The sequence below is a fragment of the Bradyrhizobium sp. CCBAU 53351 genome (genome assembly GCF_015291745.1).
Classification (GTDB): Bacteria; Pseudomonadota; Alphaproteobacteria; order Rhizobiales; family Xanthobacteraceae; genus Bradyrhizobium.
In genome coordinates this window covers 6,224,497-6,280,748 of sequence record NZ_CP030059.1, presented here as the reverse complement: position 1 = coordinate 6,280,748, position 56,252 = coordinate 6,224,497, and the positions used below count along the sequence as shown (strand labels likewise).

Below are 56,252 nucleotides of genomic sequence, written 5' to 3'. Positions count from 1 at the left end.
GGCGGCAATCGGACGCATCTCACCATATCGTGCGTTCACAACGGCGGTTTACGCAGTCATGTCTGTTTGATCGACAGGTGGCGCATTTCCGGCTTGCCAGTCGCAACAAGAGACGAACGAGCCCGCATCACTGGTGCGCGGCAAATGACTTTGGATCAGCGACGGAGCTGGGACGTGACGATCGCGTTGGGCGGGCTTGGACATTGCACCGAGGCCGGCTCGTTTGGAAGCAGGACCGTTTCGCGCAGTGCCTTCGCTGCGCCGAAGACGACGCTCGAGGATCCCGGCGCATGTCTGGGGGCGCGCGGATAGCGTCGTTTGGGGGCTGGCATGGAAAGTGATCATTGGCCACACGGCTCGTGCGATGGCTGCGGTCGCAGCCTGGCGCAGTTGCGGCATCGTGCGTCCGGATTCTTTGAAAGCTTGTCGGTCGCAGAACTCGGGCGGGAGACGCACCGGCATCTGTGGGTTTCGGACTGGCTGCGGGTTGCAGACGACTACCGGACCTTCGCCAAGTTCGCCGGCGAGGATGGGACCATCCCGACCGCGCGGGAGGCGTGGCTATGTGCGTTGACGGCCTTGGAAGTCGTCAGAAGCGTGTCTTGCCCAGGCGACGTCGAAGCCGCCGATTTCGCAAACGAGGTCGATATCAGCCTGAAAGGCTTGGCTGATGACGCCGGCCCCGCGATCGAGCGCGTGACCCTCGAAGGCTTTGATGAGGCGCCGCTCACCGGGTTCTTCGTGCCGGCGCTCTGCCGAACGTCGTCCGCCCCCGCGGTCATCTGCGTCGGCGACGAGGACATCACGCTGGGCTCGATGATGATCAGGCTGCTGCCGGCATCGCTCCGTCACAACATATCGCTCCTGCTCGTCGACGCCCGCCACTCATCCGCCCGCCGTCCCTTCAAGCCGGAGCAGATGCTTCAATGCTGGCTGGACTATCTTCAGGGGCGAGCGGATGTCGATCCGCAGCGGATTGCGATCTATGGCGAAGGGGCGGGCGCCGGGCATGCGTCCCGTCTTGCCCGCGCGGATCGCCGGCTCGCCGCCGCCGTGTGCGACGGGGGCCTATTGAGTCCGGTGATGTGCCGGGCATCGCTGCGCTGGATGACCGACGTCGAGCAGGCGGCCCTTGACGCGAGCGTGCCGGTTTCGATGATGGCCCCGCGCCAGCTCCCGTGCCCGCTGCTCATGGTGGTCGGAAGTCGCTCGATGATGCTGGAGCAGGATGCCCTCGAACTGCAATCGGCCTATCGACAGGCCGGAGCCGATTGCTCGGTGGTCGTTCCGAGCCGCATCCCGCATCCCCTCGGCGAGGTCGAGAATTTCGTCGCCGTCGACGATTTCATTTTCGAATGGCTCGACAGCAAGCTCGGAAGCGCCCCCCAGCTCGAGGACGTGACCTATCTCTAGTCGGCCGGGCTCGCTTCCCGGCGGATCACGACACGTCGATCGCCAGCAATCGCGCTGCCAGCCGGGCGTTCTTGGCGATCTTTGCCAGCGCGGTGTTCATGTCGGCCAGGGTCTTCTCGTCGAGATCGTTGAACATCGTCGAATTCAGCGCGAGCCTTCTCTTGGACAACTGCTCGATGTCGGTGGTCGCTTTCGCGGTCAGCGACATCAGCACGAAGCGGGCGTCGTTCGCCGCCGGCCGCCGCGACAGGAAGCCGCCCTTTTCCAGGATCTTGGTCTGGTTGGTCACGAAGGCCGGATGAACGCGCAATTTGTTCGCGATGTCCGTGCCGGCGACGCCTTGCCCCTGGTCCAGCTCGGTGATCGCCATCAGGATCAGCCATTGCGGCTGGGTAATGCCGAGCAATCCGGCCCAGCTGGTGTGGATGTCATCCAGCTGCGCGTGAATTTCGACGACATTCCAGATGAAGTCCCTGATCGCCTTGTCGAGCTTCTTCTCGATCATGCCGTCGCCCCTCCCCCTTTGGCGTTGATCCTTTTTTTATTGGTCTTGGATCAATGTTCTATCGGGATATCGCGGGGACGTCTCCTATGTCGCGCCTCGAAAGCAGGCGACAGATACAGCATTGTTGGAATGGCTTAGCCATTTGATACTTGCATAAATCAATTAATTCAATTACGTCTCGTGCCACTCAATCTTTGCTGCTCTTGACCCTATCGACAGACGGCGATGTGAGACCTCCAAGAAAGCCCTCGGGATGCCCCCTGGGGGCTTTTTACTTTTTATTCAGTATCTTAGTTAGCCTTCTCGCAAGCTCTGTTGCTCACGAGCAACATCTTCCGCCGAACTTACAATTCATTAGATCAATAAATTGAGGCGGTTGTTTTTATAAACTATACGTGAGTCACGACGGAGGGGGGGCACCTCACTGTCGTTTCAGTCCGCACCTCAGTGCGGATCTGAATTGGACGGAAATTATGAGGGTGAAGCGGTGTCCTCCGAGGAAGCCGAGCCCCCTGAATCGACCTGGAGGTTTACCTAAATGAAGTTGACGAAGTCGCTCTTTCTCGGCTCGGCTGCCGGCCTGATGGCCGTCTCCGGGGCGTTCGCAGCCGATCTTCCCGTGAAGGCCAAGGCGGTCGAATACGTGAAGATCTGCTCGCTGTACGGCGCCGGTTTCTACTACATCCCGGGCACCGACACCTGCATCAAGCTGGGTGGTTATCTGCGCGCCGAAGTCGCGTTCAACACCAACAGCAACTACGGCATCTCGAACGGTTCTCCGGCCGGTGCACACAACCGCCTGAGCAACTACTACCAGATGCGCGCTCGTGAAGATCTCAACATCGACACGCGCACCGCGACCGAGTACGGCGTCGTCCGTACCTTCTTCGACGGCGTGTTCACCTGGACCACCGGCGGCTATCAGGGCTCTGGCTCGGCGACGGGCGGCACTGTCTACACCGGCAACCTCGGCCTCAACACCTCCGGCGCCACCCCGGCGCTCGTCGGTTCGTCGGTCAACGGCACCGACGGCAACACCTCGGGCGGTTCGCTCGGCGTGTACTACGCCTTCATCCAGTTCGCCGGCTTCACCATGGGTAAGGCCGTGTCGCAGTTCGACGCGCCCTGGACCAACTATCCCGGCAACAACATCGACAGCCTCGTCGGCGGTTCCGGCACTGTCACCGGCGTCAACCAGTTCACCTACACTGCTGACTTCGGTCAGGGCGTGACGGCGGCGTTCTCGGCTGAAGACGCGACGGCTTACTATCAGGCCGGCAACGTCAACCTGACCGGCGCGACCGCTGGCAGCATGATCGGCGGCACCTACGGCACCAACGCCATCGGCGGTTCGCGTTCGCCGAACCTCGTCGGTATGGTCCGTGTCGACCAGGCCTGGGGCATGTTCCAGGCGTCGGTTGCTGCTCATGACAACCACGTTGCCTACTACGGCGCCAACGAAGCCACTGGCCACCCCGACGACAAGTGGGGCTGGGCAGTTCAGCTCGCCCTGTCGATCAAGAACATCCCGACCGGTGCGGGCGACGTGCTCAACATTTCGGGCGTCTACACCGACGGTGCGACCCGCTACAACTTCCAGAACCTGGCGGGCAGCAGCTACTCGATGTTCGGCAACTCGGGCGTTGCCTACCAGAGCGTCGGCTTCGCCTATGCTCCGGACACCGTGTTCGTCACGGGCGGCCAGCAGGAGACTGTGAAGACCTGGGGCTTCCGCGGCGCTTTCACCCATAACTGGGATCCGTACTGGAACACCGCGCTCTACGGTGCCTACGCTCAGGCGCAGTACGGCTCGACTGCCAAGACCGCGCTCTGCGGCGCTGGCGGTGCGGGCGGCGTGTTCGGCGGTCTCGCCGGTGTCACGGGTTGTAACCCTGACTTCGCCGTCGGCCAGATCGGCATCATCACCCGCTGGACCCCGGTCAAGAACCTGACGTTCTCGGGCGACCTGAACTGGACCCGCCTCGACCAGAAGTACTCGGGCACGGTTGGTTACGCCGGTGCCGGCACGACGGCCAAGCCGGCCGCCCTGTACGAGCTGAAGGATCAGGACAGCGTCACCCTGCTGCTCCGCGCTCAGCGCAACTGGTAAGATCAGTCGAAGTCTTTCGACGAGCACCCGGCGGGAAACCGCCGGGTGTTTTTTTGTGCGTGATGGTGCGGGAGATTCGGCGGCCGGTGGCCCTGGGGTGAGGGCAGCGATACCCGGGCCTCGGTCGCGAGCATCCCGGATGTCGCTGCGCGAAGGTGCCTGTCCCCCACGCTCACTGTCATCGCCCGGCTTGACCGGGCGATCCAGTAGTTCGAGACGGCCGTGATTGGACCGCGAAGCTGCGGCGTCCTGGATTCACCGCTTTCGCGGGGAATGACACGGCACCTGGAGAACAAGCTGCCGCCTCACAATGACGATGGGGAGAGCGCGTGCGCATTCAGGGAGAGGCGCGGCTGCGAAAGGATCCGCAAAGCCCTATCCGAAGACTCGCCCTGAAATTGAGCGCGTCTCAGCCCTGACTCGCCATCCGCGCGCGGTCGAGATGCTCTTCGATCTTCGGGCGGTCGCGGGTGCGCTCGAAGCTGGTGCACAGCAATTCGGTTTCCTCGAGCGAGATCGGAGCGCGATACAGCCGGCACATGAATTCGGCGCTTGCGCGTCCCTTGGAGGCCGCCGGGCCGCGTTCGGCGAGAAACATGCAGTCACGGCAAACGCTGGCATCGAGCCGTTGATGGGCTGCGTCGAGGTGATTGAGCACTTCGCGGAGCGAGTCGCGCAGCCTGACGCATTCGTCATTGCCGAGCGCCCTGACGGCGTTCACCACGTGATTGATCGGGTCGTGCTGGTTGAGGCACTTCTCGCCCTGCGCGGTGACGTGCAGGACGACGGAACGCTTGTCCTCCTGCGACGGCTTCCTCACCAGGAAGGACTTGCTCTCCAGCGTCTTCACGATTTGCGATGCGGTCGCTCTGGTGGCGCCGATGAAGCCGGCAAGCGCAGACGGCGTGCGCGAAAACCTGTTGGCGCGGCCGAGAAAGCGTAGCGCCATCCATTCCCGATCGCGCAATCCATGCTGGTTGCCTTCGAAATACCAAGCCCTCGCCGCTTGAACCAGCAGCTCGACGGCTTCCCGCGCCAATGGCATGAAGCTACCTCGTCCCCGGAACATCATTTGCGGCGTCCCGAAGCCGCTTTGCGCAACAGTCTGCGAATCCTTCGAAGGGCATCCAACGATTGCAGCCGTCCGGCGCGCACGTCGTGTCGAGCTCAGCTTCGAATGAACGAATTGCAGCGCGCCCGATCCTGATCCGCGAGGCTCGCGTGTTCTGGAGCGAGTCACTGCGCCATTGGCATGCCAACGGCGTCGTCGCACGGGAGCCCGGTTTGCCGTCGCCAGCAGACGATGGATCGGAATAGTTCAACCGAAGCCCCTGAGTTGAAGTCACACGCAGACGTTTCTTATATTCCGCCGAAACGATGAATGAGCTTCTCAACAAAATCAAGTACAGACCCTCGCGAGCCCCAGATGTCGTTGCGTGCGAATGTAACGTTCAAGACATTCTCGCTCGGTCAGTACACATGATAGTGAATGCAATACGTTGTGCCGCGAATGAAATGCACTCGGCGCTGCGACACCTTGATTGCATGTCATCTCGATGTCTGTGTTTCGGCGCAAACTGATTGAAGCTTGTGCAGGCCGACGATGCGTATAGGCAACGTCATCCACAACTTGTGCGTGGTGTCGGAGAATCATCGAGGGAACTCACAGGGATTGCACGTGCCGGTTGTTGATCGCCGCAGGCGCAGAGCCGACCATGCAATTGCTTCCGGCACGGCCGCGCGTTGCTCTCTCGCGCCAATGGCGGAGGCGTCACGACGAAAACCGGAGGCGGCTGTTCGGGCGCATGCGCCGGCGGCGTGGCGGCATGCGCAATCTCCTGTCGAAAACAACGCGCGGGAACGGCGCGGCGCGCATGTCGCACGCGGTCCCGGCTTCTCGACTGCTAGTCGCCCCTGAGCATGTCCCGGAGCTCGCGGAACGGATCGGCGCTCGGGGGAGCGGAAGCGTCTTGCCGCATCGCGCCGTAGATTTTCGGAACCATGTCGACAGCCTGGTCGAGGCCCGAATCACGCCCAGCCTGGTATCCGCCCATCAGGCGAAGGTCGCGCGTGTCCTCGTATTCGGCGATCATGGCGCGCAGCTTGCTCACCAATTCGCGCTCCTCGGGATCCCATACGTTGTGGGCGAGGCGGGAGACCGAGGCCAGAACGTCGACGGCCGGATAGCGCGCCTGATCGGCGATGTGCCTGGAAAGCACGATATGTCCATCGAGCGTGCTGCGGATGGTGTCGGCAATCGGCTCGTTGTGATCGTCGCCGTCGACCAGCACGGAGAAGATTCCGGTGATGGTGCCGGAACCTTCCTCGCCGGGGCCGGCGCGCTCCAGGAGGCGCGGCAGATCGGTGAAGACAGTCGGTGCGTAGCCGCGCGCGACCGCGGGCTCTCCGGCGGCGAGCGCGACCTCGCGGGCCGCATGAGCGAAACGGGTGATCGAATCGACCATGAGCAGCACCGATTCGCCGCGGTCGCGGAAATATTCGGCGACCGCCATGGCCGTCTTCGGCGCCAGCCGCCGCATCATCGGGCTTTCGTCTCCCGTCGACACGATGGTGACGGCGCGCTGACGATCGTTGCCCAGCACGTCCTCGATGAACTCGCGCACCTCACGGCCGCGCTCGCCGACCAGGGCCAGCACGACGGTGTCGAAACCCTGGCTGCGGGCGAGCATCGCCAGCAGCGTCGACTTGCCGACGCCGGAGCCGGCAAAGATGCCGACGCGCTGGCCGGCGCAGATCGGCGCGAACAGGTCGATGACGCGCACGCCGGTGCGCAGCGGCCTGTGCACGCGTGCGCGCTTCATGGCCGAGGGCGCGTCGGCTTCGGCCGAGACCGCAAGGGAGCCGGGAGTGAGGGGGCCTTGTCCGTCGAGCGGCGCGCCGAGGGCGTTGATGACGCGGCCCTTCCAGCTCGGGTCTGGCGCAAAGGACAGAGGCGGCATCCGGTAGGCGACCGAGCCGAGGCCGCCAGCGAAGTGCCGGTCGAACGGCTTGGCGACGATGCCCTCGCTGTCGATCCGCACCACCTCGCCGATCTGGGGCTTACCGGCCGAATTGACGCCGATGAGCTCGCCGAGCCTGACGAAGCGCGACAGGCCGGACACACGGAAATGCGTCGGCGCGATCTCGGAGATCGCGCCGCTGACGCTTGCCAGGGGAGTGCTCTGCTGAAGCTCCAGCAGCGCCCACTCGAGTTGCCGAAGAGCGTTCAAGGAAACCGTCCAACCTCAATCAATGCGCGCGAGGCGCGCTCTACTTGCCGGGTTCGCCCAGCGTGCGAATGGCGTTCTGAAGCGAGCCCTCGGTGCCCTCGATCATCGAATTGGTGCCGTCGAAGGCGCGCGAGGCCGCGATCAGCTTGGTCAATTCCATCATGGGATTGGCCCCGGAGCCCTCGACATAACCCTGCTTGAAGCCATCGCGCGAGAAATCGGCGATGGCGGTCGCGGGCCGGTCCGGCGTCACGCCGGAATTGCCGTAGCGCTCGAGATTGGCGTCAGAAGGGATGTTGAACAGGCCGATGGTGCCGATCTCGTTGTTGTCCTGGGTGATCGCGCCGCTGCGCGCAATCGAGATCGGCCCGCCATTGGGGTCGAGCGTGATCTGGGCGCCGCCGGAATCGACGACGGGGAAGCCGCTCACGGTCTGAAGATCGCCGTTGGGGGCGATCTGGAGGCGGCCGTCACGGGTGTAGACCGTGCCGTTCGGGCCGGCGAAGGCGATCCAGCCCTGTCCGACCACGGCGACGTCGAGCGGGTTGCCGCTCTCGGTGATGTTGCCCATCTCGCGCGAGATGATGTTATCGCCGGGCGAGGAGAAGGCGACAGGGTTCGGGCCCGCCTTGGACAGCACGGTCTCGAATTTCACCACGTCGGTGCGGAACGCCGCCGTGTTCACGTTGGCGACGTTGTTGGCGATCGTCTGGAGGCGCTTTTCGAGGGCGACCTGCGCCGACAATCCCACATAGAGGGCCGATTGCATGGGCTACTTTCCGAACCGGATGGACTGAAGTTTCGCGAGCATGTTGGTGTCCATGCTGGCCGAGGATACGCCGCCGATCAGGACCAGCGCGGGATTGGTCGAATTGTCGCTCTGGGCCTGGGTCGCGTCCCACATCGCCGCGAAGCGCTGCACGAACTTGGTGACCTTGGCCGGGTCCTTGAAATCGGCGAGGTTGATCCTGTTCGTGATCATCTTGGCCTGGGCGTCGATGTTGGCTGCGCTGATGGTCGAGGGCAGGCCGAGCGCGGTCTGCACCACCTGCGTCAACGCCTTGTCAGCGAGCACCTGGTAGGCGGTCGTGACCGTGGACGCCTTGCGGGTGAAATAGAGCGCCAGCCGCAGGCCCTCGTTCTGGTCGCCGGCCTTCTGCTCCATCGTCTGCGTGACGTAATGGGTGGCCGTTCCGGTCGTGGCCTGAACGGTCTTCGTCGCGTTGCTGCCGAGGGCGGCGAAATTGAAGGCCGTGGCGAATTCGCGGTAGCGGGTGTCGGTCAGCTTGTTGGCGAAGGTGTTCTTGTTTGCGACACCCTCGGTCAACACCTTGCGCATGAACGCCTTGGCGTAGGTCATGTCGCTGAGGCCGTAGGCCTTCATGGCGTAGGAATAGAGGCGATAGTCCTTCAGGAAGTCGTCGATCGTCTTGACGTTGCCGATATGGCTCAGGAAGTAATCGGTCTCGCGGCTGACATCCGGCTGCGTCGCGACCTGTGTCAGCGACTTGCCCATGTCCTTGGTCAGCCGGGTGTAGTCCGCGATGGTGGATAGCATGACACGCGCCTCTCTGGCCGCTGATGCGACGCGGCCTCAAGGTGCCGCCAATTGCTTGCGCGGGGCTGGCGGTGCGGGAAGCCAGCTTCGCGCAAGGCTCGCCGACTAGATATTCCCGATGGGATCGGCGATGGAGCGGCGCGTTGGGCAGTTTCGTGGGGGTTTTCATCACGGTAGCGGCGCTGCTCGGTGGATTTGCCGCCATGGGCGGGCACCTGGGCGTGCTCATGCAGCCGTGGGAATTCGTCATCATCATGGGGACCGCGGTCGGCACCTTCATCGTGGCCAATCCGTGGAAGACGGTCGTGGACACCGGCGTCGCCTGCATGCAGGCCATCACCGGCGCGGTGCCCGGCCAGCGCTACTACCTTGATCTGCTCGGGGCGCTGCATGCCCTGATGCGCGAGCTCAGGGGCAAGGGCCGCAACGAGGTCGAGGCGCATATCGACGATCCCGCGTCCTCCGAGATCTTCAAGGCGTTTCCGAGCGTGCTCGGCGATCCCTCGCTGCTCCAGTTCATCTGCGACTACGTCCGCCTCATCATCATGGGCAACGCACGCACGCACGAGATCGAGGCGTTGATGGACGAGGAGATCCACACCATCGTGAAGAGCAAGCTGGCGCCCTATCATGCGCTGGTGACGGTGTCCGAGGCACTGCCGGCGCTGGGCATCGTCGCCGCCGTGCTCGGCGTCATCAAGGCGATGGGCGCGCTCGACCAGTCGCCGAAGCTGCTCGGTGGTTTCATCGGCGCGGCCCTGGTCGGCACCTTCGCCGGCATCTTCCTGTCCTATGGCGTCCTTTCGCCCTTCGCGATCAAGATCAAGATGACGCGCGAGAAGAAGTGCCGCCCCTATATCATCGTCAAGCAGACGCTGCTGGCGTTCATGAACGGCGCCATGCCGCAGATCGCCGTCGAGCACGGCCGCAAGATGATCGCGAGCGGCGAGAGGCCCTCGATCGACGTCGTCGAGAACGAGACGATCGCAGGTCCCAAGGCCGTCGTCACCGAGCCCGAATCCAAGGCCGCCCGCGCATGATGATGGAAGACGACATCGGCGTCGATCACAAGAAGCAGCTCCCGAACTATCTGCTGGACGCTGCCGGCATATCCATCGAACGCATGCCGATGCTCAATGTGATCTTCGATCGCATGGCGGCATCGTGCACCGACAGCCTGCAGCCGATGGCGGGAACGCCGTGCTATTTCTCGGTCAACGGCATCACCAACGATCCTCTCGGCGACATCATCAAGGACTACGAGGGCAACGCGGTCGCTGCCGTGCTCTATGCCGAGCAATGGGACTCGCGCGTCATCATCATGCTGGACCGCGACTTCGTGTTCACGATGGTCGAGGCGATGTTCGGATCCGACGGTGCGGAACCGCCGCTCGATGTCGAGCGCACCTTCTCGAACATCGAGATCCGGCTGGTCCAGGCCTTGTTCGAGCGCTTCGCCAAGGCGCTGCAGGGCGCCTTCGCCGGCACCTCCAACGTCACCTTCCGTGTCGAGCGGGTCGAGACGGCCATGGCATCGCTGGCGATCGGGCGCGCCAGCAACATGTCGATCTGCGCGAACATGATGGTGCAGGCGCTCTACCGCGGCGGCCAGATGTTCCTGATCATTCCGCACTCCGCGCTCAATCCGCTGCGTCAGAAGCTCGCAACCGTCACCGCCAGCGACGGCCGCACGACCGATCCGCGCTGGCGCGAGCAGATGGAGAGCGAGGTCCACCGCACCGAGGTGACGCTGAGCGCCGTGCTCGACGAGAAGATGATCTCGCTCGAGGACGTCGTGAAGTTCAAGGTGGGGCAGGTGCTGGAGCTGGAGGCCACGCCGCGCACGCTGGCCCGTCTCGAAAGCAACAACCAGGTGCTGTTCTGGTGTCAGATCGGCCAGCTTGACGGCTATTACGCCATGCAGGTGGCCGATCCCGTGGATCAGAAACGGGAGTTCGTCGATGATATCCTATCTCGTTGATGCCGTGCTGCTGGTCGCGCTCGCCTTCACCAGCATGCGGGTGACGCGGATGCACCGCGAACTGGCGCGTTTGCGCAGCTACCAGGGCGAATTCTCCACCATCGTCCACGAGACGGCGGGCGCCTTCGACACGGTCATTACCGCGGCGCATGATTCCACCGCCAATCTCGGGCGCCTCGCCAACGTGCTGAGTACCAAGATCGATCAGGCCCATGAGGCGATCGCGGCGCTCGACGCACGCAGCGGGCTTGTGCCGGCCGCGACCACGGGCGGCACCGAAGTGAACAAGCATTGAAGCCCAAGCCGGCAGAACCAATACGAGCGGAACGCCGGGGCGTTCCGGGAGCGGAACTACCAAGAGGCGATACCAGATGGCGCAATCCTTCGACTATGACTCTGCCACGCGAGCACCGGCCGCCGACGAGGGGCATACCGACACGACTCCGCTGGAGCGGCTCGCGGAAATCGCCGCGCGCACGGCGGAGGAGAGCGGCAAGTTCGCCAATGTCGACGCCATCCTGCGCATTCCCGTCACCATGCAGGTGGTGCTGGGATCGGCCACCATTCCGGTGGCGAACCTGATGAAGCTCGGCCGCGGTGCCGTGGTTCCGCTCGACCACAGGGTCGGCGAGCCCGTCGATGTCGTGGTCAACGGCCGCATCGTCGCCCGGGGCGAGGTGGTCGTCGTCGAAGAGGACAATTCCCGCTTCGGCGTCTCGCTCACCGAGATTGTCGGTCCGCTGGGGCAGGGCGATAGCTGACCATGGCGGCACAGGTCGGCATCGCTCCCATCAAGCAGCGAGGCGTTGCCGCGCTGGGCGGAACGGAAAAGGTCGCGGCGCTCCTGCTGGCCATGGGCCGGCAGGCGGCTGCGAGCGTGCTCGCGCAATTCGAGCCCCAGGACATTCGCATCGTCACCAAGGCCGCGGCCGAATTGCGGCCGATCACGGCGCAGGAGCTCGAATCCATCGTCGAGGAGTTCGCCCAGCAATTCTCGATGGGCGCGAACATCCTTGGCACCCTGGGCGGCCTGGAGGCCGTGCTCGGCGACGTGCTTCCCGCCGACCAGGTGTCGGCGATCATGTCGGACCTGCTCGGCAATTCGAGCCGGTCGGTGTGGGATCGCGTCTCGTCGGTGTCGGAAAACTCGCTGGCGACCTACCTTTCCAAGGAGCATCCGCAGACCGCGGCGCTGATCCTGTCCAAGGTCAAGCCGTCTTGCGCCGCCAAGGTGATGAGCCAGCTGCCTTCGAGCCTGCGCAATGAGCTGATGCGGCGCGTGCTCAGCCTCAAGCCGATCGTCGACGACGCGATGAAGGTGCTCGAGAAGACGCTGCACGAAGACCTGACGCTCAATTTCGCCCGCAATCTCGGCGCCGACACCTATGCCCGCGTCGCCGACATCATCAACAAGATGGAGCGCGGCCATATCGAGGACATGCTCAAGAGCCTGTCGGAGAAGCGGCCGAAATCGGCGGAAGTGCTGAAGGAGCTGCTGTTCACCTTCGACGACGTGACCAACCTGACGCCGAAGGCGCGCACCATGATCTTCGATCAGGTGCCGACCGATCGCATCGTCATCGCGCTGAAGGGCACCGATAAGCACTTCCGCGAGCTGATCCTGTCCTCGGTCGCCTCGCGCGTCCGTCGCGTCGTCGAGCACGAGCTCGCCATCGGCGAGCCCTCGAACCAGCGCGACGTGCTGGAGGCGCGGCGCGTGATCACCGATCTCGCGCTCGAGCTCGCGGAGAAGGGCGAAATCGAGCTCAACCCCGAGCAGGAGGATGAGCTGGTCTTCCGCTGACCGCTGAACGGACATGGCAGAATCATCCGATCAGGAGAGCAAGACAGAAGAGCCGACCGAGAAGAAAGTCCGTGATGCGCTCGAACAGGGCAAGATTCCGGTCTCTCGGGAGGCTTCCATTTTCGCCTCGATGGCCGCGCTGATGGTCATCATGGCGTTTCTGATCAGTCAGGGCGTGCAGCAATTGACGCCCACCTTGACGAGCCTGCTGGACGATCCCGAAGGCTTCCCGCTCGCAACAGGTGCGGACGCGCAGAACCTGCTCACCGTGGTCGGCCTGCAGGCGCTGCGTTTCCTGGTGCCGCTGGTCGTCATCCTCATGGTGTTCGGGCTCGCGGCCTCGCTGCTGCAGAATGCGCCGCGCTTCGTGCTGGAGCGTATCAAGCCGGAATTGTCGCGCATCTCCCCGGTGAGCGGCTGGAGCCGGCTGTTCGGAACGCGTGGCCTCGTCGAGTTCGGCAAGTCCCTGTTCAAGCTGACCGCGGTGACCTCCGTGGTCGTCTTCGTGCTGCGCTCGTCGGAAGCGAAGGCGTTCGAGGCGATGTACACCGATCCGGTCGCGCTGCCGGAGATGATCCTCAATATCGCGATGCGGATCGTCTCGGCGATCTGCATCGCGACCATCGTGCTGGTCGCGATCGACCTTGCCTGGGCGCGCTTCCACTGGCGGCGCGAGCTGCGCATGACCAAGCAGGAGATCAAGGACGAGCACAAGCAGGCCGAAGGCGATCCGCTGGTCAAGGCCCGCCTGCGCTCGCTGGCGCGCGACCGCTCGCGGCAGCGCATGATCGCCTCCGCCGCGCGCGCGACCCTGGTGATCGCGAATCCAACGCATTTCGCGATCGCGCTTCGCTACAACCGCGAGGAAAATCCCGCGCCGCTCGTGGTGGCCAAGGGCATGGACGTGATCGCGCTGAAGATCCGCGAGGTCGCCGAGCAGAACCGGATTCCGGTCATCGAGAACAAGGCGCTGGCGCGCGCGCTCTACGAGGCGGTCCAGGTCGATCAGGTGATTCCGGCGGAGTTCTTCCGCCCGGTCGCCGAGATCATCTACTTCCTGCAGTCGAAGCAGACGCCGCGCACCGAGAAGGTCCAGTAGAATTCCGAGGACGACGTCCGGCCCAACAGCTTGACGAAAGCTTAACGCCCTAGGCTCCTCTCGAATGGACCAGAACGGGGCTGTCGTGGGACCGCTTTATCTCTTCGAACTCGCATCGTCGCAGGCGCGCTACCTCGAGCTTCGCCAGTCGACCATCGCCACCAACGTCGCCAACGCCAACACGCCGGGCTTTCGCGCGCGCGACGTCGAGCCCTTCAACAAGGTGCTCGACGGCATGCCGGTGAGGCTCGCCACGACGTCGCCCTCGCACCTGCAATTGTCCGCGGCCGAGACCGACACGCGCGCAACCGCGAAGAAGGACAGCTGGGAAGTGGTCCATTCCGGCAACTCCGTCAGCCTTGAGCAGGAAATGATTAAGGGCAGCGACGTCAACCGCGACTATTCGATGAACTCGGCGATCGTGCGGTCGTTCCACCGCATGGTCCTGGCCGGTGCGAAGGCCTGAGGTGAACTGACATGCTGGACTCACTGAGCGCCTCCCTCACGGTCGCGAGCTCCGGGCTCGAAGCGCAGTCGACGCGCATGCGCATCGTCTCGGAGAATCTTGCGAACGCGACCTCGACGGGACGCACCGCCGGCGCGGATCCCTATCAGCGCAAGACGATCACCTTCGATGCCGCGATGGATCGCGCCTCGGGCTCGCAGCTCGCGAAGGTCAAGGAGATCGGCGTCGACACCACGCCGTACCGCGTCGAGTACGATCCCGGGCATCCCGCCGCCGACAAGGCCGGCTACGTCAAGCTGCCGAACGTCAACATGATGATCGAGATGGCCGACATGCGGGAAGTCAACCGGTCCTATGAAGCCAATCTCCAGGTCGTGAAACAGGTCAGGTCGATGCTCGGCATGACCATCGACCTCCTAAGGAGCTGACAATGCTTGAGGCGATTTCATCCACGGCGATCTCCGCAGGACAGGCGGCGTCGCGCGCGACCGAGACGCAGGCGATCTCGCCTGCGGCGACGACGGCAGTCCAGTCGACGGACGATATCGGCTTCGAGTCTGTGATGAAGCAGGTGACGAGCGATGCGATCGGGACGCTGAAGGCGGGCGAAGCCGCGTCGATCTCGGCGATGCAGGGCAAGGAATCGACGCGGCGCGTCGTCGAGGCGCTGATGTCGGCGGAGCAGGCCCTGCAGACGGCGGTCGCGGTTCGCGACAAGGTCGTGCAGGCCTATCAAGAAGTCGTCCGGATGTCGATTTGATCTGAAGGAGTAGGTTCAAGTGAAATCGCTCGCCATTGCGGCCACGGGCATGAATGCCCAGCAGACCAACATCGAAGTCATCGCGAACAACATCGCCAACATCAACTCGACGTCCTACAAGCGGGCGCGGGCGGAATTCACCGATCTGTTCTACCAGATGGACCGCATGCAGGGCGTGGCCAACGTCAACGGCTCCTCGCCGATTCCGGAAGGCGCCAATCTCGGCCTCGGCGTCAAGTCGGCGGCGATCCGCAAGCTGCACATCCAGGGCGCGCTGACGCAGACCGGAAATCCCTACGACATGGCGATCAACGGCCGCGGCTGGTTTCAGGTGCTCGGTCCCAACAACGAGGTGCAGTACACCCGCGCGGGCTCGTTCAATACAAATGCCAACGGCCAGCTCGTCACGATCGACGGCTACCTCCTGGACCCCGCGATCACGGTGCCGCAGGGAACCGTCGAGGTCACGGTCAACGCCACCGGGCAGGTGTTTGCCAAGCTCGACACGGAAGTGAACCCGCGGCAGATCGGCCAGCTCAACCTCGCCAACTTCGCCAACGAAGCCGGCCTCGAGCCGCTCGGCGGCAATCTCTACAAGGAGACCACGGCGTCGGGCACGCCGGTCGTCGGTCTTCCCGGCGATTCCGGATACGGCAAGATCAACCAGAAATATCTCGAAGCCTCGAACGTCGATCCGGTCAAGGAAATCACCGAGTTGATCTCGGCGCAGCGCGCCTACGAAATGAACGCCAAGGTCATCCAGGCCTCGGATGAAATGGCCCAGACGGTTTCGAAGGGCATGCGCTAGTTCCGGTGTTGCGATGGTGAACAGGGTGGGCCTGATCATGCGCGGGTTGGCCGCCGTGCTGTTGATTCTGGCCTCGGGTCGCCTCGCCATGGCCGAGGAGAAGCGGCTTCCGGTGCCGGCGGTTGCGATCCGCGCCGGCGAGCTGATCCGCGACGACATGATCACCGAGCGCGCCTTCGCATCGGGCCTGCTCGGCGTTGCCATGTTCATCGAGGGGCGCCAGGTCCTGGTCGGCCGCATGGCGCGGCGCGCGCTGCTGCCGGGCCAGCCCATTCCCAGCAATGCGGTGGAAGATCCCTGGACCGTCGCGCGCGGCGCCATGGTCAAAGTGGTGGTCGAGGACAGCGGCCTGTCCATCGTCACCTACGGCTCGGCGATGCAGTCGGGCGCGGCGGGCGCGCTCATTCCGGTGCGCAATACCGATACCGGCGTGATCATCAAAGGCGTCGTCCAGCCGGACGGTACCGTCAAGGTCGCGGACGGCTCATGACCCGGCTCCTGCTTGCGCTCGTCCTGCTGTTTTCGGCCGCCAGCGCCCATGCCGCCGTCCGCATCAAGGACATCGCGGACATCAAGGGTCTGCGCGAAAACCAGATCGTCGGCTATGGCCTCGTCATCGGCCTCAACGGCACCGGCGATACGCTTCGCAACGCTCCGTTCACCGAGCAGTCCCTGCAATCGATGCTCGAGAACATGGGCATCAATGTCAGGAACGAGACCACGAGCACCAACAATCCGCCCCGTCCGACGACGCTGCGCACGCGCAACGTCGCGGCCGTGATGGTGACTGCGGACCTCACGCCCTCGATCGGGCCCGGCGAGCGCATGGACGTCACTGTGTCCTCGCTCGGCGATGCCACGTCGCTGCTCGGCGGTACGCTGGTCATGACGTCGCTGCGCGCGGCGGACGGCGCCGTCTATGCGGTGGCGCAGGGCGCGATCACGGTCGCCGGCTACAGTGTCGGAGGCCAGGCGCAGAACGTCAGCCAGGGCACCCCGACCGCCGGACGCATCCCGAACGGTGCGCTGGTCGAGCGCGAGGTGAAGGGAAGTCTCCACGAGATGGAGTACCTGGTGTTGCAGCTGAAGAACCCGGACTTTGTCACCGCAACGCGCATCCTCGACGCCATCAACCGCTTCGCCGGCGGGCGCTACCGCGCGCAGATCGCCTTTGAGCGTGACTACCGCACCATCGTGCTGTCGAAGCCGCGCCACATCGGCCCGGTCCGGTTTCTTGCCGAGATCGGTGAGCTGACGGTCGAGCCGGACACGCCAGCGCGGGTGGTGATCAACGAGCGCACCGGCACGGTGGTGATCGGGCGCGACGTGCGAATATCGACCGTTGCCGTGACGCACGGCAATCTGACGGTCCGTGTCACGGAGATGCCGGTGGTGTCGCAGCCGGCGCCGTTCTCGCGGGGCCAGACCGTGGTCGTCCCGCAGACCGTGGTCGAGGCCAACGAGGCGGGATCCCAGGTGGCGATCCTCAGTGGGGTCGATCTGCAGCGGCTGGTGCGCGGGCTGAACCAGATCGGCCTGAAACCATCCGGCATTATCGCGATCCTTCAGGCGATCAAGACCGCCGGCGCGCTCCAGGCCGACGTCATCGTGCAATGATGCATAAGCGTCGTGCAAGCTTGGTCGCTCAATGCTCAGGTCTGAAGCGAGAATCGCACGCGGCCCGATGCTGACGCTGGATCACAAAGCCAAACTCCTCTTGATCGCGGCATCGATGCTCGCGAGCATCTCGCCGGTGCTCGCCCTGGACGAGGCCAAGCCTTCGAAGCCGCTCAACCTGCTCTCCTTCGCGCGCGCCCGCGCGCCCGGACCGCAGAAGCCGCAGCCGGTCACGGCGGTGCCGGGCGACAATGCGTCGATGCGGGCGACCGCATGGGCGGCCGAGGATTCCGGACCCGCAACCACCGGTGCAGTGCCCGAGACGCCTGCGCCGGCGGCTGCGCCCGCCCCCACGCCCGCACGCCCGGCCAAGCCTGCCAGCGTCACGGCCCCGCCGAAGCCCGCACCGCCGCAGGCCGCGCCGTCCGCGGACAACGAAGTCACCCTGTTCTGCAGCAACGTTGCCGATCCCGCCGTCGATGCGAGGCTGGCCTGGCAGCTCAAGGAGCTGGAAAAAGCCGAGAGCCTGCTGCGCGAGCGGATCGCCGAGGTCGAGGCCAAGCGCGCCGAATATGAAAAGTGGATGGCGCTGCGTGACGACTTCCTGAAGAAGGCCGAAGCGAGCGTCGTTGAGATCTATTCGCGCATGAAGCCCGACGCGGCGGCGACCCAGATTGCCGGCATGGCGGACGAGACCGCCGCCGCCGTGCTCGCCAAGCTCAGTCCGAGGAGTTCGAGCGCGATCTTCAACGAGATGGAGACGGCGCGCGCGGCGCACCTCGCTGACCTCTTGGGCGGAATGCGTCGCGTGGACGACGGAAAGACCAAATAGATGACGAAGCCGATCCGCATCCTCCCGCTGATCCTGGCGTCCGTGCTCCTGGCCGGATGCTTGCATGATCCGTCCGAGATCCTGAACGGACCGCAGATGTCGCCGGTCGGCAGCGGCCTCCGGACCCAGGCCGATCCGATCCCGGTGACGCCGCGCATGCGCACGCCCGTCAGCTATCGCTCGACCTGGGACGACGGAACCGATCTGTACCGCGATCCCCGCGCCCGGCGCACCGGCGACGTCGTGACGGTGATCATCTCGATGCAGGACAAGGCCAAGCTAGACAACAAGACCGGCCGCTCGCGCGATTCGCAGGTCAAGTTCGGGCTCGACTGGCTGATGGACGTCGCGGGATGGCAGGACAAGGGCTCGACAAGCGCCAATCTCAACACCAACACCCAGATCAAGGGTAACGGCCAGATCGACCGTACCGAGGACATCAAGCTCTCGATCGCCGCCATCGTCACCGACGTGTTGCCGAACGGCAATATGATGATCAGCGGCTCGCAGGAATTTCGCGTCAACACGGAGATGCGCGTGCTCAATGTCGGCGGCATCGTGCGTCCGCGCGACATATCGCGCACCAACACGATCTCCTATGAGAAGATCGCCGAGGCCCGCGTGTCCTACGGCGGTCGCGGAAATCTCTCGGACGTGCAGCAGCCTGGATGGGGACACCGGATCTATGACGCCGTGGCACCATTCTGAAGTTCGCGCCGGCCTGGCCGTGTCGCGAGGGCAGGGGACGTCATGCGCCTGATCGCGGCCATCGTCGTGCTGACCCTGGTCGCGATCGGCGCGGGAGCGCTGGCCGGCCTGCATTTGTTTGCGACCGCCGAGCGCGTCGCCGACGCGAAGAAGGGCGCGACCCCGCCGCCGCTCGCGTCGAGCTACGCCGGCAGCGCGCGCTTGCGGAAATTGTCTCCGATCGTGACCAACCTCGCCGCGCCGGCCAACAATTGGGCTCGCATCGAGGCCTCCATGGTGACCGAGAGCATGAGCGACGAGGACGCCGGCATCCTGGCCGCCCACATCAGCGAAGACATCGTCACCTACTTGCGGTCCGCCTCGGTGGCGCAGTTCGAGGGATCGCGCGGGCTCCAGCATCTGCGCGACGACCTGACCGAGCGCGCCGCCATCCGCTCGTCGGGCAAGGTCCGCGAATTGATCATTGAGACGTTGGTGATCCAGTGAGAGTGAAAGTCCTGCTGCTCGCCTTGATCATGGTCGTGCTGCCCGAAGTGGCGCTCGCCCAGATTCCGGACCTCAACTCGCTGCTGCCGCCCGGAAACGGCTCGACCAGCGGCCGGATCATCCAGCTGATGGCCCTGATCACGGTGCTGTCGGTGGCTCCGGGACTGCTCATCATGGTGACGAGCTTCACGCGATTTGCGGTGGCGCTGTCGTTCCTGCGCGCGGGGCTCGGCCTGCAGACCACGCCGGCCAATCTGGTCATGATCAGCCTCGCGCTGTTCATGACCTTCTACGTGATGGCGCCGACTTTCGACCGCGCCTGGGAGACCGGCGTCCAGCCGCTGATGAAGAACGAGATCTCGGAAGAGCAGGCCTATCTGAAGATCACGGATCCGTTCCGCGAGTTCATGCTGGCCCATGTCCGGGACAAGGATCTGCAGACCTTCGAGTCGCTCGCCGCGGAGAGCTTCCGCAAGAAGTTCGACGACAAGCGCGTCGATCTGCGCGTCATCATCCCGGCCTTCATGATCTCGGAGCTGAGGCGTTCGTTCGAAATCGGATTCCTCATCATCCTGCCGTTCCTCGTGATCGACATGATCGTGGCGACGCTGACCATGTCGATGGGCATGATGATGATGCCGCCGACGATCCTCGCGCTGCCGTTCAAGATGCTGTTCTTCGTGTTGATCGACGGCTGGAATCTGCTCGCCTCCGGGCTGGTGCGCTCGTTCTCTTGAGGGGCGGTGGCCGCGTGGCGCCCGATCATGGTTAGCGGAAAGTACCGCGTTATGGTTAGCGGTGGGTAATATTAACCATCTGATATTGCTGAAGAATTCAAGCCGATCTTAATCCGCAGGCAAGATTTCGCGTGCTAGCAATGCGTCACGGCGGGTTGGACCCCACCCACAGCAGTCCAAAGGCATGATGCCGCCCCTCCGTACCGGTGCAAGTCCGGTATGTCCCCTGATGAAAATGTAACGCGTACATAAAGGGACATTCGCAATGTCAAGCCTGCTCACGAACTCGTCCGCCATGACCGCGCTCCAGACCCTGCGGTCTGTCAGCTCGCAACTCTCCACCACGCAGAGCCGGATCTCCACCGGTCAGCGCGTGGCCACGGCCGCGGACAACGCCGCCTACTGGTCGATCGCGACCTCGATGCGCGCCGACAACGCCGCGCTCTCCGCCGTCTCCGACTCGCTCGGTCTGTCGGCCGCGACCGTCGACACCGAGTACACCGCTCTGAACAAGGTGCTCGGCGACAGCAACTCCGGCCTGACCAAGCTCCAGTCGCTGCTGGTCGAAGCCAAGACCGCCGGTATCGACCGCAGCAAGATCCAGTCGGAAATCACCCAGATCCAGCAAGACATGAAGAACGTCGCCAGCGCGGCGACCTTCAACGGCGTCAACTGGCTGAGCACGAACGCCTCCACGCCGACCACCGTCAACCTGGTGTCGTCGTTCTCGCGCGTCGGCTCCACGCCGACCACCAGCTCGATCACCGTGACCGTCGCCAACTACTCGCTCTACACCGCGAGCACGAGCGGCATCCTCGACACGGTGAGCGGCAGCGCGTCGGTCAACACCCTCAACATCGGTGCGCTGACCGACTCGGCCGCTGACCAGACGATTCTCGATGGCTACATCGCGCAGGTCACCGCGGCGATCGGCACGGTGTCCTCGGGCGCTGCCAACCTCGGCGCCATCAAGAACCGCATCTCGAACAACTCGGAGTTCGTGAAGTCGCTGATGGACTCGGTTGATCGCGGTATCGGCCAGCTCGTCGACGCCGACATGAACCAGGAGTCCACACGCCTGGCGGCTCTCCAGGTCCAGCAGCAGCTCGGCGTTCAGGCGCTCTCGATCGCCAACAACAACAGCCAGAGCATCCTGTCGCTGTTCCGCTAAGTCTTAGATAGTCCGGGAGGGCCGCGCTTCTCGCGAAGCGCGGCCCTTTCGTTTGACGCGGCGCCGTGCGCCGCGATTTCGGCTGCGCGTTGCCGCAGGATCACAGCACCACAAGCCCCGCACAAGCTTCGCTGGCTAGTCTGGCCGTTACGACGGGTTGGGTTCATGCGCATTTCCGCAGACCCAAAGGCATGATGCCGCCCTGTCGTACCGGTGCAAGCCCGGTATGTCCCCATTCAATCTGTTTTCAAAGGGACATCAAAGATGGCTTCCAGCCTGCTTACCAACTCCGCCGCAATGACTGCGCTCCAGACCCTCCGGAATGTCAGCGCCAGCCTGCAGACCACCGAAAACCGCATCTCCACCGGTCAGCGCGTCTCGACCGCTTCGGACAATTCGGCCTATTGGTCGATCGCGACCTCGATGCGCGCCGACAACGCCGCGCTCTCTGCCGTCTCCGACTCGCTCGGTCTGTCGGCCGCGACCGTCGACACCGAATACACCGCTCTGAACAAGGTCATCGGCGACCAGAACTCCGGCCTGACCAAGCTCCAGGCGCTGCTGGTCGAAGCCAAGACCGCCGGCATCGACCGCACCAAGATCCAGGCTGAAATCACCCAAATCCAGCAGGACATGAAGAACGTCGCCAACGCGGCGACCTTCAACGGCGTCAACTGGCTCAGCACCAACGCTTCCACCCCGACGACGGTCAACCTGGTGTCGTCGTTCTCGCGCGTCGGCGGCACGCCGACGATCAACACCATCACGGTGACGGTTGCCAACTACTCGCTCTACACGGCGTCCACGAGCGGCATCCTCGACACCGTGACCGGCAGCGCGTCGGTCAACACCATCGGCATCGGTTCGCTGACCGACTCGGCAGCCGACCAGACCATCCTCGACGGCTACATCGCGCAGGTCACCACCGCGATCAACACGGTCAGCCAGTCGGCCGCCAACCTCGGTGCCATCAAGAACCGCATCTCGAACAACACGGAATTCGTGAAGTCGCTGATGGACTCGGTGGATCGTGGTATCGGCCAGCTCGTCGACGCCGACATGAACGCGGAATCGACCCGCCTCCAGGCGCTGCAGACCCAGCAGCAGCTCGGCGTTCAGGCGCTCTCGATCGCCAACCAGAACAGCCAGAGCATCCTGTCGCTGTTCCGCGGCTAAGCGGCGCTTTCGAAAACGGCCGTGCTCCCTAAGGGGAGCACGGTCCCCGCCGTGACCGGCGGATGCGGCGGCACATGACGTGCCCGCAATCGACCCCGATGCCAGATCTCATACGGCCCGCCGCAACCGATCGCACCATGATGCGCCCGGAGCGTGCGCGCGTTTCCGGAAAGCCGGCGTCTCCAGGTTTCTTGTAAAATTGCAACGCCGTGCCTGCGAACTGACACAATGCTGTCCTCGCGCAACCTTCAGACAAGGTTGGCAGCGGAGTGTCCTCACCGTTCGCATTGGTACGAGGTCATATGCTCAGTCGTGCGCAGATACAGCAACTGCTCAATAATCTGCTGGAGCTTGGGCCGCGACGCCTGATGGCCTTGGGATTGATCGGCTTTGCCGTTCTCGTCACCGTCGTCGGCGGCGCGTATTATCTCAGCCGTCCCGAGTTCGAAACGCTCTATACCGGCCTCACCCGCGAGGACGTGACGCGCATGGGCGCGGCGCTGCGCGAGCAGAACATCACGTTCGACGTCAATACGGCCGGCGACGCGCTCTCGGTGCGCCCGAGCCAGACTATGCAGGCGCGGATGCTGCTGGCCGAGAAGGGGCTGCCGACCAGCGCCAATTCCGGCTACGAGCTGTTCGACAAGATCGGCTCGCTCGGCCTCACTTCGTTCATGCAGGAGGTCACCAAGCTCCGGGCGCTGGAAGGCGAGATCGCGCGCACGGTGCAACTGATGAAGGGCGTCAAGGCGGCGCGGGTGCATATCGTGATGCCGGTCCGCGGTTCGTTCCGCGCGACGCAGCAGCCGCCCTCGGCCTCGGTCGTGCTGCGCACCGACGGCGCGATCGAGGCGCGCACGGCGCAGTCGATCCGTCATCTCGTCGCCGCCGCGATTCCCGGCATGAGCCGCGACAAGGTGACGGTGCTCGATGCCGACGGCTCGATGCTGCTTGCCGAGGAGGACGAGGCGAGCGCCGCCCCGACCAAGATGGCGAGCCTGCAGAAGACGGTCGGCGGCATGGTGCAGGAGAACATCCGCAAGGCGCTGACGCCGTATCTCGGCCTCGACAATTTCGAGGTCAGCGTCGCCCCGCAGCTCTCCACCGACAAGAAGCAGATCAACGAGACCGTCTACGATCCCGAGAGTCGAGCCGAGCGGTCGGTGCGCAACGTGCGCGAGAAGGAATCGTCGCAGAATGCCGACCGTTCGACCCCGACGACGGTGCAGCAGAACCTTCCGGATCAGCAGGTGAACGCCGGCGGCGGCAAGAACTCCAGCGAGGACAAGACCCGCCGCGAGGACGTCACCAATTTCGAAGTCTCGTCCAAGACCACGACGACGGTGAGCGACGGCTACGCCGTGAAGAAGCTGTTCATCGCCGTCCTTGTCAACCGCGCGCGGCTGGTCGCCGATCTCGGCGACAAGACCAACCAGGCCATCGTCGACAGCAAGCTCGCCGAGATCAGCCAGCTCGCGGCGACGGCAGGCGGACTGGACAAGACGCGCGGCGACCAGATCCAGGTGACGGCCGTTGACTTCATCGAGGGCTCGCGCGAACTGGCGCCGGTGCCCCCGATCAGCTTCGTCGAGATGATCAACAAGCAGCTCGGCAGCGTCATCAACGCGGTGACGATCCTGGCCGTTGCGTCGATGCTGGTCTGGTTCGGATTGCGGCCGGCGGTCAACGGCATCCTGACCCATCGCGCCGAGCAGGAGCAGGTGGAGGCGGCCGAGGCCGCCGAGCTCGAAGCTGCTGCCGCCCTCGCGCTGGCCGAAAGTCAGGACCCCGAGCTCAACCTCGTCGAGGACCTCGAAGGCAAGATGCAGCGTACGCCGCAGAAGCGGCTGGAGCAGATCGTTCGGCTCGATCAGGCGCAGGCGGCGGCGATCCTTAAAGACTGGATGCGACGCGAGGAGGCGGCATGAACGCGGCAATCGGAAAGTTCCTGACGCAGTTCGACGCGAACGGCCGGGCCAAGTCACCACCGGCTCCGCCGCCCAGGGTCCAGGACCTGCTGACCCGGCCGAAGGAGGTGGTGCGCGAACCTCAGCCGCAACTTCAGGCTCAGCCGCAGCCGTTGCCCCAGTCGCCGCCTCCGGCGCCGAAGGCCGAGGCTCCTCCTACCAATCTGCTGGACGACGCCTACCGCCGCGGTCTTGCGGCCGGGGTTGCGGAAGGCGACGCCAAGCTCGCCGAAGAGCGCGTCCGCAGCGCGATCCGGCTCGGCGAGGAGCGCGCCAAATGGTCCGACCAGCAAGCGGTCGCCATCGTCGGCGGCTTCGAGGCGGCCTGCCGGGAGATCGAGACCAACATTGCTAGCTCCGTCGCGCGGATCTTGCTGCCGTTCCTCGCCGACGCGGTCCGCGACAAGGCGATCGGATCGCTGGTCGAGCAGATTGCGGCGCTGACCGGCAACTCGTCGGCGCCGGCGTTCAAGGTCACCGGTCCGAGCGAGCTGCTCGACCTCGTGAAGACGCAGCTCGAAACGTCCAGGCGGATCGGTATCGAGTACGAGACGGCGGAGGCGCTCGAGGTTCGTGTCGTTGCGGACCAGACCGTGATCGAGACGCAGATCTCGGCCTGGAGCGAACGCCTCAAGGAAGCGCGCCGGTAATCCGCCATGGAAGAGGTCAAGCATGAGCTCGTGATCGTCCGCCGGCGCAGCGCCTTCGCCGAGGAGGCGCATCATGGCGGCGTCTGGAAGATCGCCTACGCGGACTTCATGACCGCGATGATGGCCTTCTTCCTGGTCATGTGGCTGCTCAACGCGCTCAACCAGGACCAGAAGCAGGTGGTCGCGAGCTATTTCAACCCGATCCAGCTCGCGGAAAACGCCCCCGCGCCGAAAGGCCTGAAGAATCTCTCCAAGAAGGAACCGACGTCGTTCGAAGGCCAGGACGGCAAGCGCCAGCCGGCCGGCTCGAACGAAGAACGTCGCGGTGACTCGCCGACGATCGAGAAGCCGGCCTCCTTTGAAGAGAAGGTGCTGTTCCGTGATCCCTATGCGACGCTCGCGGAGATCGCGAACAGCGCGAACCAGTCCTCGGGACAGCGGCGCGCCGGCGCGCTGACGTCCGCCGAAGAGGATGGCCTCAAGGGCGGCGACGCCTACCGCGATCCCTTTGACCCCGGTTATTGGAAGCTGGCGCCGCAAGCGTCCAAGGACGCCGATCGCATGGTCGAGAGCGAGCCCAGGCCGAATGCGGCGCGCGACGCCGTGCCCGCGACCAATCAGGGCGAGCAGGCACGTCGCGCCAAGACCGACGATGCCGGCGGAAGCGTTGCGCCGAGCGCGGATGCGCCGTCCGCAAACCTGTCGCCCCTGCTGCCGCCGGGGCCCGCGCCGGCGCAATCGCCCCGCGAAGGCAGCGCCCAAACCACGGTTCAACCCAACGCGCAGGCGCGTCAGAGCGATGCGGCGAAGGACTCCGAACCGCGCGATGCGGCCCAGACTCAGCAGCCGACCATCAAGCAGTTGCAGTCCGCGATCGCGGACGCGCTGTCGGACGTCAAGGCGGGCGCAGGACCGGCGGCCGAGGTGCGTCAGGTCGAGGAGGGTCTCCTGATCAGCCTGACCGACGATGCAAGCTTCGGCATGTTCGCGGTCGGCTCGGCCGAGCCGCGGCCCGAATTGATCCGCGTGATCGACAAGATCGGGCCGCTGCTGACGAAACGCCAGGGCGTGATCATCGTCCGCGGCCATACCGACAATCGGCCGTATCGTTCGGACACTTACGACAATTGGCGGTTGTCGACTGCGCGGGCCCAGATGGCCTATTACATGTTGGTTCGCTCCGGCGTCGATGCGCAACGGATCGAGCATGTCGAAGGCTACGCCGATCGGCGGCCGAAGCTGCCGAACGATCCGGCGGCCGCGCAGAATCGCCGGATCGAGATCCTGCTCCGAGAGAAGCGCCCTTGATCAGGCCGTTGCTCTGCGCCGCTCTGCTGCTCCTGCCGTTCACGGCGGCGAACGTGCGGGCCCAGTCCGCGCGCCAGCCGGGCGAGCCCTATGAGCTCGTCCGCGCATTGCAGGCGGTGCAGGACGGCATCGCCAACGGCGACACTGCCGCGCATGGCAGCCACATCGCGCTGATCCGGCAGGTCGGTGAGAAATTTCTCGCCGCCGATCCTGCCGTGTGGAGCAATCCGCAGAACAGCCAGGCTGTCGTCATCTACCTGCTCAGCGGCGGCGCACCGCAAATCGTCCGCAAGCTGCCGCGCGACAAGATGAGCGTGGACGAGCGGCTGTTCAACGGCGCGCTCGCCTATGTCGAGGGTCGTCAGGAGGAAGCGCGGGAGCTGCTCAAGGACGTCAAGCCGCGGACGCTGTCTTCGGGCCTCGGCGGACAGGTCGCGCTGGTGCAGGGCGCGTTGTTCGCGCGTTCCGAAGCATCGCTCGCGATCGAGCGGTTGGACGATGCGCGACTGCTGCTGCCCGGAACGCTGGTGGAGGAGGCGGCGCTGCGGCGCGAGATCCTGCTGGTCGGGCAGGCGGAGGACTTCGACAAGTTCGAGTTCCTGACGCTGGCCTATCTGCGCCACTACCGCAACTCGATCTATGCCGGCGATTTCTGGCAACGCTTCTCCAGTGGCCTGACGCAATCGAGCCTGGCGCTCGACGAGCGCCGCTTCGCGCGGATCGCCGCCATGCTGGAGCAGATCGATCGCGCGAGCCGCCTCAAGCTCTATCTCGTGATAGCGCGCGCCGCGATGGTGCGCGGGCAGCTCGGCGTGACGCGGCTTGCCGGCGAGCGGGTGCTGACGCTCAGCGCCGATGCCTCCGCCGAGCGCGAGCGGGCGCATTTCTTCCGCGGCGCCGCGCGAGCGCTCACCGACGAATATGACGGCGGTCTCGCCGAGCTGAAGGCACTCGACCGGTCGAAGCTGCCCGAGCGCGACGTTCCGCTTCTGAACGCCACGCTGCAGCTCGCGCTCGACATGCGCAAGCCGTTCCCCAGCGGATCCGCCATTGTCGCCGACAAGCCTCCGGCAACGCCGGCGCGTCTCGATCTGGCGTCGTCGACCGTGATGCTCGCGCGCGCGAAGAAGCAGCTGGGCGAACTCGAACTCCTCACCAGGGACCGCCGTCCATGACCAAGCTCAATGGAACATCCGGACAGCTCTTTTCGGGCCTCGCCGAGAGCCTCAACATCCGGGGGTCGTCACGCGGGACAAAGAGCGCCGGGGCAAAGTCCCAGGCAGGTTCCTCGTTCAACGATCTGCTCCATACCGTCTCGAACCTTGCCAAGCAGGCCCTGAAAGACGACGGCAGCGATACGACCGCGAAGGCCGCAACGCTGCGCCCGCATCTGGCGCATCCGACCGAGAAGGAAAAGAAGAACGTCTCGGTGCACGAGCTCAAGGTGGCGTCGGAGCGACCAGAGCCCACGGAGGAAGCTTCCGACGAGAAGGTCGACAGGCTAGCGGAGAAACACCGTCCGATCGATCATGCCGCCAAGGCGGATGTTCAGGACCCATCGGGCACTGCCGTGGTGGTCGGGCAGGAGATCGCAGCCGCGCCTGCCGTGAAGCCGCAGATGCAATCGCAGGCCGCGGAGAAGGACGCGCCGGCGCGCGAGGAGCGGTCCTCCACGACGAAGCGTGAGGTTCAGGGCGCGGGGAAGGCGGCGACAGCAGATACCGCCCCATCCAATGTCACTCCGGCCGCCGCGCGCGCCCAGGCCGCGGCATCGCAAGCGGCGGCCGCGCCGCAATCCTTGCCTGCACAGGCCAGTGAGCCGTCAGGCGCGATGCCCGCGACGACGGGCTTCGAGGCGGTCTCGGCCAATGTCGAGCGCGCCGCCAAGGCCGCGGGGCGTGATGCATTGCCCGAGACGACCAAGGTCACCGTGGTTCAGCAGGAGACCCATCTGCCGCCCGCGCAGTTCAATGCCCCGCAGCAGGTCGCCAATGCGGTCGTCACTGAGCTGAAGGACTCCGCCGGCCCGACGGCGCCCGCCGCGCTTGATCTCGCGGCATCCCAGACCAATGCGCCGGATCAGCCGCTCAAGATCCTGACGATCAATCTCGAGCCGCCGGCGCTCGGCAACGTCATCATGCGCCTTCGCCTCGTCGGCACCGAAGTGTCCATCCATCTTGCGGCCGAGCGCAGGGACACCAGCCAGATGCTCGACCAGCAGCGCGACCAGATCCGCGATCTCATGCAGTCGGCGGGCTACGTCGCCGATGTCGCGCCGGTCCAGCACGGCTCGCTGGACGGATTCCAGAGCGGCTCCGGCCAGTCGCAGCCGCAGCTCCCCAGCCAGCAACAGCCCTCGTCGCAGTCGCAAGGCACGTTCGACGGCGGCGGCACGTCGTCGGGGCAGTCCGACGGCGGCGCAAGACAGGCCCGGCAGGAGCGCCGGTCCAATCAGGAGACGCGTCATGATCAGGAATTGGGCCAGCCGAATCGTCGCGGCCCTGTTTATCTGTGACGTCGGTGCTGCTGCGGCGGCGACCGACAACGCGCGCCCCTGCGAGCGCGAGATGGCGCGCGCGGCCCAGCAGCATGGGATTCCGCTCGGCATTCTCTATGCGGTCGGCCTCACCGAGACCGGACGGCGCGGCGCGCTCCATCCCTACGCGCTCGGCGCCGACGGCCAGACGGTGTTCGCCAAGGACATGAACGATGCGATGGCGAATTTCGAGGCGATGCGGGGCAAGGGGATCAAGTTGATCGACCTCGGCTGCATGCAGATCAACCACTATTATCACGGCGACAGGTTCGCTTCGGTGCGTGCGATGTTCGATCCCGCCAGGAACGTCGATTATGCCGCGCGTTTCCTCAAGGAGCTGAAGCAGCGCGAGGGCAGCTGGACCATGGCGGTCGCGCGCTACAATGCAGGCCCCAACAATCAGCCGGCGCAGAAGCGCTACGTCTGTCACATCGTCGCTCATCTCGTCTCGAGCGGCTTCGGCGCCTGGACCGACAAGGCGCGCTCGTTCTGTCAGCCGAAAGCAACCTGACGTGAAGGCTTGAGGCAACAAGCGTCGGCACGACGACAAGTTGTGCATCGTTCCCAATCATCAGCCCCGCGCAAGCAAGAACCCGCATTGTAGCTGCAACCTACCAAAGGAGCCCCCTTCATGAGCCTGTATGGTGTTATGCGCACCGGCGTTTCCGGAATGAACGCGCAGTCCAACAAGCTGTCGACGGTCTCGGACAACATCGCCAACGTCAACACGACCGGCTACAAGCGGGCTTCCACCGAATTCTCCTCGCTGATCCTGAAGAGCGGCTCCGGCAATTACGATTCGGGCGCGGTCGAGACCTCGGTCCGCTATGCCATCTCCGACGCCGGCAACTACCATTTCACGACCTCGACGACGGATCTCGCGGTCCAGGGCAACGGCTTCTTCGTCGTGCAGGACGCGAACGGAAACAACTTCCTCACCCGCGCCGGCGCCTTCGTGCCCGACAACACCGGCAACCTCGTCAACACCGCCGGCTTCCAGCTGATGGGCTACAACATCGCGAACGGTGCCGTCCCTAACGTCGCCGCCAACGGCTTCGGCGGTCTCCAGGTCATCAACGTCAACCAGATGGCGCTGCAGGCCGCGCCGTCGACCAAGGCGACCGTGGCCGCCAATCTCGATCCGAGCGCAACCGCGATCGCAGCGCCGGCAGGGCCCGCCAACTACACGTCGAAGACGTCGATGGTGACCTACGACAACATCGGCAACGCCGTGACGCTCGACGTGTACGCCGCCAAGACAGGCGCCAACACCTGGGACATCCAGGTCTACAACGGCGCGACGGCACTGACGACGGCCGGCCCCGCGACCACGTTCACCTTCGACGTCACCGCCACTGGTAAAGGCAAGCTGGCCGCGGCGAGCCCGACGGCGCTCTCGGTCGCCATCCCCGGCGGTTCCGCGGCCTTCAATATCGACCTGTCGGCGATGACCCAGGTCGCCGCCGCCTTCGACTTCAAGGCGACGGTCGACGGCAACGCCCCGTCCTCGGTCGAGAAGGTCAACATCGACGACAAGGGTATCGTCACCGCCGTGCTCAAGAACGGCACCACGCTGCCGAGCTTCCAGATCGCGCTCGCCACCGTGCCGAGCCCGGACCATCTGACGCCCGAGGTCGGCAACGTCTATTCGCCGAACCTGGAGTCCGGAAACGTGCAGGTCGGCCTTGCCGGCCAGGGCGGTCTCGGCACCGTCAAGTCCGGTGCGCTGGAAGATTCAAACGTCGATCTCGCGGACGAGTTGACCTCGATGATCGAGGCCCAGCGCGGCTTCACCGCGAACTCGAAATCGTTCCAGACCGGCGCCGACCTGCTGGACGTCGTCGTCAACCTGAAGCGCTGAACTCTTCAGCGCTCGTTTCGGGCAAGGGCACGTCATGTCCATTACCGCCGCTCTCAACTCCGCCCGCTCCTCGCTCATGGCGTCGGGCATCCAGTCGGCGACGATCTCGCGCAACATCGCCGGGGCCAGCGCCCCCGGCTATTCGCGCAAGCTCACCATGCTGGACAATCTGCCCGGCACCGGTGTCTATGTCGCGGCGATCCAGCGCGCGGCGTCTTCCGGCCTCTATTCCAACGTCCTCACCGCGACGTCATCGTCCGCCAAGCAGAGCGTGATCTATGACGGCCTGCAGAAGATCGCGGCCGCGACGGTGGACGATCCCGAGCTCGAACAGTCGCCGACCGCGCAGCTCAACAAGCTGAAGCAGGCGCTGCAGCAATACGCCAACTCCACCGACAATGCGACCCTGGCGCAGTCCGCCGTGACCTCGGCCAAGGACATGGTGACCGCGCTCAACCAGGCCACCAAGACGGTGCAGTCGGTTCGCGAGGGGGCGGACGTCGACATGGCGACGTCGGTTGCCAACATCAATCAGCTGCTGACCCAGTTCCAGACGGTCAACACCGCGATCGTGAAGGGCACGATCACCGGCGACGACGTCACCGACTATCTCGACCAACGCGACAGCATCGTCTCGAAGCTGTCGCAGGAGGTCGGCGTCACCATGTCGCTCCGTCCCAATGGCGACGCGGCGCTCTACACCGACAGTGGCGTCGTGCTGTTCGACAAGTCGGCGCGCACCGTGAGCTTTGCGCCGACCAACGCCTACACGGCCGGCACCACCGGCAACGCCGTCTTCATCGACGGTGTGCCCGTGACCGGTGCCAATTCCGTCATGCCGCTCAAGTCCGGCAAGCTCGCCGGCCTGGCCCAGCTGCGCGACCAGGACACGGTCACGTACCAGAGCCAGCTCGACGAAATCGCGCGCGGCCTGATCGACACCTTCAAGGAAAGCGATCAATCGGCCGTTCCGACGCTGGCGGACAGGCCCGGCCTCTTCACCTATCCCGGCGCGCCCGCGATGCCTGCGAGCGCCACGATCTCGGTCGGCCTCGCCGGCTTGATCTCGGTCGCTGCGTCGGTCGACCCGGCCGCGGGCGGCAATCCCAACCTTCTGCGCGACGGCGCGATCAGCGGCAATCCCGCCTTCAACTACAACACGACCGGCAACGCCGGCTTCTCGACCCGCCTGCATCAGCTCATCGACAACATGAACGCGTCGCAGCCGTTCGACGTCACGGCCCAGGGCAAGCCGAGCGGCAGCGTGATCGAGTTCGCCTCGTCCTCGGCGAGCTGGATCGAAAGCCATCGCAAGACCGCTGACGACAACGTCAAGTACCAGAACACGCTGCTCGACCGCAGCACCGCGGCGTTGTCCAACGTCGCTGGTGTCAACATGGACGACGAGATGTCGTTGATGCTCCAGGTCGAGCGCACCTATTCGGCGTCGTCGAAGATCATTTCGACCGTCGACGAGATGTTGCAGAGCCTGCTGGCCGCCGTGGGGAACTAAGTCATGATGAGCGCGAACTACATCTCGACCCTGATGCTGTCGTCGTCGTTGAGGTCGTCGATCACGAACAACCAGAGCGCGCTGACCAAGGCCTCGAAGGAGGCGACTACCGGCCGTTTCGCCGATGTCGGCCTCGAGCTCGGCACGGGAACGGGCCGCGACGTGGCGCTGCGGGCCGATTTCAACTTCGCCGATCAGCTGGTCGACACCAACGAGCTGGTGGCGGGGCGGCTCGATGTGACCCAGAACCGGATCACGCAGCTCGGCAAGACCGCGTCGGACTTCCTCAAGAATTTGATCGCGGCCCGCGACGCCGACAGCGGCGCGAAAATCATCCTGCCGAGCGCGTCCGCGAACCTTCAGGACCTCATTGGCGCGCTCAACGTCTCCTACAACGGGTCGTACCTGTTCGGCGGCATCAACACGCAGACCGTGCCGGTCACGAGCTACACGGCCGGCTCGGCCAGCAAGAACCAGGTCGACGCGGACTTCCTGGCGACGTTCGGCTTCTCGCAGTCCGCGCCGGGCGTGAGCACGATCACGCCGGCGCAGATGCAGAATTTCCTCGACAACGTCCTCGATCCCGAGTTTGCAAGCCCGGCCTGGAACACCAATTGGTCGGCGGCCACGGACCAGACGCTGTCGAGCCGCATCTCCACGACCGAGGTCGTCGACAGCTCGGTCAGCGCCAACCAGCCCGGCTTCCGCAAGCTGGCCGAGGCCTACACCATGCTCACCGACCTCGGCAACACCAGCCTGAGCAAGGACACGTTCCAGGTCGTCGTCGACAAGGCCATCAGTCTCGTCAGCGGCGCGATCAATGATCTCGCCGTGCTCGGCGGCACCGTCGGGTCGATCCAGCAGCGGGTCACCGGTGCATCCGAGAAGCTGAAGATCCAGAAGGACATCCTCAACAACCAGATCGTCCAGATGGAGGCTGTCGATCCGACCGAGGCTTCGGTCCGGGTCAATACCTTGCAGACCCAGATCAAGACGGCGCTCGCGCTGACCTCGCAGCTCCAGCAGATCAGCCTCATCAACTATCTCTGAGTTGGGCTCGCGACCTTTGTCCTGTTTTTCGATCTCCTGCGCAGAGTGGTTCTGATGACGTTTGAAGCCTATGAAGCGGTCGTCGACGAGAGTGGCTTTGAAGCGCGCGGCCGCGAGCGGCAGGCGCTCAGCCTCGGCATCGACCGGCTCGAACGACTCCAGAAGGGGCGCTTCAGCCTCGAGGACCTGGTCGAGAGCCTGCTCTATGTCCGACGCTTGTGGACGATCTTCATCGAGGACCTCTCGCACCCGGAAAACGGGCTGCCGGACAAGCTGCGCGCCGACATCATCTCGATCGGCCTGTGGGTGGTCAAGGAAGCCGATCGCCTTCGCGAGGAGCGATCGACCGACGTGATGCAGCTCATCGAAATCAACCGCCTGATCCGAGACGCCCTTTGATGAAAGTCTCCTTGCGGGCGGGCGAACGCATCTACATCAACGGCGCGGTGCTGCGCGTGGACCGCAAGGTCTCCGTCGAGCTCGTCAACGACGTGATGTTCCTGCTGGAAGGGCAGGTCATGCAGGCCTCCGACGCCACCACGGCGTTGCGGCAGCTCTATTTCATCGTCCAGCTCATGCTGATGAACCCGACCGACATCCGTGACGCCGCGGCGCTCTATGCGCAGCATCATGCGGCCCTGCGTGCCGTGTGCGAGAGCCGCGAGATGCTGGAGGGGCTTGGTGCGGTCGACGAACTGGTCGAGGCGACCCGTTACTTCGAAGCGCTCAAGCGGATCCGGGCCCTGTTCCCGGTCGAGCAGGCCATCCTGGCCGGCGCCGTACCCATTTCCCCCGTCGAAGCTGCCTGACAGCGGAGAGACACATGAACGTCACAGGCGTGACCGACACGACCGGCAAGTCCAATGCGACCGACCAGACCACGACGACGTCCAGCAATAGCGTCGACTACAATACGTTTCTTCAGCTCCTCATCGCCGAGATGAAGAACCAGGATCCGACCAATCCGATGGATACCTCGCAATATATGAGCCAGTTCGCCCAGCTCTCGACGGTCGAGCAGGCGATGCAGACCAATTCGAAGCTGGACGCGCTGCTGTCGTCGCAGTCGTTGTCGCAGGCCAACGGCCTGATCGGGAAGACCGTCAGCTTCACCGACTCGACCGGCGCCAGCTTCAGCGGCAAGGTCGTTTCGGTCGCCATCAACAGTGACGGCTCCATCGCGACCCTCCAGGACGGCACCAAGGTCGCGGTCGGGCCCGGCCTCACGATCAGCCAGTCATGAACGAACGCGACGCTCTCGACATCGTCCAGGCGGCGATTTGGACCATCATCGTCGCCTCCGGGCCAGCGGTCGGCGCCGCGATGCTGGTCGGCACCGTGATCGCGCTGATCCAGGCCCTGACCCAGATCCAGGAGGTGACGCTGACCTTCGTTCCGAAGATCATCGTCATCCTCTTGGTCGTCGCCGTCTCCGGCTCCTTCATCGGCGCGCATCTCTCGACCTTCACCGAGATGGTCTATTCGCGGATCGAGCACGGCTTCTGATCCGCGAGGCGCCTGCCACCACCCTCGCGTAAGCTTTGCACGGCAGATTGCGAACCGGACTCCTCTGCCGGTGACCCATGGCCGATACGTTAGCTGCTAGCCTGCCGACACCACGAAGATTGGGGGCCGACGCCTTTTTTGCCGGCGGCATCGTGGCCATGCTCACGATTCTGTTCCTGCCGATCCCACCGATCCTGATCGACCTTGGCCTGGCGTTCTCGATCGCGCTGTCGGCACTGATCCTGATGGTGGCGCTGTGGATCCAGCGACCGCTCGATTTCTCCGCCTTCCCGACCGTGCTGCTGATCGCGACGATCCTGCGCCTCGCGCTGAACGTCGCGACCACCCGCCTGATCCTGTCGCGCGGCGGCGAGGGCGAGCAGGCCGCCGGCCACGTCGTCGCCGGCTTCTCCAAGTTCGTGATGGGCGGCGATTTCGTCATCGGCCTGATCATCTTCGCCATCCTGGTCACGGTGAACTTCGTCGTGATCACCAAGGGCGCGACGCGTATCGCCGAAGTCGGCGCGCGCTTCACCCTCGATGCCATCCCCGGCAAGCAGATGGCGATCGACGCCGATCTGTCGGCGGGCCTGATCGACGACAAGGAAGCCCAGCGCCGGCGCCGCGAGCTCGAGGAGGAAAGCGCGTTCTTCGGCGCCATGGACGGCGCCTCGAAATTCGTCCGCGGCGACGCCATCGCCGGTCTGATCATCACGGCGATCAACATTTTCGGCGGCATCATCATCGGCGTCACCCATCACGGGCTGACCCTGTCGCGTGCCGCCGACGTCTATACCAAACTCTCCGTCGGCGACGGTCTGGTGTCGCAGATGCCGGCACTGATCGTGTCGCTGTCCGCGGGCCTGCTGGTCTCCAAGGGCGGCACCAGGGGGTCGGCGGAGCAGGCCGTGCTGCGGCAGCTCAGCGGCTACCCGCGCGCGGTATCGGCTGCCGCGCTGATGATGTTCGTGCTCGCGTTGATGCCGGGGCTGCCGTTGGCGCCTTTCGTTGCGCTGGGTGGCGTCATGGCCTTCGTCGGCTACTCGCTGCCGAGGCGGCAGGCGGCGCAGGAGCGCAAGGAGGCGGCCCTCAAGGCCGACGAGCGCGCCCAGGCCGAGGCCAAGGAATCCGTCAAGGAGCAGCTCAAGACCGCCGAAATCGAGCTGGCGCTTGGCGGCCACCTTTCGGTTCATCTCCTGGGCTCGCGCACCGAGCTTGCGCATCGCGTGGCCAAGATCCGCAAGAAGTTCGCCAAGCAGTACGGCTTCGTCATTCCCGAGATCAAGCTCACCGACAATCTCTCGATCGATCCCAAGAGCTACCAGATCCGGATCCACGACACGCGCGTCGCCCATGGCGAGCTCAGGCTCGGCGAGGTGCTCGTGCTGGTCGACAAGGACGGCAAGCCCGACGTGCCAGGCGAGGAGGTGATCGAGCCCGCTTTCGGCATGAAGGCACTCTGGGTCACGGAAGCCTTCACCGACGAGGTCAAGCGGCAGGGCTGCAAGCCGGTCGACAACCTGTCGGTGCTGCTCACGCATTTGAGCGAAGTGCTTAGGGCGAACCTCGCCCAGCTCCTGTCCTACAAGGACATGCGCGCGCTGCTCGACCGGCTCGATCCCGAGTACAAGCGTCTGGTCGAGGATCTCTGCCCCTCGCAAATCTCCTATTCGGGCCTGCTGGCGATCCTGAAGATCCTGCTGGCCGAGCGGGTCTCCATTCGCAACCTCCACCTCATCCTGGAGGCGATCGCGGAGATCGCGCCCCATGTGCGGCGCTCCGAGCAGGTCGCCGAGCATGTGCGCACGCGGCTGGCCCAGCAGATCTGCGGCGACCTCTCCGACAACGGCGTGCTCAACGTCGTCCGTCTCGGCAACCGCTGGGATCTCGCGTTCCACCAGAGCCTGAAGCGCGACGCCAAGGGCGACGTCGTCGAGTTCGACGCCGATCCGCGCCTGATCGAGCAATTCGCGACGGAAGCGAGCGCCGCGATCCGCAAGTTCACCGAGAACGGTACCAGCGTGGTGCTGGCAGTGACGCCCGAAGCGCGCCCCTATGTCCGGATGATCCTGGAACGGGTGTTCCCGACGCTGCCGATCCTGTCGCATGTCGAGGTCGCGCGTAGCGCGGAGATCAGGGCACTCGGAGCCATCTCGTGATCTCAGGCCTGGCCGACAGCGTGCTGGTGACGTTCATCGTGTTCTGCCGGATCGGCGCCTGCCTGATGCTGGTGCCCGGCTATTCCAGCGTCAACGTTCCGGCCCAGGTTCGCCTGTTCGTCGCGCTGGTCACGACCTTCGCGCTGGCGCCGATCCTGATCGCGGTCCTGAAGCCCCTCACGGACAACGCGGCGCCGCTGACGCTGGCGCTCCTGATCAGTTCGGAGCTCCTGGTCGGCAGCGTCATCGGGCTCGGCGGGCGGGTATTCTTCCTCGCGCTGCAGACCATGGCGACCGTGATGGCGAGCGCGATCGGCCTCAGCAACATCCCGGGCACGCCGGTTGCCGACAGCGATCCGGCGCCGGCGCTGGTACCGCTGATCATGGTGTCCGTCACCACGCTGTTCTTCATGACCGACCAGCATTGGCAGGTCCTGCGCGGGCTGATGAACTCCTACGATGTCTGGCATCCCGGCGACCGGCTCGGCGGCGGCATGCCGCTCGACCAGCTGGTCGGGCGCTTGTCCGAAGCGTTCGTGCTGACGCTGCGGATCACCAGCCCCTTCATCGTCTATTCGGTGATCGTCAACCTGGCGGTCGGCCTGATCAACAAGCTGACGCCGGCCATTCCAGTCTATTTCATCTCCGTGCCCTTCGTGCTGTTCGGCGGCTTCCTGCTACTCTACCTCACCAGTGACGAGCTGCTGACGCAATTCATGCTCGGCGTCTCGTCCTGGCTGGCGGAGTGAGCAGTGATGGCCTCGCGCGCGGACAAGCTCGGCCGAATGGTTTCGCTCGTGAAGCTGCAGCTCCGGCTGTCCGAATGGCAGCTTGCGCAGTTGCGACAGCAGGAGCGAAGCCTGCAGGACGAGCAGGAATGGCTGGTGGGCGCCTTGAACGACGGCAAGCCGCCGGCGGGCTCGTCGAGCGAATCGATCGCGCGGCGTCTGAACAGGACAAGCGTCGGTGCGCGCGCGGTTCAGGCGCAGGCTGCACAGCAACTCGACCAGGTTCGCGCCGAGAACCGCCGCGTCAAGCAGCTCGAGGAAGTCGCGAAGGCAGCGCTGGCCGACAAGCTCCGCGATGCCGAGAAGCGGGATCTCGAGGAGATGACGGGACTTAGCCCTGCCGTGCGCGCCTGGACGCCACGGCCAGCCAACCGGAACAAGACATGATCGTGACAGCGACACCCGACCTCGTCCTCGATGTCCTCGAGGCCGCCGATCCCGTGACGCAGCGCGCCGCGACCGCGAAGCTCGATGCGCTGAAATCTTCCGATGCCGATTTCGCCGCGACGATGGACGCGGAGGCCGGCAAGGCCGCGGCAGCGGCCGCCGATCAACCCGCGGCGAAGGTGGCCGCGGCGCAGTCGGACGCGGTGAACGGCGCGCCGGTTCGGGTGATCAAGGCGCCGGCATCCGGCGAGGTCTACCGGAAGTTCGAAGCTTTCATCCTCCAGACCTTCGTCGAGACGATGCTGCCGAAGGAATCGGAGGAGGTCTTCGGCAAGGGCACGGCTGGCGGCGTCTGGAAGTCGATGCTGGCGGAGCAGCTCGGCAACCAGCTGGCAAAAGGTAAGGGCATCGGCATCGCCGAGCGGCTCGCTGCCGCGCATCCGCCGGCACCGGACAATGCGGGCAAGGCGGGATGATGATCCGCGAATGGGGACAGAAATTGAGGGGTGAATTTTCCATGCAGGTACAAGACAGCGCGGCGGCCATGGTGATCGAGCAGCCGGTCGCGGATATCGAGATGGTCACGACGGAAGCCGCAGCAGGCGATGCGCTGCTGCCCGTGTTGCTGCCGGTCGTGAGCAGCGAGCCCGCGGTCGACGGCGCCGATGCTGCGAGATCGGACGAGGTGCGCGGCCTCTTGGCTGCGATCCGCCGGCTCGAGAGCATCGTCGAGGAAGAGACGGTCGCGCTCACCACGGGGCAGAAGATCGATTTCGACGATTTCAGCGCGCGCAAGAGCCGCAGCATGCTCGAATTCGTCCGCCTGATGCGGGCGCGGATGCATCTCGGCGGCGAAGTCGAGGTCACCGAGGAGATTCAGCGGCTACGCGAAAAACTCGAGCGCAATCGGTCGGTCCTCGAAATGCACTATGACGCGGTGCGCGAGGTCGCTGGCATCATCGTCAAGGCGATCAAGGAGGCCGAGTCGGACGGCACCTATACCGGTCGCGCAGCGCAGGACGGAAAATGATCAGACTGGTGCTGGCCGGGCTCTGGGTATGCATCCTCACAGCGGGCACGAGCTATGCCGTGGCCTATTGGAAGGAAAACGGCAGCCTTCTGCCGGCCAAGGACGAATATCTCGACGGGCTGCAATACCAGAAGACGCGGGCCCTGAGCGTGCCCATGGTCGAGAACGGCAATGTGCAGGGCTATATCGTCGCGCGCTTCGTCTACACCATGGAGGCGCGGACCATGCACCAGCTCAACGTTCCGCCGGAGCCGTTCGTCGTCGACGAGGCCTTCCGCAGGATCTATGCCGATGACCGTCTCGACTTCAGGAAGCTCGCCCGTTACGACCTCTCCATCCTGACGACGGCCATCAAGCAGCGCGTCAACGAGCGGATGCAGGCTGACATCGTCCAGGACGTCCTGGTCGAAGATTTCAACTACGTCTCCAAGGAAGAATTCCAGCAGAAGCCGTAGCGCGCGCCGACTTGAAGCCGCGTTGAGAGCATTTCCGTGCGGCCATCCTTCGAGACGCCCGCCGTTGGCGGCCCTCAGGATGAGGGCCGGGTGCGTGGGGCGAGTTTCAACGAGCACTGCTGCTAGCCTCATCCTGGGAGACCGCCAAGCGGTCGTCTCGAAGGACGAGGCGCGCTCGACGACTGCTTGCCGCCTCTACCCCCCAAACGTGCAACGGCCTCCGCGAAGCTGCTTCGCGGAGGCCGTTGTCGGTCTACAGCAGGCCTCTGCCGGATCAGTTGCCGGCCGGATACGCGGCCGGGACGGCATGCGTGCGGTTCAGCAGGATGCCGACCTCGTCGTCGAGCTCCTGCATCGGTTCGTCCAGGGTTTCGCCGGCGGGGATGTCGAGGCGGTATCCGACGTAGCGCCGGGCCACGATCGCGTCGAAGCCGAGACGGTCGCGGAGCTTCTTGCGCAGCTTGCTGACGTGGCTCTCGATCACGCTCTCGTCGAACGTGGACTCGAAGATGCCGTAGACCGCGTTGAAGATCTGCGTCTTGGTGATCCACTTGCCGTGGTTGCTGACCATATATTCGAGAATGCGCAGCTCGCGGCGGGGCAGGGTGAGGGCGTGGCCCGCGATCTCGGGGTCACGGCCGTTGAAGAAGACCTGGATCCTGGTCTCGCAGGGCCTTGGCAGTTCGCCCACCCGGCGGCGCGCGATCGCGGCCGTTCGAGCGAGGATTTCGCGGAGATGGACCGGCACGTGCACGACATCGTCGACGCCCGATTCGAACAGCTCGAGCGTGTTCTTGAGCATCTTCTGGCCGCTCACGGCGATGATGGGAGCCGAGGAACGCTTGCGCATCGCCCGCGGCAGGCTTCCGCGGGCATCGCAATCCCCGAGGAGGAAGGCGTCGACCGCTGCCAGGTCCGATTCACTCGCGGATTGCAGCCAGTCCCAGAATTCCCCGGAGGAGAATCCGATCGACGATACGCCTTCGCGAACGAGCCCTCCGACGTAGCTGTTCGCGACGCTCTCGCGATCATCAACGATAATATACATCAGTCTTTCGCCCCTGTTTCGCACTTGTTGCGGCCGGCTGGTTGTTGTGATGCTCCGGCTCGGCAACGATGCTGTTTGACGACATTCCTTCCCGCGAACGGTTGTTATGGTTTCGATATTCGCGGGCAGCCCTACGCATTCAGTGCCTGCGTCTCGCAGGCCTGGTACTTCCACTCGATACTGAACGCTTACTGCGTGAGGCCCGGCGGGTGTCGTACGGATCACCTCGCGGGGCAGATTGAGAAACGACCTAGAACAGTTGCGCCAAGTTGCTCATCGCGTCCGAACACACCTGAAACTTGTGTCGATCTCCTCGCCACTGGCGAGAATCACTTGACTAGGACCGTAGCGATTGCCGATTTCCGATCAAGCGTGCGCCACAAAGTGTTTGCTACGTGTGCTTGATGCTGTTGGTTTGTTTCGGGTTGTTTCTTGATGTATTCAGTCGCATCAGTTGCTTTGGAAACCAAACTAATTTTGCACCGCGATGGGCCTATGGTTCCGCATCCCCGTACAACTACAGCTGTTTTGAGTGATGCGGGCGCTCACGCATAGGAGGGGGTTTTCAACCCGCGATTGACGCGCTCGCGCGGTTTTCCACATGCGACAATTCGACTCATACGCGGTGCCGCGACTCCAGCTTGGCGAAATCTTGGCGAGTGTGTGTCTTTCGAGTCGCACTCTCGCCACGCGAACGACGCGTTTAAGCCACGGCGCGTCGCATCGCGCGTGTTGAGAATCTTTCGATGCGCACGTTTCGGACAAGCTTCGGCAAATAACGTCACCGTTCGACAGATCGAACCGCACGGAGCATTCTCACATGTTGTCCGATGGACAAGCTCGTCCCAACGCGACCGCTGATGTTTCCGCGACGGTAAAGCCGGCTCCCGCGCCGCGCGATATGAAGGATGATACGGCGCGAGCCGCCAAGCCTGCTGCGGCTGCAAAGCGTGCGTCGGCCGCGGCGAGCGACGAAGCCCTCGCGAAGGAGGCGCTCGAAGGGCTCAAGCGTATTCGCGCCAAAGCGCGTCTCGACAAGATGGCGATCCCCAAGCCTGCGCCGACCGTGATCAAGCCGGCAGTGATCGTGGCCAAGCCGCCGCCGCCCCGTCCGACATGGGTTGCGCCGCTCGCGACATTGGCGGTCGCCGCCATACTCGTGGTCTGCGCCTGCACCGGCGTGATCGCCTATCTCACCACGCAGCCGGCGCAGAACAACGTTGCGGCCAATACGGAGATCAGGATCCTGCGCGAGACCGTCGCACAGCTGCGCAAGCAGGTGTCTGGCGTGTCGGAAAATCTCGACGGCCTGCGCACCGCGGTCGATCAGTCGAGCAAGGCGACCAACGACCGGTTCGGCCGGTTCGCCGAGAATCTGGATCGCATCGAGCGGGTGAGCTCGTCCTCGACGGTCAAGCTCGACAGGCTGGCTCAGGCGCAGGTCCAGGCTCCAGCTCCCGCTCCGGCGACGGTGCAATCGCAGCCGCCGTCACAACAAGGGCCGATGATGGCCGCGGTCGCGGCGCCGGAGTTCACGGGCTCGGTGTCGCCGCCCGAGCGGTCGTCGGCGCCGCGGAAGGTGATCAAGGGTTGGTCGGTCCGCCAGGCCTATGAGGGCATCGCCATCCTGCAGAGTCCGAACGGCGTCATCGAAGCCGTGCTGGGCCAGCAGGTGCCCGGCCTCGGCCGCATCGAGGAGATCAGGAGCGAGAACGGGCGCCTCGTGGTGGAGACGAGTGGGGGCGTCGTCTATTCGTCACGCAAGGCGACGCCCTGATCGAACGCCGCCTTCTATTGGCGGTGATGCTCGAAGCTGGTGCATAGCAGGTCGACCTCCGCCTCCGCGATCGGCGAGCGAAACAGGCGGCAGCTGAATTCGGCCGGCGCCTTGCTGTCCGTGGTCATGCGCTCTTCCCGGAGGAAGATGCATCGCTTGCAAACGTCGGTGTGGTGCCGCTGCTCGGCCGCGTCCGACTGATCCAGCACGTGCCGGAACGTGTCGCGGAAGCGCATCTTGACCTCGTCGTCGAGCCCGGCAATCGCCTCGATGAGGACGTTGACGGGGTCGCGCACCAGGAACTTCTTGCCCTGCTGCGTCACGCTCAGCATCACCGAGCGTTTGTCGGTGGCCGAGCGCTTTCGCTCGATATAACCGAGCCGTTCGAGCTCTCCGATGATGAACGAGGCGGTGCCGCGCGTGGTGCCGACGTAACTTGCGAGCGCCGAAGGCGTCCGGGAGAAACGGTTGGCGCGGGAGAGGAATCGCAGCGCCATCCATTCGCGGTCGCGCAAGCCGTGCCTGGTGCCTTCGAACCACAGGATTCGTGCGGCCTGCTCCAGCAGTTCAATCGATTCGCGAGCCAAATTCATTTCAATTCCAGGTCGGATAAAGCTTTATTCAATTGAGCCTTGATTCAATTGAGCCTTGGGGTGCGCAATCTGAGCAGACGAGAATGAAGTCCCCACCTGGGCCCTCCGTCCGTTGCCGGGCGGCGGACCGCGCATGGGGAAGAACCGGTTGGAACTTCCGGACGTGGAACTAGGGCGTCACAAAGAAAGTTCGAGTAAATCGCACCGCTCGAGTCCTCTGAAAATTTCAATCAAATGACGGCGTCTCGCATGTGCTCCGGCGGTCATGCGCGATGCGTGAGCAACATGATGTGTCATTGCAGCCGTTGCGGTGTCCTTTTGTTGCGGGTGAGCGCGTCGAATGCGCGAACATGCGCATCGGCTGCGGCGCCCGGCGGTGTGATCGGCCAAGAGAGAACCGACTTTTTCGGTTAATGGATGTTGCGACGCAGCGCAGTTAGACGGTTAAGTCCGGCATACGAGCGATCCAGGCCATGTCAGCGCGTCGCTGGAGATCGAGCACGCCGCGCTGGCCAGCATCACACGTCAGGCAACATGCGCGAGCTCTGCGACCTCATCGCCTGCAGCGTCATCGCCATTCAGGGGCCGGCCTGAAAGGGCGCGTGCTCGCAGGCTGGTGACTTGCGTTTCGCCGGTAATTATTGGCGAATGCGTCGCCCCCGGGGGCATCAGCATAGGCAGCAGAGGGATAGACCGATGAGCTTCGAAACCACCATGACATCCGACGTCGTCGGGCTGACGAAAGTCGCCCCGGTCTCGCGCCGCGGATTCATGAGCGCCACCGCGGCCGTGGCGGCCGGCTACACGCTAGCGGCCGGGCCCGTGCGCGCCGAGGTGGTCGCGACCGACACCAATGGTCTCCAGGCCGGCGATGCCAAGGTCAAGGTCGGCTCCGAAGAGATGCCCGTCTATTTCGCCCGCCCTGCCGGCAACACCAAGGCCCCCGTGATCATCGTGGCGATGGAGATCTTCGGCCTGCACGAATACATCAAGGACGTGACGCGGCGCCTCGCCAAGCTCGGCGCGTTCGCCATCGCGCCGGATTACTACTTCCGCAAGGGTACCGACCTCACCAAGATCACCGACATCAAGGAGCTCTTGCCGATCGTCAATGCCAAGCCCGACGCCGAGCTGCTGTCGGACCTCGATGCAGTGGTGGCATGGGCGGGCTCGCAGGCCGGTGATGCCGCCAAGCTCGGCATCATCGGCTTCTGCCGGGGCGGCCGCACGGTCTGGGAATATGCCGCCCACAACAGCAGCCTCAAGGCCGGCGTTGCCTTCTACGGAAGTTTGGTCGACCCCGCCAATCCGCTGTGGCCGAAGAGCCCGATGCAGCTTGCACCCGAGATGAAGGCGCCGGTGCTCGGCCTCTACGGCGGTGCCGACACCGGCATTCCCGTCGCTCAAGTCGAGCAGATGAAGGCGGCGCTGGCCGAGAACAAGAAGACGGCTGAATTCAAGGTCTACCCCGAAGCGCCGCACGGCTTCCATGCCGACTACCGCGGCAGCTACCGCAAGGACGCCGCGGACGATGCCTGGAAGCAGGCGAAAGCCTGGTTCAAGAAATACGGCGTCCTGAGCTGACGCCGGGTATAAAGGGGCGGCCGGTCGGCCGCCCTTTCTCTTTCGATACGCCCCAATTTCACTTCGTCATCGCGCCGTAGACGAGGTCCTGGACCTGCTCGCGATAATATTTGCGCAGCTCGCCTGGCGCAGCCGTTCCGACCACGACGACGAGACGCTCCTTGGGATCGCAGAAGAATTGCGTCCCGTAAGCGCCGTTCCAGGTGAACTCGCCGGGATTGCCGGGGACCGATGACAACCCCTCGCTGGTGCGGACCGCGACGGAAAGGCCAAAGCCAAAGCCGGCGCGATGCGGCTCGACATTGGCCACGTTGTTCTTGATTGCGGGACCAAGGTGGTTGGCCGTCATGTGGTGCACCGTCTTGGGTGAGAGGATGCGCTGGCCGTCGAGCTCGCCGCCGTTGAGCAGCATCTGGCCGAAGCGGACATAGTCGCCGATCGTCGCGAATGAGCAGGCGCCGCCGCAATCGAACTTGGTCGGCGTGTCCACAAGCTTGATGGCTTGCGGCTTGCCAGTCAGCGGATCGTTGGCGAAGGGACGGGCGAGGCGAGGACGCTGCGCATCGGTCGGATGGAAAGTCGCATCCTTCATGCCGAGCGGCTGCCAGACATTGGCGGCGAGATAATCGCCGAGCCTCTGCTCGCTCACCTTCTCGACGACCGCACCGAGCACGTCGATCGAGAAGCCGTATTCGAACTCGGTCGAGGGCTGATGCGCCAGCGGCAGCTTCGTGATGCGGTCGATGAAGGCCTGGGTGTCGCCTTCGATCGCCGGCGCGACGCCATCGGGATATTGCCGCGCCACCGGGCTCGACGAGTCCGGGCGGCCGCCATACATCAAGCCGGACGTGTGCCGATAGAGATCGTGGATGAAGATCGGCGAGGCCTGCGGCTCGAGCTTGAGCGAGCCGTCGGCCTGGGGCACGCCGACCTTCATGTCGGCAAAGCCGGCATAGTAATCGGCCAGCTTGGCCTGGAGCGGCAACTGGCCCTTTTCCATCAGCGTCAGGCCGGCGACCGCCGCCATCGGCTTGGTCATCGAGGCCAACGCGAAGATCGCGTCGACCGGCATCGGCGTGCCCTTCTCCGGATCGAGCAGGCCATAAGCCTTGTAGTGCACGAGCTTGCCGTCGCGCGCCACCGCGACGACCGCGCCGGGCACGCGCTTGGCGGCGATCTCGCGCGCGAAGAAGCTGTCGAGGCGTGTAAGGCTCTGCGCCGAGAAGCCGACATCATCGGGTTTGGCTTCGGGCAGCGGTGCGGCCCGTGCTGCACCGAGCGTGATGGCGGCGGCCGTCGCTGCGATCATGGCGATCGTCTTGTTCATTGCGTCCTCCCAAGCCGCGGGCTCGTTGTGCATGTGGCCCGCGCGACGTCTAGATCACGTCCGCATAAAGGCGAAGTCAACCGCGCGCCGGACATGACTGGGACGCGGCCGGGGGAGGCCGAAACCCTATCGTCCTTCGCCCGCACGCCACAGCGCGTCGAGGCCGTGCCGATAGGTCGGGTGCACCAGCGCGACGCCGAGCTCTTGCTTCAGTTTCGCGTTGGAGACACGGGCGCTGCTGGCATAGAAGCTGCGCGCCATCGCCGACATCTCGGCGGTCGCGAACGGCTCTTCCGGTGGTGGCGCAACGCCCATCAGCTCCGCCGCATGGGCGATCACGTCCTGCGGCGGTGTCGGCTCGTCGTCGCAGACGTTCCAGGTTCCGCCGCTGTCGTGGCGAATGGCCGCGATGATCGCACTCGCGATGTCGTCGGCATGGATGCGGTTGAAGACCTGGCCGGGCTTGATGATGCGCCGCGCCGTGCCCGCGCGCAGCGTCACCAGCGCGTTGCGGCCGGGGCCGTAGATGCCGGCAAGCCGCAGGATCGCGGCATCGCCCTGCGCGATGTCCGTCCAGGCCTGCTCGGCGGCAATCCGCATGCGCGCGCGGTTGAGCGATGACTGCGGCGGCGTGCTCTCGTCGACCCAGCCGCCATCGTGATCGCCGTAGACGCCGATGGTGGAGAGATAGATGATCTTGCGGCGGCCCGCCGCCAGCACGTCGCCGAACGCTGCGATGGTGGGATCGCCGGCGCTGCCGGGCGGGATCGACACCAGGAGCACGTCGGCATCGCGGACTTGCTGGACCGTCTCGCGCGCGGGGGGCTCGCCGGAAAAGGCGTGGACTTCGATGCCGGCGAGGTCGTCTCGCTTTGCCGGATCGCGCACGGTGCCCGCGATGTGCGAGAAGCTGCCGCCGTGTTGGCGGACGAAGTGCCGGACGCTGTAGCCGAGGCCAAGGACGAAAAGCCGCATGCGTCTCCCTGAAAGCTCGAAGTTCCCGCGCGAGCTGCGCGTCCCTCGCTCATAAGAGATTTTTGGGTCCGGCAAAAGATATTGCGATTTGTCTCGCCCCCAGCTTCGGGCGATGGTCGGCTGTCACAGGGAGGCACCGACCATGCAGGCAGAGGCGCTCGCTTTCGCACCGGCGCATGCCAGCGAGCTGATCCGGCGCGCGGCCGCGCTGATCTTCGACGTCGACGGCACCCTGGCCGAGACCGAGGAGCTGCATCGTCAGGCGTTCAACCATGCCTTTGCGTGCCACGGTCTCGACTGGCACTGGGATCGCGCCGTCTACAAGGACCTGCTGCGGGTGACCGGCGGCAAGGAGCGCATGCGCGCCTACCATGGCAGGCTGCCGACCGCCCGGCCTTTGCCGGACGAGGACATCGCCGCGCTTCACCGCATCAAGACTGTGCATTATGCCGAGCTGGTCGAGACCGGCTGCTGTCAGCTTCGGCCGGGCGTGATCGAGCTGCTCGCCGCGGCGAAGGCGAGGGGGCAGCGGCTTGCGATCGCGACCACGACCTCGCATGGCAACATCCAGGCGCTGCTGTCGCAGGCGCTGGGGGCGAACTGGGCTGCGGAGTTCGACGCCATCGTCGCCGGCGACGACGTCAGGCACAAGAAGCCCGCGCCGGACGTCTATCTCGAAACGCTGGCCCGGCTGAAGCTGGGTGCGGCCGACTGCGTTGCCGTTGAGGATTCCGCCAACGGCCTGATTTCGGCCTCGCAGGCGAATATCCCTGTCATCATCACCCGCAGCATGTTCTTTGCGGATGATGATTTTGCCACGGCGCAGTGCGTGCTGGACGATTTGGCGGAACTCGTCGCCGGGCAAAGAACGGGGAACCCAAAGGGGGGTACATCGAGCTGCGAGGCGGAGAGCCCGCTCTCGTTCACCACATTTAAACCTTAAGATTCTACGAAGAGTACTCAGCCACAGGCCGCAGGAACATGCCGACAGCCTTCGTACAGAAGCCATCCGTGGACTTCCGGCAATGAAGGTTTGGCAGACCGGCTGCACCGTGGCTGTTATCGCATCCGCGGGACTTTACCTGGCCGCCGGTAACAGACCGGCCGCGATGGCGCCGGATGTCATGCCGGAAGCGGCGGCGAGCATGGCCGCTCCTGCGAGCATGGCGTCGCCTGCGAACATGGTGACGCCTGCCTTGTACGCAGAGGCATCCGCCAGACTTGCGGCAGCCCTTCGGTCAGAAAGAGCAGCGCCTGGCTCGGAGGCGTCAGCAGGCTCCGGCCCTTTGAGCGCCGAAGCCGAGATCGTCGATGAACCCGTCGCGCCAAAATTGGCGTCGTTGGGACAGGATGTCGTTCAACCGCTGCCGCCGGAACGCGACGCGTCCATTGAGGCTCCGAAGGCGGCGTCGACGCAGGATTTTCGTTACCTGGTCTACTATGTCTGGTCCGAACTGCCGCCCGTCGAAAAACCGGCGGAGATCGTCTTGCGTGCGTTCAAGGACATTCCGGTCGGAACGCCGGCCGAAGAGATCAAGCGCGCCTCCGACGCGTTTGGACTCGATTTCAATTTCATGATGGCGGTCGCCAAGATCGAGTCCGGCTTCAATCCCAATCAACGCACCGGGTCGTATATCGGGCTGTTTCAGCTGAGCCACTATGAGTTCGGGAAGTTCGGCTTCGGGCAGATTCGCAGTCCGCGGGATAACGCCGTTGCGGCCGCCTACAAGATCTTCACCGAAGGCGTCCAGTTCGGATGGATCACGCACCGGACGCCGGACATGAGCGATCTCTACCTGATCCATCAGCAGGGCTGGGAAGGTGCCGCCGAGCACATCAGCAAGCCCGCTCGCCTCGCCTGGAAATCCATGTGCGCCAGCAGCGAAGGCAAGGAGAAGGGCGAGCGGTGGTGCAAGCGCGCAATTTGGGGCAATGCACTTCCGGCCTTCAAGCGCAGCTGGAAATCGGTCGAGAACGTGACGTCCGAGGCGTTCGTCGGCATGTGGCGCGGCCGGGTCGCTGAATTCTACGGGAAGTACGTGGCGACTGCTGCCGCGGCGGCAAGCCAATAATTCCGTTGTCGGCGGGGTTAGCTGACAAAGGATAAGCCGATCTGGACGCCTGCCGTTGGCAGTAGACCGGACGCGGTGCCGCGCCGGCCCGGACCGCCGCTTGTGACCCATATGAGACATCAAGCCAGCTTGCTTTCCTCTGAAATTTTGTCAGTATCGGCCGCATGACTGTCGTCGTGATCACGCTCGCGAAATTGTGGTGGCGCTCCACTTAGGAGCGGCACGGCTTTGTCATTCACTCAACCGTCGCCGCCGTTCATCGGCTTGCGAGGTTGCTTCATCAAAAGTCCGATTGAACGGCGGCTCCTAATTCGGAGAACCGCGATGCAAGATTCGTCAGCCAGCAGCCTCCCTGTTATCCTGACCGGCGACAGAACAACCGGACCGTTGCACTTAGGGCACTATGTCGGTTCGTTGAAGAACCGCGTCGCCCTGCAGACAACACACCGGCAGTATCTGCTGCTGGCGGACACCCAGGCACTCACCGACAACGCGCACAATCCCGGTCGGGTGCGTGACAATGTCCTTGAGATCGCGACAGACTACCTGGCCGTCGGGATCGACCCGACCCTGACCACGATCTGTCTTCAATCGCATCTCCCGGCGCTTGCGGATTTGACCCTTCTGTACATGAACTATGTAACGGTGGCCCGGCTCGAGCGTAACCCTACAATCAAGGACGAAATCCAGGCGCGAGGTTTTGGCAGAGATATTCCAGCAGGCTTTCTCTGCTATCCCGTCGCCCAGGCCGCCGACATCACCGGTTTCAAAGCGACGATTGTCCCGGTTGGGGAAGACCAAGCTCCATTGATCGAGCAAACCAATGAGGTCGTTCGCCGCATCAATCGCCAAGCTGGTATTGACGTGTTGCCCGAAGCCCGCGCGCTTATTCCTCGCGTCGGACGCCTTCCCGGCATCGATGGCAAGGCCAAAATGAGCAAGTCGCAGGGCAACGCTATTCAGCTATCAGCCACGGCCGATGAAATACGTGAGGCTGTCCGGCGTATGTTCACTGATCCAAACCATATAAAGGCATCCGACCCGGGTCGCGTCGAAGGCAACGTGGTTTTTACGTACCTGGATGCGTTCGACGAAGATCACGTTGCGGTTGAGGATTTGAAGGCACGCTATATCCGGGGCGGTTTGGGGGACAGCATTGTGAAGAAACGTCTGGATGGCGTGCTGCAAGCACTTCTCGCGCCAATCCGAGACCGTCGCCGCGCACTCGCTCGTGATCCCGGCTATGTGCTGCAAGTTGTCAAGCGTGGCACTGCGCAAGCGCGGGAGATAACAGATGCCACTTCGCGCGATGTTCGCGCCGCGCTTGGTCTATTCACCCTAAATTAAGCGCATTGGGGGCCAGCCAGAGTGTGTCCGCATCTGGCCCGTAGCTGACCTGCGCGGCGGCGTTCGCCGACAGCGGCTTTTTGACCCGAAGCCGACCTCGCGGCGCGATGATTGACGCGCGCCCGATCGTTTGCAACACTATTGGTTGAAATGCGAAATGTGCCTGGCGCGAATGCCGCTTTTATTTAGCGGTTCGTGGAGTCAGTCATGGCGACTTCCAAGAGGTCGGCTTTCTGCCTTTCCTGCATCACACTTTTTGCAAGCTTGCTCGCTATTGTCCCTGTGTCCGCCCAAGCGCAAGAGATTAAAGTTACGCTCTTAGGCACAGGATGCCCGCCACCTGTTATGGATCGGTTCGGCCCGAGCATCCTCGTCGAAGCGGGTGGGCAGAAGTTCATTTTCGACGCCGGCCGCGGTGCTCTTCAGCGGCTCACTCAGGTCAACGTGTTTTGGCATGATATCAACGGCGTGTTTCTTACCCACTTGCACTCGGATCACGTGGTTGGCTTTCCAGATCTGTGGCTGACCGGCTGGCTTTTTGGACGGCCTGGGCGGGATCGTCCATTGGAGGTGTGGGGACCAAGGGGGACGGTGCGCATGATGTCGTTTCTCGAGCAGGCGTTCGAATATGACATCCGGATTCGACTATACGACGACCGAGCGGCGCCAGACGGAGTGGTCATTCTCGCCAAGGACATCAGCGAGGGACTTGTCTATGAAAATAATGGCGTAAAGATCACAGCCTTCGAGGTAGACCACACGCCCGTGAAGCCGGCGTTTGGCTATCGCATCGATTATTCCGGTCGCTCGGTTGTCCTCTCTGGAGACACCCGTCTGTCTGAGAACCTCATCCGACATGCCCAAAACGTTGACCTGTTGATTCATGAAGTTGCTTCGCTCGAGACATTTCAGCGGATCGGAATCCCGCCAGAACGAACCGCGAGCATAATCGCCCATCACACGACTCCAGAACAGGCGGGCGAGGTATTCGGGCGGACAAAGCCGAAACTCGCGGTCTATTCACACCTCGCGATGCCAAATGCAACCGAGCAAGATGTAATTCCACCGACGCGGAAGACTTACTCAGGTCCATTGGAACTCGGTGAAGATCTCATGGTAATCGAGGTGGGTGAGAAGGTTGAGGTCCGAAGACCCGCCAAGCCTTAATCCAGGTTGAATCCACCGGCGGACTTGATCGGTAGCCCGGACCAATTTTGCTGAGCCACACGAGTCTGGATTTGGCCGCCCTTAGCGGTCATCGGTCTGCGACGCGTCGAGATCCACCTTCAAAGGCGAAACGGACTCGTTTTGAACTCGTGAGCTCGCGACCTGGAGCGCGCCCGCCCGCGTGTCCCGTTCAATGGACGCGGTGGCTCGTTCTATCGTCCTCGGCTTGCTCGACGATCTGCGCGATCGGGCTCGACTGGTGATGCACCAGGCGCCAGTCGTCGCCGACGCGGCGGAAATGGTTCGCAGCCGCCAGAGCGGTGCCGTCGACGATCTCGATGCAGAGCACGCGGGCACTGTCGCCGTCGACGATCGCCTGCGGCTCGGCGCAGGTGATCTGCGGTCTTTCCGGACTTTGCAGGATGTCGCGCCAGCTTCCGATCACCGTGGCGCGTCCGACGATCGCCGGCCAGCCGGGATGGATGCAGGAAATGCCGTCGTCATCCGCCCACATCTGTTCCATGCCGGCGAAGTCCCCCGCTGAAAAAGCGGCGTAAAAGGCCGCGTTGGCGGCGATGATCTTGCTGTCTTTTGCCATTGCTCTCGGGTGGGGCAAGGGCCGGCAAAAATCAAGCGCGACTTCCGTTCGACGTCGCGTTCGATTTGGACTGCAGTGCAGCATTGCCTGTTTTAGGGTCAGGCCGACACCAGCGTCTCCACGGCCCGTCGCGCGCCGTTGCTGTAGAGACGGCCGAGGGCCGCGGTCACGGCCTCGCGCAGCCGCGGCTCGGCGCCCAGCGGCCCGAACACTTGTCCGACGCCGAGCAGTGCCGGCGCGAGCCGCTCGGCAACAGGTCCCGCCTCACGCGCCAGCGCGGCGAACTCGCCGGCAAGGGGATCGCGCACGTCGATGGCGCGGCCCTGCTCGTCTGTTGCGCTGACGTAACGCATCCAGCCGGCGACCGCGAGCGCATGCGTTGAGATCGGCAGGTTCCGCGCGAGGCGATCCTGCATCGCGCCGAGCAGGCGCTGCGGCAGCTTTTGCGAGCCGTCCATCGCGATCTGCCAGGTGCGGTGATGCAGCGCCGAATTGGAAAAGCGCTTGAGCAGCGAGGCGCGATAGGCGGCGAGGTCCGTGCCTGCGGGCATGGTCAGCGTCACCGCGGCCTCTTCCATCACCTTTGCCGCGAGGCGCGCGAAAAGCGGATCCTGCATGGTGTCGGCGATGGTCTCGAAGCCTGCGAGATAGCCGAGATAGGCCAGCGCCGAATGGCTGGCGTTGAGCAGCCGCAGCTTCATCAGCTCGAACGGCTTCACGTCGCTGACGAGCTCGACGCCGGCTGCGGCGAGATCGGGCCGGCCCGCCGTGAAGCGGTCTTCGACCACCCATTGCGTGAACGGCTCGGTCATCACGGGCCAGGCGTCGCGCATGCCGAGGGCGTTCGAGACCGCGTCGCGGTCGGCATCGGTCGTTTCAGGAACGATGCGATCGACCATGGTGCAGGGGAAAGCGACCGTATCGGCGATCCACTTGGCGAGATCCTTCGATCGCAGCGCGGCGAACTGCGTCACGATGCGCTGCACGGTGTGGCCGTTGGCGGCGAGATTGTCGCAGCACAACACGGTGAAGGGCGGAAGACCCCGTGCGCGCCGCCGCGCCAGCGCAGCCACGACGAAGCCGGGCGCCGAGCGCGGCGCGTCGAAATTGTTGAGGTCGTGCACGACATCCGGATGCCGCTCGTCGAGATCGCCGGTCTGCGGCGTGTGGCAATATCCCTTTTCGGTGACGGTGAGCGAAACGATGCGAATGGCGGGATCGGCCATCCGCTCGACCAACGCTGCCGGCTTCTCGCGCGCGACCACACTGTCGAGCAGCGCGCCGATGACGCGGTGTTCGGTGCCTTCGGCCGAGCGCACGGCGACGGTGTAGAGATGATCCTGCGGGGCGAGGGCATCGCGCGTATCCGGGCTGCGCAGGCTCGCGCCGATGATGCCCCAGGCGGCACCGCCGGCGGCAATGCAGTCGTCGATGACAACCGCTTGATGCGCGCGGTGAAACGCGCCGAGACCAAGATGCACGATGCCGGGTGTGACTTGCGAACGGTGATAGGCCGGCCGGCGGATGCCCGGCGGCAGCCCGTCGAGATTGGCGCGGCCAAGACGCGCTGAACCTGGGCGCATGGACGTCTCCCCTTTGCTTTGCTGCTGCTTGACATGGCGCCCGTATCAGGTCAATGCTTCGGTCAATTGGTAAGACCAATTTTCCAAAATTGGCAGGCCGCGAGCGGGGAACCCCGCGCGACCCTTTCGGGAGGACCAGCGTGCCGCTGGAAGCTGTGGAGGCGAGACGGCTTTATCGCCAGGTCGCCGATCAATTGCGAAGCCTGATCGACAGCGGCGAGTACGCGGTCGGCAGTCGCTTGCCGACCGAGCGCGAGCTCGCCGAGCAGCTCAAGGTGTCGCGCCCGACCGTGCGCGAAGCCCTGATCGCGCTCGAGGTCGAAGGGCGCCTGCGCATCCGCGTCGGGTCCGGCATCTATGTGATCGAGCCCGCCGCAAGCGCCGCCCCCGCAGCCGCCTCCGTCATCGAGGGACCGTTCGAGCTGCTGCGCGCCCGCGAATTCCTGGAAAGCGCGATCGCCGAACAGGCCGCGCGTGTCGCGACCAGGGACGACATCGCCCGCATCGACGCCTCACTGCTGGCGATGGAGCAGGTTGAGCATCCCGGCGAAGCCTCGATGGTTCACGACCGCGCGTTTCATGTCGCGATCGCCGGCAGCCTCGGCAATGCCGTTCTGGTGCGCGTGGTCGGCGAGCTGTTCGACCAGCGCCTCAATCCCTATTTCGCGCAGCTTGCGCATTATTTCGAAAACCCGGGCACCTGGCGCACCGCGCTCGACGAGCATCGCGCCGTGCGCGAGGCGATCGCGGCGCATGATCCGGACGCCGCGCGCGAGGCGATGCGCGCCCATCTGGCGCGCTCGCAGGAGCGCTTCGCGCAGAATTTCGGCGCCGAGAACGCCGCAGGATCCTCTCCGGGGCGGAGCCGGGCCGCGCGAGCCCCGGCGAAGCCGGCGACACCAAAGCGCCCGGCGAAAAAGCGGGCCGGGAGCGGTCGCGCGCGGCAGCGATGAGATTGTACGGCCCGCATCCATGCCGGGGCGGGCGAACAAGAATCAGACTTGAACGATGGAGGAAAAGTCGATGTTGAAGAAAATGACGATTGCAGCCGTGATCTCTGCCGCTACGCTGCTGGCTGCGACCAGCGCCAGCACGGCGCAGACCAAGCTGAAATGGGCCCATGTCTACGAGACCTCGGAGCCGTTCCACACCGCTTCGGTCTGGGCCGCACAGGAGATCGGCAAGCGCACCAACGGGCGCTATGCGATCGACGTCTATCCGGCCTCGCAGCTCGGCAAGGAAGCCGACATCAACCAGGGCCTGTCGCTCGGCTCGGTCGACATCATCATCTCCGGCTCCAGCTTCGCCGCCAAGAGCTTCCCGCCGATCGGCGTGACCTATTATCCCTATACGTTCCGCGATGCCGATCATCTGCTCGCCTACACCAAGAGCGACATCTTCAAGGAGCTCGCCAAGGGCTATGAGGACAAGAGCGGCCACCACATCGTTGCGGTGACCTATTACGGCGTGCGCCAGACCTCGTCGAACAAGCCGATCAAGACCTGCGCCGACATGAAGGGCCTGAAGATGCGCGTGCCCGACGTGCCGGCCTACCTCGCCATGCCGCGCGCCTGCGGCGCCAACACCGCGCCGATCGCCTTCGCCGAAGTCTATCTCGCGCTCCAGAACGGCACCGTCGAGGCGCAGGAGAACCCGCTGACCACGATCGAGGCCAAGAAGTTCTACGAGGTGCAGAAGCACATCGTGCTGACCGGCCATATCGTCGATCACCTCAACACCGTGATCGCCGGCGCGCTGTGGAAGAAGCTCTCTGACGAGGACAAGAAGATCTTCACCGACGTGGCCCAGGAAGCCGCCGCCAAGGCCACCGGCGAGATCAAGCAGAACGAGGCCAAGCTGGTCGCCTTCTTCAAGGAGAAGGGCCTCACCGTGACCGAAGTCGACAAGAACGAGTTCCGCGACACCGTGCTGAAGAACGTCGCGTTCGAGACCTTCGGCTATCGCAAGGCCGACTGGGAAAAGATCCAGGCGGTGAAGTGACGACGTAGTCGTCATCCCGGGGCGGTCCGCAGGACCTAGCCCGGGATCTCGAGGTTCCGGGTCTGGTGCTAGCGCACCATCCCGGAACGACGATTTGGAGAGGAGCAACCCCATGTCCACCGCCGAAATCCACCGGCAGATCACCGCGGACGAGATCGCCCATACCTTCGAGGAGGAGGCGACGCCGAAGGTCGATCTCGGCATCTACGCGTTCGAGGACTGGGTGGCGCTGGCGATCTTCTGGGTGATGGCGCTCGCCGTCTTCCTGCAGTTCTTCACCCGTTACGTACTCAACGACAGCTACGCCTGGACCGAGGAGATCGCGACCTATTGCCTGATCGGCGTGGTCTTCATCGGCGCCTCGATGTGCGTGCGGCTGTCGCGGCACATCCAGGTCGACCTGCTCTACCGCTATCTCCCGCAGCCAGCGGGGCGCGCGCTGTCGACGGTGATAGACCTGATCCGGATCGCCTTCTTCGGCTACGCCACGAAACTGGTCTGGGTCTATA

Annotated in this window: 59 protein-coding genes (1 of these 59 running past the window's edge); 48 read left to right on the top strand and 11 right to left on the bottom strand. The window is 64.4% G+C overall.

The window, feature by feature from the left end:
- Positions 1–318 precede the first annotated feature (318 nt).
- Entirely contained in the window at positions 319–1,413 is a 1,095-nt protein-coding gene (locus XH83_RS29840; RefSeq protein ID WP_371746182.1) for an alpha/beta hydrolase, read from the top strand.
- A gap of 25 nt (positions 1,414–1,438) precedes the next feature.
- Here XH83_RS29840 and XH83_RS29835 read toward each other — a convergent pair whose 3' ends face one another.
- Complete coding sequence (locus XH83_RS29835; protein WP_194404193.1) at positions 1,439–1,918, bottom strand: MarR family winged helix-turn-helix transcriptional regulator; 480 nt, start codon at positions 1,916–1,918, stop codon at positions 1,439–1,441.
- 538 nt (positions 1,919–2,456) lie between these two features.
- Between XH83_RS29835 and XH83_RS29830 the strand changes: the two genes are divergently transcribed.
- A complete protein-coding gene (locus XH83_RS29830) occupies positions 2,457–4,028 on the top strand; it encodes a porin (RefSeq protein ID WP_194404192.1) in 1,572 nt (523 codons plus the stop codon).
- A 409-nt stretch (positions 4,029–4,437) separates the two neighbouring features.
- On the opposite strand, the gene XH83_RS29825 is transcribed toward XH83_RS29830, so the two are convergent.
- From XH83_RS29825 to XH83_RS29810, 4 genes are all read right to left on the bottom strand, one after another.
- Positions 4,438–5,073: a MarR family winged helix-turn-helix transcriptional regulator gene (locus XH83_RS29825; RefSeq protein WP_194404191.1), complete on the bottom strand. Its 636-nt coding sequence runs from the start codon at positions 5,071–5,073 to the stop codon at positions 4,438–4,440.
- A gap of 859 nt (positions 5,074–5,932) precedes the next feature.
- Positions 5,933–7,258 (bottom strand): flagellar protein export ATPase FliI, encoded by a 1,326-nt coding sequence (gene fliI, locus XH83_RS29820; protein ID WP_194404190.1) that lies wholly within the window; start codon positions 7,256–7,258, stop codon positions 5,933–5,935.
- Between the two features lie 40 nt (positions 7,259–7,298).
- Positions 7,299–8,027, bottom strand: coding sequence for a flagellar basal-body rod protein FlgF (flgF, locus tag XH83_RS29815; protein ID WP_194404189.1), 729 nt, complete (start codon positions 8,025–8,027; stop codon positions 7,299–7,301).
- 3 nt (positions 8,028–8,030) lie between these two features.
- On the bottom strand, positions 8,031–8,816 hold the full coding sequence (locus tag XH83_RS29810) for a DUF1217 domain-containing protein (RefSeq protein ID WP_194404188.1): 786 nt from the start codon (positions 8,814–8,816) through the stop codon (positions 8,031–8,033).
- 143 nt (positions 8,817–8,959) lie between these two features.
- On the opposite strand from XH83_RS29810, the gene motA reads away from it, so the two are divergent.
- From motA to XH83_RS29625, 37 genes are all read left to right on the top strand, one after another.
- Entirely contained in the window at positions 8,960–9,856 is an 897-nt protein-coding gene (gene motA / locus XH83_RS29805) for a flagellar motor stator protein MotA (RefSeq protein ID WP_194404187.1), read from the top strand.
- A 2-nt stretch (positions 9,857–9,858) separates the two neighbouring features.
- Positions 9,859–10,797: a flagellar motor switch protein FliM gene (locus XH83_RS29800; protein WP_371746370.1), complete on the top strand. Its 939-nt coding sequence runs from the start codon at positions 9,859–9,861 to the stop codon at positions 10,795–10,797.
- Positions 10,778–11,092 carry a hypothetical protein gene (locus XH83_RS29795; protein WP_194404186.1) on the top strand — a complete coding sequence of 105 codons (315 nt, stop codon included), beginning with the start codon at positions 10,778–10,780 and terminating at the stop codon, positions 11,090–11,092. The genes XH83_RS29800 and XH83_RS29795 overlap by 20 nt, the downstream gene beginning before the upstream one ends.
- 76 nt (positions 11,093–11,168) lie before the next feature.
- The gene (fliN, locus tag XH83_RS29790) at positions 11,169–11,558 is read left to right on the top strand and encodes a flagellar motor switch protein FliN (RefSeq protein ID WP_018318435.1); all 390 of its coding nucleotides are present in this window, start codon (positions 11,169–11,171) and stop codon (positions 11,556–11,558) included.
- Between the two features lie 2 nt (positions 11,559–11,560).
- Complete coding sequence (locus XH83_RS29785) at positions 11,561–12,601, top strand: flagellar motor switch protein FliG (protein ID WP_194404185.1); 1,041 nt, start codon at positions 11,561–11,563, stop codon at positions 12,599–12,601.
- Positions 12,602–12,614: 13 nt separating this feature from the next.
- On the top strand, positions 12,615–13,700 hold the full coding sequence (flhB, locus tag XH83_RS29780; protein WP_194404184.1) for a flagellar biosynthesis protein FlhB: 1,086 nt from the start codon (positions 12,615–12,617) through the stop codon (positions 13,698–13,700).
- Positions 13,701–13,764: 64 nt separating this feature from the next.
- The gene (gene flgB, locus XH83_RS29775) at positions 13,765–14,166 is read left to right on the top strand and encodes a flagellar basal body rod protein FlgB (RefSeq protein WP_194404183.1); all 402 of its coding nucleotides are present in this window, start codon (positions 13,765–13,767) and stop codon (positions 14,164–14,166) included.
- 11 nt (positions 14,167–14,177) lie between these two features.
- Positions 14,178–14,594 (top strand): flagellar basal body rod protein FlgC, encoded by a 417-nt coding sequence (flgC, locus tag XH83_RS29770; RefSeq protein ID WP_100174722.1) that lies wholly within the window; start codon positions 14,178–14,180, stop codon positions 14,592–14,594.
- A 2-nt stretch (positions 14,595–14,596) separates the two neighbouring features.
- A complete protein-coding gene (locus XH83_RS29765; RefSeq protein WP_194404182.1) occupies positions 14,597–14,926 on the top strand; it encodes a flagellar hook-basal body complex protein FliE in 330 nt (109 codons plus the stop codon).
- A gap of 19 nt (positions 14,927–14,945) precedes the next feature.
- A complete protein-coding gene (gene flgG / locus XH83_RS29760; protein ID WP_063201481.1) occupies positions 14,946–15,734 on the top strand; it encodes a flagellar basal-body rod protein FlgG in 789 nt (262 codons plus the stop codon).
- Positions 15,735–15,747: 13 nt separating this feature from the next.
- Positions 15,748–16,224 (top strand): flagellar basal body P-ring formation chaperone FlgA, encoded by a 477-nt coding sequence (flgA, locus tag XH83_RS29755; RefSeq protein ID WP_194404181.1) that lies wholly within the window; start codon positions 15,748–15,750, stop codon positions 16,222–16,224.
- Positions 16,221–17,351, top strand: a complete 1,131-nt coding sequence (flgI, locus tag XH83_RS29750) for a flagellar basal body P-ring protein FlgI (protein WP_194404180.1) — start codon at positions 16,221–16,223, stop codon at positions 17,349–17,351. The genes flgA and flgI overlap by 4 nt, the downstream gene beginning before the upstream one ends.
- Positions 17,352–17,418: 67 nt before the next feature.
- Complete coding sequence (locus XH83_RS29745) at positions 17,419–18,183, top strand: MotE family protein (protein WP_194404179.1); 765 nt, start codon at positions 17,419–17,421, stop codon at positions 18,181–18,183.
- Between the two features lie 12 nt (positions 18,184–18,195).
- The gene (gene flgH, locus XH83_RS29740; protein WP_194408439.1) at positions 18,196–18,891 is read left to right on the top strand and encodes a flagellar basal body L-ring protein FlgH; all 696 of its coding nucleotides are present in this window, start codon (positions 18,196–18,198) and stop codon (positions 18,889–18,891) included.
- 42 nt (positions 18,892–18,933) lie between these two features.
- Entirely contained in the window at positions 18,934–19,377 is a 444-nt protein-coding gene (locus XH83_RS29735) for a flagellar basal body-associated FliL family protein (protein WP_194404178.1), read from the top strand.
- On the top strand, positions 19,374–20,114 hold the full coding sequence (gene fliP / locus XH83_RS29730) for a flagellar type III secretion system pore protein FliP (RefSeq protein ID WP_194404177.1): 741 nt from the start codon (positions 19,374–19,376) through the stop codon (positions 20,112–20,114). Before XH83_RS29735 ends, fliP begins: the two co-directional genes overlap by 4 nt.
- Before the next feature lie 265 nt (positions 20,115–20,379).
- A complete protein-coding gene (locus tag XH83_RS29725) occupies positions 20,380–21,285 on the top strand; it encodes a flagellin (protein ID WP_194404176.1) in 906 nt (301 codons plus the stop codon).
- A gap of 264 nt (positions 21,286–21,549) precedes the next feature.
- Positions 21,550–22,461: a flagellin gene (locus tag XH83_RS29720; RefSeq protein ID WP_194404175.1), complete on the top strand. Its 912-nt coding sequence runs from the start codon at positions 21,550–21,552 to the stop codon at positions 22,459–22,461.
- Between the two features lie 302 nt (positions 22,462–22,763).
- On the top strand, positions 22,764–24,389 hold the full coding sequence (fliF, locus tag XH83_RS29715; RefSeq protein ID WP_194404174.1) for a flagellar basal-body MS-ring/collar protein FliF: 1,626 nt from the start codon (positions 22,764–22,766) through the stop codon (positions 24,387–24,389).
- Complete coding sequence (locus XH83_RS29710) at positions 24,386–25,078, top strand: hypothetical protein (protein ID WP_194404173.1); 693 nt, start codon at positions 24,386–24,388, stop codon at positions 25,076–25,078. Before fliF ends, XH83_RS29710 begins: the two co-directional genes overlap by 4 nt.
- 6 nt (positions 25,079–25,084) lie before the next feature.
- The gene (locus XH83_RS29705) at positions 25,085–26,386 is read left to right on the top strand and encodes a MotB family protein (protein ID WP_194404172.1); all 1,302 of its coding nucleotides are present in this window, start codon (positions 25,085–25,087) and stop codon (positions 26,384–26,386) included.
- Positions 26,383–27,561 (top strand): chemotaxis protein, encoded by a 1,179-nt coding sequence (locus XH83_RS29700; RefSeq protein WP_194404171.1) that lies wholly within the window; start codon positions 26,383–26,385, stop codon positions 27,559–27,561. The genes XH83_RS29705 and XH83_RS29700 overlap by 4 nt, the downstream gene beginning before the upstream one ends.
- Positions 27,558–28,901, top strand: coding sequence for a flagellar hook-length control protein FliK (locus tag XH83_RS29695; protein ID WP_194404170.1), 1,344 nt, complete (start codon positions 27,558–27,560; stop codon positions 28,899–28,901). The genes XH83_RS29700 and XH83_RS29695 overlap by 4 nt, the downstream gene beginning before the upstream one ends.
- Entirely contained in the window at positions 28,852–29,433 is a 582-nt protein-coding gene (locus XH83_RS29690) for a transglycosylase SLT domain-containing protein (protein WP_194404169.1), read from the top strand. The genes XH83_RS29695 and XH83_RS29690 overlap by 50 nt, the downstream gene beginning before the upstream one ends.
- A 120-nt stretch (positions 29,434–29,553) precedes the next feature.
- Positions 29,554–30,783, top strand: coding sequence for a flagellar hook protein FlgE (locus XH83_RS29685; RefSeq protein ID WP_194404168.1), 1,230 nt, complete (start codon positions 29,554–29,556; stop codon positions 30,781–30,783).
- 34 nt (positions 30,784–30,817) lie between these two features.
- The gene (gene flgK, locus XH83_RS29680) at positions 30,818–32,296 is read left to right on the top strand and encodes a flagellar hook-associated protein FlgK (protein WP_194404167.1); all 1,479 of its coding nucleotides are present in this window, start codon (positions 30,818–30,820) and stop codon (positions 32,294–32,296) included.
- Between the two features lie 3 nt (positions 32,297–32,299).
- A complete protein-coding gene (locus tag XH83_RS29675) occupies positions 32,300–33,346 on the top strand; it encodes a flagellar hook-associated family protein (RefSeq protein WP_194404166.1) in 1,047 nt (348 codons plus the stop codon).
- A gap of 54 nt (positions 33,347–33,400) precedes the next feature.
- Positions 33,401–33,745 (top strand): flagellar biosynthesis regulator FlaF, encoded by a 345-nt coding sequence (gene flaF / locus XH83_RS29670; RefSeq protein WP_194404165.1) that lies wholly within the window; start codon positions 33,401–33,403, stop codon positions 33,743–33,745.
- Positions 33,745–34,155, top strand: coding sequence for a flagellar biosynthesis repressor FlbT (flbT, locus tag XH83_RS29665; protein ID WP_194404164.1), 411 nt, complete (start codon positions 33,745–33,747; stop codon positions 34,153–34,155). Before flaF ends, flbT begins: the two co-directional genes overlap by 1 nt.
- Before the next feature lie 14 nt (positions 34,156–34,169).
- A complete protein-coding gene (gene flgD / locus XH83_RS29660) occupies positions 34,170–34,589 on the top strand; it encodes a flagellar hook assembly protein FlgD (protein ID WP_194404163.1) in 420 nt (139 codons plus the stop codon).
- Positions 34,586–34,852, top strand: coding sequence for a flagellar biosynthesis protein FliQ (fliQ, locus tag XH83_RS29655; protein ID WP_027572776.1), 267 nt, complete (start codon positions 34,586–34,588; stop codon positions 34,850–34,852). Before flgD ends, fliQ begins: the two co-directional genes overlap by 4 nt.
- 77 nt (positions 34,853–34,929) lie before the next feature.
- On the top strand, positions 34,930–37,011 hold the full coding sequence (gene flhA / locus XH83_RS29650; RefSeq protein WP_194404162.1) for a flagellar biosynthesis protein FlhA: 2,082 nt from the start codon (positions 34,930–34,932) through the stop codon (positions 37,009–37,011).
- Positions 37,008–37,760, top strand: a complete 753-nt coding sequence (gene fliR, locus XH83_RS29645; protein ID WP_194404161.1) for a flagellar biosynthesis protein FliR — start codon at positions 37,008–37,010, stop codon at positions 37,758–37,760. The genes flhA and fliR overlap by 4 nt, the downstream gene beginning before the upstream one ends.
- A gap of 6 nt (positions 37,761–37,766) precedes the next feature.
- On the top strand, positions 37,767–38,186 hold the full coding sequence (locus XH83_RS29640; protein ID WP_194404160.1) for a hypothetical protein: 420 nt from the start codon (positions 37,767–37,769) through the stop codon (positions 38,184–38,186).
- Entirely contained in the window at positions 38,183–38,662 is a 480-nt protein-coding gene (locus XH83_RS29635) for a rod-binding protein (protein WP_194404159.1), read from the top strand. The genes XH83_RS29640 and XH83_RS29635 overlap by 4 nt, the downstream gene beginning before the upstream one ends.
- A 41-nt stretch (positions 38,663–38,703) precedes the next feature.
- Positions 38,704–39,216: a flagellar biosynthesis protein FlgN gene (locus tag XH83_RS29630; protein ID WP_194404158.1), complete on the top strand. Its 513-nt coding sequence runs from the start codon at positions 38,704–38,706 to the stop codon at positions 39,214–39,216.
- Positions 39,213–39,671 (top strand): hypothetical protein, encoded by a 459-nt coding sequence (locus XH83_RS29625; protein WP_194404157.1) that lies wholly within the window; start codon positions 39,213–39,215, stop codon positions 39,669–39,671. The genes XH83_RS29630 and XH83_RS29625 overlap by 4 nt, the downstream gene beginning before the upstream one ends.
- Before the next feature lie 274 nt (positions 39,672–39,945).
- On the opposite strand, the gene XH83_RS29620 is transcribed toward XH83_RS29625, so the two are convergent.
- Positions 39,946–40,719 (bottom strand): winged-helix domain-containing protein, encoded by a 774-nt coding sequence (locus XH83_RS29620; RefSeq protein ID WP_194404156.1) that lies wholly within the window; start codon positions 40,717–40,719, stop codon positions 39,946–39,948.
- Positions 40,720–41,539: 820 nt separating this feature from the next.
- Between XH83_RS29620 and XH83_RS29615 the strand changes: the two genes are divergently transcribed.
- Positions 41,540–42,496 carry a hypothetical protein gene (locus XH83_RS29615; protein ID WP_194404155.1) on the top strand — a complete coding sequence of 319 codons (957 nt, stop codon included), beginning with the start codon at positions 41,540–41,542 and terminating at the stop codon, positions 42,494–42,496.
- A gap of 14 nt (positions 42,497–42,510) precedes the next feature.
- Here the strand turns inward: XH83_RS29615 and XH83_RS29610 are convergent, their stop codons facing one another.
- Positions 42,511–43,089, bottom strand: a complete 579-nt coding sequence (locus XH83_RS29610) for a MarR family winged helix-turn-helix transcriptional regulator (RefSeq protein ID WP_194404154.1) — start codon at positions 43,087–43,089, stop codon at positions 42,511–42,513.
- 696 nt (positions 43,090–43,785) lie between these two features.
- Here XH83_RS29610 and XH83_RS29605 point away from each other — a divergent pair.
- Positions 43,786–44,673, top strand: coding sequence for a dienelactone hydrolase family protein (locus tag XH83_RS29605; RefSeq protein ID WP_194404153.1), 888 nt, complete (start codon positions 43,786–43,788; stop codon positions 44,671–44,673).
- 58 nt (positions 44,674–44,731) lie between these two features.
- On the opposite strand, the gene XH83_RS29600 is transcribed toward XH83_RS29605, so the two are convergent.
- Both XH83_RS29600 and XH83_RS29595 read right to left on the bottom strand, forming a co-directional pair.
- On the bottom strand, positions 44,732–46,000 hold the full coding sequence (locus XH83_RS29600; protein WP_194404152.1) for a serine hydrolase: 1,269 nt from the start codon (positions 45,998–46,000) through the stop codon (positions 44,732–44,734).
- Between the two features lie 126 nt (positions 46,001–46,126).
- Positions 46,127–46,975: an NAD-dependent epimerase/dehydratase family protein gene (locus XH83_RS29595; RefSeq protein WP_194404151.1), complete on the bottom strand. Its 849-nt coding sequence runs from the start codon at positions 46,973–46,975 to the stop codon at positions 46,127–46,129.
- Between the two features lie 142 nt (positions 46,976–47,117).
- Between XH83_RS29595 and XH83_RS29590 the strand changes: the two genes are divergently transcribed.
- The 4 genes from XH83_RS29590 (at position 47,118) to XH83_RS29575 (ending at position 51,561) form a co-directional block, all read left to right on the top strand.
- Entirely contained in the window at positions 47,118–47,918 is an 801-nt protein-coding gene (locus tag XH83_RS29590) for an HAD family hydrolase (protein ID WP_194404150.1), read from the top strand.
- Positions 47,919–48,000: 82 nt separating this feature from the next.
- A complete protein-coding gene (locus tag XH83_RS29585) occupies positions 48,001–49,047 on the top strand; it encodes a transglycosylase (protein ID WP_194404149.1) in 1,047 nt (348 codons plus the stop codon).
- A 324-nt stretch (positions 49,048–49,371) separates the two neighbouring features.
- Entirely contained in the window at positions 49,372–50,394 is a 1,023-nt protein-coding gene (trpS, locus tag XH83_RS29580; RefSeq protein ID WP_194404148.1) for a tryptophan--tRNA ligase, read from the top strand.
- A 207-nt stretch (positions 50,395–50,601) separates the two neighbouring features.
- Positions 50,602–51,561 carry an MBL fold metallo-hydrolase gene (locus tag XH83_RS29575; RefSeq protein ID WP_194404147.1) on the top strand — a complete coding sequence of 320 codons (960 nt, stop codon included), beginning with the start codon at positions 50,602–50,604 and terminating at the stop codon, positions 51,559–51,561.
- Positions 51,562–51,751: 190 nt separating this feature from the next.
- Here XH83_RS29575 and XH83_RS29570 read toward each other — a convergent pair whose 3' ends face one another.
- Entirely contained in the window at positions 51,752–52,159 is a 408-nt protein-coding gene (locus XH83_RS29570) for a nuclear transport factor 2 family protein (protein WP_194404146.1), read from the bottom strand.
- 98 nt (positions 52,160–52,257) lie between these two features.
- Positions 52,258–53,742: a mannitol dehydrogenase family protein gene (locus XH83_RS29565; RefSeq protein WP_194404145.1), complete on the bottom strand. Its 1,485-nt coding sequence runs from the start codon at positions 53,740–53,742 to the stop codon at positions 52,258–52,260.
- A gap of 140 nt (positions 53,743–53,882) precedes the next feature.
- Here XH83_RS29565 and XH83_RS29560 point away from each other — a divergent pair, with 140 nt between their 5' ends.
- The 3 genes from XH83_RS29560 to XH83_RS29550 form a co-directional block, all read left to right on the top strand.
- Complete coding sequence (locus XH83_RS29560) at positions 53,883–54,695, top strand: FadR/GntR family transcriptional regulator (RefSeq protein WP_194404144.1); 813 nt, start codon at positions 53,883–53,885, stop codon at positions 54,693–54,695.
- 82 nt (positions 54,696–54,777) lie between these two features.
- The gene (locus XH83_RS29555; RefSeq protein WP_371746369.1) at positions 54,778–55,743 is read left to right on the top strand and encodes a sialic acid TRAP transporter substrate-binding protein SiaP; all 966 of its coding nucleotides are present in this window, start codon (positions 54,778–54,780) and stop codon (positions 55,741–55,743) included.
- Positions 55,744–55,855: 112 nt separating this feature from the next.
- Positions 55,856–56,252, top strand: partial view of a TRAP transporter small permease gene (locus tag XH83_RS29550; RefSeq protein ID WP_194404142.1) — the 5' portion only. 182 nt of this gene lie beyond the right edge of the window; the window shows 397 of its 579 coding nt (coding positions 1–397); the start codon lies at positions 55,856–55,858; its stop codon lies beyond the right edge, outside the window.

Bases quoted from the DNA above. Each gene is read 5' to 3' on its own strand.
- XH83_RS29800 (WP_371746370.1), top strand. From the start codon at position 9,859: ATGGAAGACGACATCGGCGTCGATCACAAGAAGCAGCTCCCGAACTAT.
- fliF (WP_194404174.1), top strand. From the start codon at position 22,764: ATGCTCAGTCGTGCGCAGATACAGCAACTGCTCAATAATCTGCTGGAG.
- XH83_RS29765 (WP_194404182.1), top strand. From the start codon at position 14,597: ATGCTTGAGGCGATTTCATCCACGGCGATCTCCGCAGGACAGGCGGCG.
- XH83_RS29595 (WP_194404151.1), bottom strand. From the start codon at position 46,975: ATGCGGCTTTTCGTCCTTGGCCTCGGCTACAGCGTCCGGCACTTCGTC.
- flhB (WP_194404184.1), top strand. From the start codon at position 12,615: ATGGCAGAATCATCCGATCAGGAGAGCAAGACAGAAGAGCCGACCGAG.
- flgB (WP_194404183.1), top strand. From the start codon at position 13,765: ATGGACCAGAACGGGGCTGTCGTGGGACCGCTTTATCTCTTCGAACTC.
- XH83_RS29585 (WP_194404149.1), top strand. From the start codon at position 48,001: ATGAAGGTTTGGCAGACCGGCTGCACCGTGGCTGTTATCGCATCCGCG.
- XH83_RS29825 (WP_194404191.1), bottom strand. From the start codon at position 5,073: ATGCCATTGGCGCGGGAAGCCGTCGAGCTGCTGGTTCAAGCGGCGAGG.
- XH83_RS29735 (WP_194404178.1), top strand. From the start codon at position 18,934: ATGCGCCTGATCGCGGCCATCGTCGTGCTGACCCTGGTCGCGATCGGC.
- XH83_RS29685 (WP_194404168.1), top strand. From the start codon at position 29,554: ATGAGCCTGTATGGTGTTATGCGCACCGGCGTTTCCGGAATGAACGCG.
- XH83_RS29675 (WP_194404166.1), top strand. From the start codon at position 32,300: ATGATGAGCGCGAACTACATCTCGACCCTGATGCTGTCGTCGTCGTTG.
- XH83_RS29690 (WP_194404169.1), top strand. From the start codon at position 28,852: ATGATCAGGAATTGGGCCAGCCGAATCGTCGCGGCCCTGTTTATCTGT.
- XH83_RS29785 (WP_194404185.1), top strand. From the start codon at position 11,561: ATGGCGGCACAGGTCGGCATCGCTCCCATCAAGCAGCGAGGCGTTGCC.
- XH83_RS29555 (WP_371746369.1), top strand. From the start codon at position 54,778: ATGACGATTGCAGCCGTGATCTCTGCCGCTACGCTGCTGGCTGCGACC.
- flgI (WP_194404180.1), top strand. From the start codon at position 16,221: ATGACCCGGCTCCTGCTTGCGCTCGTCCTGCTGTTTTCGGCCGCCAGC.
- flbT (WP_194404164.1), top strand. From the start codon at position 33,745: ATGAAAGTCTCCTTGCGGGCGGGCGAACGCATCTACATCAACGGCGCG.
- XH83_RS29570 (WP_194404146.1), bottom strand. From the start codon at position 52,159: ATGGCAAAAGACAGCAAGATCATCGCCGCCAACGCGGCCTTTTACGCC.
- flgD (WP_194404163.1), top strand. From the start codon at position 34,170: ATGAACGTCACAGGCGTGACCGACACGACCGGCAAGTCCAATGCGACC.
- XH83_RS29565 (WP_194404145.1), bottom strand. From the start codon at position 53,742: ATGCGCCCAGGTTCAGCGCGTCTTGGCCGCGCCAATCTCGACGGGCTG.
- XH83_RS29835 (WP_194404193.1), bottom strand. From the start codon at position 1,918: ATGATCGAGAAGAAGCTCGACAAGGCGATCAGGGACTTCATCTGGAAT.
- XH83_RS29705 (WP_194404172.1), top strand. From the start codon at position 25,085: ATGGAAGAGGTCAAGCATGAGCTCGTGATCGTCCGCCGGCGCAGCGCC.
- flhA (WP_194404162.1), top strand. From the start codon at position 34,930: ATGGCCGATACGTTAGCTGCTAGCCTGCCGACACCACGAAGATTGGGG.
- XH83_RS29600 (WP_194404152.1), bottom strand. From the start codon at position 46,000: ATGAACAAGACGATCGCCATGATCGCAGCGACGGCCGCCGCCATCACG.
- XH83_RS29795 (WP_194404186.1), top strand. From the start codon at position 10,778: ATGATATCCTATCTCGTTGATGCCGTGCTGCTGGTCGCGCTCGCCTTC.
- XH83_RS29810 (WP_194404188.1), bottom strand. From the start codon at position 8,816: ATGCTATCCACCATCGCGGACTACACCCGGCTGACCAAGGACATGGGC.
- XH83_RS29720 (WP_194404175.1), top strand. From the start codon at position 21,550: ATGGCTTCCAGCCTGCTTACCAACTCCGCCGCAATGACTGCGCTCCAG.
- flgA (WP_194404181.1), top strand. From the start codon at position 15,748: ATGGTGAACAGGGTGGGCCTGATCATGCGCGGGTTGGCCGCCGTGCTG.
- XH83_RS29610 (WP_194404154.1), bottom strand. From the start codon at position 43,089: ATGAATTTGGCTCGCGAATCGATTGAACTGCTGGAGCAGGCCGCACGA.
- XH83_RS29605 (WP_194404153.1), top strand. From the start codon at position 43,786: ATGAGCTTCGAAACCACCATGACATCCGACGTCGTCGGGCTGACGAAA.
- flgC (WP_100174722.1), top strand. From the start codon at position 14,178: ATGCTGGACTCACTGAGCGCCTCCCTCACGGTCGCGAGCTCCGGGCTC.
- fliN (WP_018318435.1), top strand. From the start codon at position 11,169: ATGGCGCAATCCTTCGACTATGACTCTGCCACGCGAGCACCGGCCGCC.
- XH83_RS29830 (WP_194404192.1), top strand. From the start codon at position 2,457: ATGAAGTTGACGAAGTCGCTCTTTCTCGGCTCGGCTGCCGGCCTGATG.
- XH83_RS29625 (WP_194404157.1), top strand. From the start codon at position 39,213: ATGATCAGACTGGTGCTGGCCGGGCTCTGGGTATGCATCCTCACAGCG.
- fliQ (WP_027572776.1), top strand. From the start codon at position 34,586: ATGAACGAACGCGACGCTCTCGACATCGTCCAGGCGGCGATTTGGACC.
- XH83_RS29745 (WP_194404179.1), top strand. From the start codon at position 17,419: ATGCTGACGCTGGATCACAAAGCCAAACTCCTCTTGATCGCGGCATCG.
- XH83_RS29620 (WP_194404156.1), bottom strand. From the start codon at position 40,719: ATGTATATTATCGTTGATGATCGCGAGAGCGTCGCGAACAGCTACGTC.
- flgK (WP_194404167.1), top strand. From the start codon at position 30,818: ATGTCCATTACCGCCGCTCTCAACTCCGCCCGCTCCTCGCTCATGGCG.
- XH83_RS29635 (WP_194404159.1), top strand. From the start codon at position 38,183: ATGATCGTGACAGCGACACCCGACCTCGTCCTCGATGTCCTCGAGGCC.
- XH83_RS29575 (WP_194404147.1), top strand. From the start codon at position 50,602: ATGGCGACTTCCAAGAGGTCGGCTTTCTGCCTTTCCTGCATCACACTT.
- XH83_RS29710 (WP_194404173.1), top strand. From the start codon at position 24,386: ATGAACGCGGCAATCGGAAAGTTCCTGACGCAGTTCGACGCGAACGGC.
- XH83_RS29695 (WP_194404170.1), top strand. From the start codon at position 27,558: ATGACCAAGCTCAATGGAACATCCGGACAGCTCTTTTCGGGCCTCGCC.
- XH83_RS29640 (WP_194404160.1), top strand. From the start codon at position 37,767: ATGGCCTCGCGCGCGGACAAGCTCGGCCGAATGGTTTCGCTCGTGAAG.
- XH83_RS29630 (WP_194404158.1), top strand. From the start codon at position 38,704: ATGCAGGTACAAGACAGCGCGGCGGCCATGGTGATCGAGCAGCCGGTC.
- XH83_RS29615 (WP_194404155.1), top strand. From the start codon at position 41,540: ATGTTGTCCGATGGACAAGCTCGTCCCAACGCGACCGCTGATGTTTCC.
- flgF (WP_194404189.1), bottom strand. From the start codon at position 8,027: ATGCAATCGGCCCTCTATGTGGGATTGTCGGCGCAGGTCGCCCTCGAA.
- XH83_RS29590 (WP_194404150.1), top strand. From the start codon at position 47,118: ATGCAGGCAGAGGCGCTCGCTTTCGCACCGGCGCATGCCAGCGAGCTG.
- trpS (WP_194404148.1), top strand. From the start codon at position 49,372: ATGCAAGATTCGTCAGCCAGCAGCCTCCCTGTTATCCTGACCGGCGAC.
- XH83_RS29725 (WP_194404176.1), top strand. From the start codon at position 20,380: ATGTCAAGCCTGCTCACGAACTCGTCCGCCATGACCGCGCTCCAGACC.
- flaF (WP_194404165.1), top strand. From the start codon at position 33,401: ATGACGTTTGAAGCCTATGAAGCGGTCGTCGACGAGAGTGGCTTTGAA.